Below are 56325 nucleotides of genomic sequence, written 5' to 3'. Positions count from 1 at the left end.
GGCGCCAAGCTGGGGCTCGGTATTGTAGAAAGAGGCGTGGCGCTTCATCGCCTCCATCCGCTCGACCTTGCCGGGATAGAGCTTTTTCAGCGCGGGCATCATCCCCAGGCAAAAGCCGAAGGATTCGAGACGCTCGAAGCTCATGGAGGAGAGGTTGTACATCATCCAGGCACGCCAGCAGGCGCGCAGATCCTGTGAAGTGAGGGCGACCGGGGCACTTGCCGCCGGAGACCCTGATTGCAGCTCTGTGTTCATCAGAATTCATCCTCGTCATCGGATTGCACCGCACCGCGAGCGGCCGCCGCGGGCCTGGGTTCCGGTTTGTAGCTGTAGTGAATGAGTGCCAGCAAGGCGCCGATCATCACCAGTCCCACCATGTTGAGCTTGAGGAAGACGATGCCGACAAAGCCCACCAGGAAGTAGATCAGCATGCTGCTCTGTTTGATGATCTGCTTGAGCAGGATGGCGATACCGACCGCAGGCAGGATGCCACCCACCACCGTCATGGTGCGGAGCACCAGCTCTGGCAGGCTGTTCATGAAGCCTTCGATGTACTGATTGCCAAAATAGACGGCGATGAAGGTGGGCACGAAGCGCAACACAAAATTGCTGGCTTGGGGGAAGATGGCGCTGTTGAGGTAGACCCCCTGCTCATCCCCTTGCTCCAGCGCCACATCGGCCTTGTGGTTCCAGTAGGAGTTGAACACCATCATGAAGTTGAACAGTATGGTGCCGGCGATACCGATGGTGGCGGCGATGGCTACCGCCACCGAGGGCTCCTTGCCCGACATGATGCCAAGGGCGATGGCCGGAAAGGCCACGAAGTTAAGATCCGCCGGCATGGAGCCGCCGGGGGTCACCATGGCGATGTAGACCGCCTGCACCGCCACGCCGATGAGGATCCCGGTCTGGATATCCCCCAGGATGGCACCGACCAGCATACCCGAGACCAACGGGCGGGTGATGGTGTACCAGCCACCGGTCAGTCCCAGCAGCCAGGGACTGCTGAGGGCACCGAGATAACAGAGTATCCCGATCAGTGTTGCTTCCAGAAACATGATGCCTCCCCCTTATTTCAGCTTTTTCTGGGCATCTGCCCAACTGTAGTGACTGGCGTCGGGCACCAGTCGGAAATCGATGGCATGACCCAGGCTCGCCAGATAATCAAAGGCGGCGATCTCCTGCGCCGTGACCGACTGGTTAGGCCCTATGGTGATGGTGTTCTCTCTGGCACTCATGGGACCGACATTGATCTTGCCGTTGTGGTTGTCGAGGGAGATCCCGGCGGCGCAGAGGCGTTGCAGGGTGATCGGCGACTTGCCGATCACGAAGTAGCGCTTGTCGCTCGCGATCACCTTGGGCAGCTTGGTGACGGCGGTGGCCACATCGAACAGCCACACCTTGGTGTCCGGCACGGCGCCGATCATTACCTGAGAGAGCAGCGGATCGGCCGCCACCTCGTCATCGATCGCCACTATGCCGTCGCAGGGCAGCTCCTTGGCCCAGCGCGTTACCAACTGACCGTGGATCACCCTGTCATCAATCCGTACAAATGAAATCGCCATCTCGCTCTCCTAAAAATTGTCGTCTTGTCGGCTCGCCACCGCAGGTATGGCGATGACCATGGATTCCAGCGCCTGCGCCACCAGTTGCCTGGCGGCCTCATGCACATCCGTCGCCGTCAACCAGTCGGCGCTCATCAACAACATGGGGAAGTTGACCCCGGTCACCACGGCGACCGACTGCGGCCAAGCCGGATCGAATGCGAAGCGGCACGCCACGTTGTAGGGGGTGCCGCACTCCATGTCACAGAGCACAAGCACACCGTCAGCCTCTGCACCATGCTGGCGCAGGGTCTGTTCAAACTCGGCACGAAAGGCCTTTATACCCCCTTCCTCGGTGAGGGAAACGGTTGCCACGGCGGGCAACTCGCCGTAGACCATGCCGGCGCTGGCCAGCAAGGCCGGCGCCAATGGACCATGGGTTGCGATAAGGATCTTCAGCATCTCTGTTACCCCCTCACATAGGCCTTGATAGTGGCGATGGTCTGCCCCTCGCTCTCACCGCTAGGACGGATGCGATAAGCCCCCACCGACGCCGGAATGATGAAGGTCTCGGCGTAGTGCACCACGAAGGGCTCGAAGGCGTGATCCGGGCTCTCCACCGTGGCCTCGCGTCCCTCCACCAGGTTCAGTACCTGAACGGTGCCCCGGGTGTGGTGCTCCACCGGCACGCTGAACCAGTGGCGACGGGTCTCGATGAACTCGCGCTCGTGCAGACCGGTGCGCTCCTCGCGCCAGCCGTCCCCCTCCCCCAGCGGCTCGATGCGGTTGACCAGGTTCTGCTCCACCCAATCGGTGTCGCGCTCCCACTGGATCACCTGGCGACCGTGCTCGAGGTGGATGGGACGCGGGACGCCGTCCAGCCCGACCCGGCCCCAGTCCCACAGCTTGAAGGTGAAGATGTAGGGGGTGGCGCTGATCTCCAGCACCATGGCACCGGAGCCCGAGCAGTGCACCGTACCGGCCGGGATCAGGAAGTGATCGTGCTTCCTGGCCGGGAAACAGTTGACGAAGCGCTCGTCATCGAAGCGTTTCTCCCCCCGCTCGGCGGTGGCGAGATCCCCCAGCATCTCGTCCGGATCTATGCCCGCCTTGGTGCCCAGGTAGACGCAGGCCTCGGGGTCGGCATCCAGCAGGTAATAGCTCTCGTCCTGGGTGTAGTGCATGCCGAACTCTTGCTGGATGTACTCGGTCAGGGGATGCACCTGCAGGCTGAGCGGCTGGCCACCCATGGTGTCGAGGAAGTCGAACCGGATGGGGAACTCGGCCCCGAAACGGGCGTGTACCCGCTCGCCGAGCAGGGCCCTCGGCTCGCTGAGCACCAGGTTCTGGGAGGGGATCTCCACCCGGACGTCGCCAAAGCGCAGGTAGAGGCTATTTTCCTCGGGCACGCAGTCGAAGCACCAGGCGTAATTGGCCTGCGCGGGATCCAGTTCGCAGACTTCCTTCATCCACTGGCCGCCCCAGACGCCGGGATCGAAAAAGGGAACCAATCGCAGCGGCTGATGCGCCGCCTGGTGCAGGGCGCCGCGCAGGGCGTCGCCGGTCACCATGGCCGGATGGGTCTGGTCGTTGGTGTCGAGCAGGAAGTCGATGGACGGCAGCTGGGCCAGCTTGTGGCGATCGAACACCCGCCACTCGATGAAGAAGGCGCGCTTGTAACGGCGCAGAATGTCCTCGTCCTCGTTGGCAGCCCCCCAGTTGCCGATCTCCTTGCGACGCAGCCGCTGCTGGATCTCCCAGCGGGCGAGATCGGCGTAGATCCGCACATCCCCCTCGGCCACCAGGGAGGCGCCCCCCCCCATCACCACCACCAGCCCCTGCGAGATGGACTCTACCCCTGCCTGCAGGCGAGCGAGCTCGGCCGGCTCAAAAAACTCCACCATCTTGTGGGGAGCCATCACCCCGAACACCCTATCCTCGGTGATGAAGCGTTCCAGCATGGCAAAGATCCTGGGCTCGGGCAGCCTAGCCTGCTCCACATCGATCAGGGTCAGTGGTCCCAGCCGGGCCAGCAGAGACTCACGAAGTGCTCTCTGATCGACCCCATGGTAGCAGTCGATCACCAGCACGATCTTGTTGCCGCCTTGTTGGGCCAACTGTTCAGCCAATCTAGCTTGTAACCGATGGGCAATGGCATCCCACCCTTCGCTGGCGGCATCCTCATAGCCGGCGACCGCTATCTCCGGGTACTTGTCGTAGTTGGAAACATAACTCGAATGAATCATTGCTCTGCTCTCTCGCTGATATCTGCAAGAAAGATAAATCGATTAACCTACTAACCCCAACCTGGTAAACACGATTAACCTCAAATAATCGCGCACTTGTTCAACTAAATGGGAAGGATATGTGATCAACGGCTCACTTTTACTACTATCAGATCAAACGGAAAGATTAATCGATATATCTTTACTGCCAATACCATGACAGGACAGACATCATGAGCAATGTGACCGTTGCCGATATCGCCCGCCATCTTGGGGTGTCCACCGCCACCGTTTCCATGACCCTGCGCAACAAGGGGCGGATCTCCGAACATACCCGTCAACGGGTGCTCAGGGCGATCGACGAGCTGGGCTATGTCTACAACCAGACCGCCGCCAACCTGCGCAACAAGAGCAGCAATCAGGTCGGTCTGCTGCTGCACGACATCACCAACCCCTTCTACGCCGAGATGACGGCGGGTCTGAGCCGAGAGATGGAGCATCACGATCTGATGCTGTTTCTCGCCAACAGTGAGGAGTCGGCCGAGCGCCAGCAGCAGTTCATGGACTCCCTGCAGCGCAACAGCGCGGCCGGCATGGTGCTCTGCGCCGCCCAGCCCACGCCCCACAGCTTCTTTGAGAGCCTGCAACGTCGACGCATGCCCACCATATTGGTGGTGCGGCCGGTACCGGATGTGGCCATCGATTTCGTCGGCACCGACAACTTCCTCGGCTGCCAGCTGGCGACCGAGCACCTGATCCGCCTCGGCCATCGCCATATCGCCTTCATCGGCGGCTCTCCCGCCTCCATCAGCCGCTCCCAACGCCTCGGCGGTTATATGAGCAAGCTGCTGGAGCACGGCATCGCCCCCAAGCCCGAGTGGATCATCGGCTGTGGCGCCAGCCGGGTCGAAGGCACCCAGGCCATGGGGGCGCTGCTGGCACAGCACCCCGAAGTCACGGCCGCCGTCTGCTATCAGGATGTGGTGGCGCTGGGCGCCATGCTGGCCCTGCGCCGGCAGAATCGGGTGATAGGCGAGGAGTTCGCTCTGGTGGGCTTCGACGATCTGCCGGAAACGGCGCTGGTAGAGCCTGCCATGACCACGGTGTCGGTGGCCGCGCGGGAGATTGGACGCAAGGCAGGGGAGTTGCTGCTCGAGCGGATCGCCGGCAACGATGAACCCGCCAAGAGCATCATACTGCCTCCCACTCTGGTGATACGCCACTCCTGTGGTAGTCTCTAAGGGGCCGATCAACGGCCCCCTTATTCCAAGCTCTACCCCATCGACGTAGTCATCACACGAGGTTCCCCCTCATCCCCCGCCAGGATCCTCACACTAAAGCCCTTCTCCGCCATCAGACAATAATCATGGCCGGCGATGGCCGGCCAGACCGCCAGCGCGGAGAGGACCGCCTCCCCGGTATTGATGAGACGATGGGCAACATGGCCGGGAATGTGGTGCACGCTGCCGGGAAAAACCTTCTCCAGCCGACATTGCCTCGCCTCGTCTTGCAGCAACAGGAGCCCCTCACCACGCAAGCCGAAATAGTATTCGGCTTGTTCGGCGCGGGCATGAGTATGACCCCGAGTCATGAAAAACTCCTGCCCGACCCTGCCAGCCTCAAGGTGGGTCACACCCATGTTGAGATCTCCTTCCTCCCCGCTACTGGGCAGCATGGCTACCCGATAGAGCACAGTCTGAGGGGCAATATTGGCCTGCGCCTCCGGATCGGCAAACAAGCCATTCAAATCGGCCAGGGTGGTACTCTTTTCAACCAGAGTGGCGCCAGACAAGGCGCCGTCTGTAAAATTCACCGCGGGTGGGATCATCATTTTCATCATTCATTCCTCTGCGAGTATCGGTCGGGTGGCGCATAACGCCTGACAAGTACACGCTAAAAGGTTAATCCATTAACCACAAGGCAAACCGGCATAATGTCATGCTACGAAACCAACAAAAAGGCGGCCTGCAGGCCGCCTTTCACATTCTTTAACCGCTGACATTCACGCCGTCGCGAGCTTGGCTTGCTCCTCGCCACGCTTGAGCATGGCGTAGGCGACACCGGTCACCAGCGAGCCTGCCGCGATGGCCAGGATGTACATGAACACATGGCTGATGGCGTTCGGGATAAACAGCACGAACAGACCGCCGTGGGGTGCCACCAATTCGCAACCAAACAGCATGGAGAGTGCACCGGTCAGGGCGCCGCCCACCATGCAGGCCGGGATGACGCGCATCGGATCCTTGGCGGCAAACGGGATGGCGCCTTCGGAGATGAAGCACAGACCCAGCACGAAGGAGGCCTTGCCCGCTTCCTGCTCCGCCTTGATGAACTTCTTGCTGGCCAGGAAGGTGGCTATCCCCATCCCCAGCGCCGGCACCATGCCGGCGGCCATCACGGCAGCCATGGGGGCATAGGTCTTGGAGGCGAGCAGGCCGACCCCGAAGGCGTAGGCCGCCTTGTTGACCGGGCCACCCATGTCGAAGCACATCATGGCACCGATGATGACACCCAGCAGCACGGCGTTGGCGGAGCCCATGTTGTTGAGGAACTCGGTCATGGCATTCATGATGCCGGCGACCGGACCACCCACCACGTAGATCATGACCAGACCGGTGAACAGGCTGGCCACCAGCGGAATGATGAGGATGGGTTTGAGCGCTTCCAGGGTCACCGGCAGGCGCACCTTGTCACTGAGGTACTTGGCGCTGTAACCGGCCAGGAAGCCGGCGACGATGCCACCGAGGAAGCCGGCGCCGAGGGAACTGGCCAGCATACCGCCGATCATGCCGGGAGCCAGGCCAGGGCGATCGGCGATGGAGTAGGCGATGTAGCCCGCCAGTACCGGGATCATCAGGGCGAAGGCCGAACCACCGCCGATCTTCATCAGCGCGGCCGCGAGGGTCCCCTCTTCCTTGAACGCCTCGATGCCGAAGATGAAGGAGAGCGCGATGATGAGGCCACCGGCCACCACCATGGGCAGCATGAAGGAGACACCGGTCAGCAGGTGCTTGTAGGGGCCCGCCTTCTCCTCTTTCTTGGCCGCGGCGGCGCCGCTGTGGCGATACACCTTGGCCTCGGTCCAGGCCTTGTCCAACTCGGCGCGCGTCTTCTTGAGGGCCGCCCCGGTGCTGGTGTGATAGACGGGTTTACCGTCGAAGCGGGCCATGTCCACCTCGATGTCGGTGGCGAGGAACACCAGATCGGCGGCGGCTATCTCATCCGCTGTCAGGGCATTCTGGGCACCGACCGAGCCTTGAGTCTCGACGCGGATAGGATGACCCAGCTGCTTGGCCATGGTCTCCAGCGCTTCCGCCGACATGAAGGTGTGAGCCACCCCGGTCGGACAGGCGGTGACAGCGACGATGCGCTTGGCAGAAGCCGACTTGGCGGCGACGGCCGCTGCGGCCTGATGGCGATAGACCTTGGCCTCAGCCTCGGCGGCGCTCAGCACGGCGGCGGGATCCTGCAAGGCGAGATCCATGCTCCCTTGATAAACGCGCTTGCCGTCGTAGGCGGCGAGATCCACCGGTGCACTTGCCACTACCAGCACCAGATCGGCGGCGGCGATTGCCTCCTTCGAGGGAGCCTGGCGCGGTTGCACGCTGGAGTCGACGTCAAGCGTCAGCTCCCAACCCGCCTGCTTGGCCTGTTGTTCTATCCGTTTAGCAACGAGAAAGCTGGTGGCAATGCCCGCCGGGCAGGCCGTAACCAGAATTGCTTTCATTGGGCATCTCCTGAGTGTTCCATTGAAGGGGGATTGGTATCGCGTCGAGCGGGGGCAAGAGAGTCCAGAGATTGCAGCTGCACCTGTTCGAGCAGAGGGGTCAAGACATTCACATCACTAAAACCGACAGCGACCTGGCTCACCGCCAGTGCCGAGACGGCGGTGGCGAGGCGCAGGGTCTGCTCAGGCACCCAGCCAAGACTGAGCCCGTGGGCCAGCCCCGCCACCAGAGAGTCGCCGGCACCGACGGTGCTGACCACTTGCATGCGCGGTGGAATGGCCTGCCAGGTCGCCTCCGGACCAAACCAGACGAGGCCCTCGCTGCCGTTGGAGACCACCACGTGTTCGATACCCTCGGCTTGCAGCGCGCGGGCGCAGTCGGCTTGCTCTTTTAGCGTTTTGATGGGGTGCCCGGCCCACTGGCTGAGCTCCTCGAGATTGGGTTTGACCAGGGTCGGGGCGGCGGTGAGACCCGCCTTGAGCGCCTCGCCGCTGCAATCGAAGATCACCTTCTTGCCTTTGGCCTTGAGCAGGGTGATGAGGCGGGCGCAGTAGGCAGGCTCCACCCCCTTGGGCAGGCTGCCCGCCAGCACGAACCAGTCGGCCTGCGATGCCAACACCTCGATCGCCGCCTCCAGCCGATCCACGTTCCCGGCCTGAATGCGGAGCCCCGGCAGATTGAGATCCGTGACCCGGCCCGACTGCTCGGCGATCTTGACGTTGATGCGGGTGCTGCCCGCGACCCGCACGAAGCGATCCACGAGCCCGCGCTCGGCAAACAGCGTCTCGAAGCTGGCCGCATTCTCGACGCCGAGCCAGCCGCTCAGCCCGACCTCATGACCCAGGTCTTTCAACACCATTGCAACGTTGATGCCCTTGCCCGCGGCGCGCAGATTGGCTTCCGTCACCAGGTTCACCTCGCCGAGGCGCATGGCCTCGAGACGGGTGGTGAGATCCAGCGCGGGATTGAGGGTGATGGTGACGATGTCCATCAATGCGCCCCCTCGCCCAGACCGGCGGCAATGGCGGCACCTATGCCCTGCAGGGCGGCCTCGGCATCCGGCCCCTCGGCGCGAAACGCCAGGCGGTGACCACATTTGACGCCAAGGCCGATGACCTTCATCAGGCTCTTGGCGGAGACGGCCTCACCGCTGCCATCGAGGTTGGCGACCCGGATGTCAGAGGCGAACTCCTTGGCGACCTTGACCAGCATGGCGCCCGGACGGGCGTGCAGACCATGGGGATTGATGATGGTGAAGGTATCGCTGAGACCCGTGGCGGGACCCGCCTGCAACATCGCCAGCCCCTCGCTGCCCGTCAGCGACGCCAGCTGACCGGCGGCGGCAAGCCTCGCCAGATTCTCCAGCTGCGGCAGGTGGCTGCTATCTGCGGCGCACAGCAGCAGCAGGGCTTCTATCGGCAACTCCCCGGCACTCAGCGCCGTGCTCGGGGTGGCCAGTACCCAACCGGTCTGGGCCGCTTGCGCGCGCGCCAGCCATATCCCCTCCCCCAGATAGGCGGGATCGCTCGCCAGCAGGGCGCTCACCATGGTGGCATCCCCCCAACCGGCGGACTTGGCGCGGGCGGCAGCCCCCAGCAGCAGCTGGTCGCGATCGTCTGCCGGGAAGTCCGCCAAGGTCAGGTATTGCACCTCTTTCGCCTCGGTGGCGCCGGTCAGGATGTTGATGATGGTGTCGGCGTCGGTGGCTGTCCTGAGCGTCTGCGCCGCCTGCTCATCACCCAGCACATGGGTGAGCTGGCGCAAGATGCCCAGATGCTCGTCGGACTTGGCGGCGATGCCGATGGCCACGTAGGCTATCTGCCCCTGATCCCACTCGATGCCCTGCGGGAACTGGGCCACCATGACGCCGGTACTTTTCACCAGATGACGGGTGTCCGTGGTGCCGTGGGGAATGGCGATGCCGCTGCCAAGGTAGGTGGCGTGCTGCGCTTCCCGCGCCAGCATGCCGTCCACATAGCCGGCTTCCACCAGACCGGCCTCGGTCAATTTGCCCGCCAACAGGGCGATGGCATCCGCCTTGGTCCCTACCGATTGTCCCAGCAGGATCTGCTGTCGCGCCAACTTCAACATAGAGCTTCTCCATCAGGTGCCGGCTTCCCTTGGGACGTGCCAGCTCAATAAATAGATTTCGGATATTTCGGGTGATTTGCCTGCTGACAATAGACCGGGATCTATTCTTCTGGTGATCCAGAACCCGTTTTCATGTCCGGTCATCGATTGTCTGCTGACAAGCTGAATCGTTTCACTTACACTCAGACTGAATCGTTTCAGCCCATTGTTCAAGTACCCACGAAGAGTGCTTTTCAATGATATGATCCCGCGCACACTTTTCGGTGCCCCTACCTCGGGTAGTCGCGGACCTTGTAACTCAAACAGAGCCAAGATGATGAAACTGGATGAAATTGCCGCCCTGGCCGGGGTCTCTCGCACCACCGCCAGCTATGTGATCAACGGCAAGGCCGATCAATACCGCATCAGTCAGGCCACCCGTGACAAGGTGATGGCGGTGGTCCATGCCCACAACTATCAACCGGACAGCCGGGCCGCCTCCCTGCGCGGCGGTCAGACCAGGACCCTGGGCTTCATCCTGCCGGATCTGGAAAACGCCAGTTATGCCAAGCTCGCCAAGCGCCTGGAGCAGGGGGCAAGGGCCCAGGGCTATCAGTTGCTGATCGTCTGCTCGGAAGACGAGCCGGATACCGAGAAGGAGCTGGCCAGGATGCTGGTCAGCCGCCACGTGGATGCGCTGCTGATAGCAAGCTGCCTGCCGCCAGCCGATCCCTTCTATCTGGAGCAGCAGGCTCGCGGGGTACAGATCCTGGCCATCGATCGGGCCATGGCCGCCGCTCATTTCGTTACGGTGGCGAGCGAGAACCAGAAGGCGAGCTTCGATCTCACCGCCTCCCTGCTCGGCCCGACCATCAGTCACGTGGCGTTGATCACCGCACTGCCGACGCTCACGATCAGCCAGGAGCGCAAGGCCGGCTTCGAGCAGGCGCTGAGCAGCCGCGCCGGCTCCCACCCCCTGTCGTCACCGCTGCTGCCACACATCTGCGAGGGAGAACACTTCTCCCGCGCCGAAGGCTATCGCCTGATCAAGACCCTGCACCAGCGGCTCGGCCAGTTGCCCGAGGCGCTGGTCGCCACCTCCTACATCTTGATGGAGGGGGTGCTCGATTATTTGCTGGAAATAGAGCTGGAGCAGGAGAGCGACATGAGCCAGCTCGCCATGGCCACTTTCGGTGACGACAGGCTGCTCGACTTCCTGCCCTTTGGCATTAACTCCCTGCCCCAGCAACACGATGCCCTCGCGAGCCAGGCGCTGGCGCTCGCCCTCAAGGCCATCAACGGTGACTATCAAAGCGGCCTGCACTATGTGAGCCGTACCCTCAAACGCCGCCGCCAGCCGTGATCCCCGGGGTCGGACCACCCCGACCGTCACCCGAGCACCCCAACGGCGGCGTCGCGGCAAGCCAATCCCCTTGCGCTGACGATGGTTCCGCCATGTCAGCGCATTTTTCCACCAACAAGGTGCCGTGATGTCATGTTTTGTTTCCACTCATGGCCATTCATCAGTACAAGATCTGCCTGTGATCGCTTGTTTACGCTATTTTAATCCGTTAACGTGGCAACCCTCTTTTACAATCGACAGGTCTTGTGTACAGATGCAGCCATTCCGATATCGCTAGCCTCCGATCTCGACCCCGGAGGCGCCTCCCGCACCTGCCCCTGGCACTCTTTTTCTGAATTCGGATGGACATCATGAACACCAAGACTCTGGGTTGTACCCTGCTCATCGCCGGCACCACCATAGGCGCCGGCATGCTGGCACTGCCGCTCGCCTCCTCCTCCCTCGGCGGCCCCGCTACCCTGCTGCTGATGATCGGGCTCTGGGCGCTGATGGCTTTCACCGCCATGTTGCAGGTGGAGGCCAGCCTCAACACCGGCAAGTGGTACCTGCACCAGCTGGCGGATCACCTGCTCGGCCCCTGGGGCAAGCGCATCGCCTCCTTCTGCATCCTGATGCTGTTCTACTCCCTTGCATCTGCCTACATCAGTGGCGGCAGCAGCCTGCTGGCCCAAGCCCTGGCCGATGCCGGCATGACCGTCAGCCAGGAGCAGGCGGCCTGGGCCTTCACCCTGCTGTTCGGCGGCATGGTCTGCGTCGGCACCAAACAGGTGGATTACCTCAACCGGCTGATGTTCACCGTGAAATTGGTGATAATGGTGGGGGTGCTGGCGCTGCTGCTGCCCCGCGCCGAGGGGCAACACCTGCTCTCCATGCCGCTCGGCCAGGGTCTGCTGCTGGCAGGCCTGCCGGTCATCTTCACCTCGTTCGGCTTCCACGGCTCCATCCCGAGCGTGATGCTCTACCTGGGGGATTGCCCCAAGCGGCTGCGCCGGGTGTTCGTGTGGGGCTCCGCCCTGCCCCTTATCCTCTACGTGCTGTGGCAGGTGGCCATCCTGGGGTTGCTCGGCCAGCAGAGCCTGATCCAGACCGGCGGCGCGCTGGACAGCTTGCTCGCCAACGTCGGCAACCTGGTCAGCTGGCCCGCCTTCAATCAGGCGATGCACCTGTTTGCGGACTTGGCGCTCGCCACCTCCTTCCTCGGGGTGACCCTGGGCCTGTTCGATTTCATGGCCAAGGTGACCCGCCGCAAGGACAACGCCGGCGGCCGTATCCAGACAGGCATGATCACCTTCGTACCGCCGCTGCTGTTTGCGCTCTACTTCCCCCAAGGCTTCATCATGGCGCTCGGTTATGCCGCCATCGCGCTGGCGGTGCTGGCGGTGCTGCTGCCTGTGACCCTGGTATGGCAGAGCCGCAAGCGTGCCGAGGTGCACCACTACCGCGCCCCGGGCGGCGTGCTGGCGCTGGGTCTTGCCGGCGCCATGGGCGTGCTGATCGTCGGCGTGCAGGTCAGCGTCAGCCTCGGCTTCCTGCCCGCGCTCTAAGCGCTATTCAGTCTCTCAGCCGCTAGTCAGAGGCCCCGCCAACCGAGTTGGCGGGGCCTCTTCTCATTCAAGCGCTTCGACTGGCCGTCTAGGGCCGATCATCTTCCCTCTTTCATGCTACGCACGACCTTTAATGAACACAAAGTCATTAATGTGTACATATATGGACAACTCGACCATACTGGGAAGACGAACCATAGGGTTCACGCCACAAGCCCAGGAGGAATCATGGTCGCCACCGCACAAGCATCCCGGCAAGATAACGCCATCGACCCCAGCAAGGCGCTGCCGGTGGTGTTCCGCATTCTGGACAAGTGGCAGTGCAGCACGGATGAACAGCTGACCCTGCTCGGCATCTCCTCACGTTCGACACTGAACAAGTACAAGGAGTCGAGCGGCGGGATCCGTCTAAGCGTCGACCTGCAGGAGCGGATGAGCTACATCCTCAACATCCACAAGAGCCTGCGGGTGCTGTTCAGTGCCGATGACAGCATTTATGGCTGGGTGCGCAAGCCCAACAGCCACCTCTTCTTCGCCGGACGCAGCGCCATGGAGATCCTGCAGGGGGGACGTGTCGCCGATCTCTATGAGGTGGCCAATCGCCTGCACGCCTGGCGCGGGGGCATGGCCTGATGCAAGAGCCGCCATCGATTGCCCTCGAGAGGGAGCAGGCCTACCGGATCATTCCGAGCCGCTATCCTCCGATCTGCCTCTATGAAGACGTGGCCAACGCGGACGAGCTGGAGGCGGTCTGGGCCCTGGAGGCGCTGACCAACGACAGGCTGCGGGAGGAGGCCGGCGATCTGGCGAGGGTGCCGAAAGAGGACTGGCTGGTGGGGCTGGCCGGCGGCAGCTATGTGATGGCCGCCTTCACTCACTTAAGCCCCGAGGGAGCCCGCTTCACCACGGGAGACTTTGGCGGCTACTACTGCGCCCCCCTGCTCGATACCGCGGTGAAAGAGACCGTCTATCACCAGGAACGCGTCTTCGGCTACACCAACGAACCGGCCCAGAAGGTGCAGATGCGGGTGCTCCACACCGAGTTCAGCGCCAAGCTGACCGACATCACCGGGGAGCATTTTCTCAGCACCCCGCTCTATCACGCCACCGATTATGGTCAGTCCCAGCACTTCGCAAGGGAGCAGAAGACTGCAAACGTGGACGGCATTCGCTACCGCTCGGTACGCCACAGCGACCACGACTGCCAGGTGCTCTACCGCCCCCGCCTCATCACCAGGATCCACCAGAGCCAGCATCTGGAATACCACTGGAACGGCAGCGCCATCGCCAATGTGCTGCAGATCAGGCTCTATGGTGAGTGACCCTCCCCTGATCCTGACATGACAAAATCCCCGCCAGCCTGCGGGGATTTTTTCGAGAATATCTGCCATGCCATCAGCCACGCCCTGAGGAGTGAGGCGCATTTCATCATGATGTGAAACCGAGCCCCGTCGTTTTGCCCGAACGCGACGCGTCACCCCCACTTATTTGCCTTGAATAGTTATCAATTAGATCCGTTTCATTGATTTCTCTCAATTTTATGGTACCTCTTGCAGGGTAAGGTGTGAGGACTGGTGGTCAGAGGAGCCCCTCCATGCCGAGGTGACCGAGACACCAACGAACCCAGTGGAAGCTGGTATAAACATGATCGTAAAGGGAATACTTTCACATGGTTGAGACATTGCTGAACAACATCAATCGCCTGCTGCACCACGAAGACATGGGCAAGCTGTTGCTACGATTGGCCGTCGGGGGGCTGATGCTGTTTCACGGCCTGCACAAGCTGATCGATGGGGTGGACGGCATCAGCGCCATGCTGATGGCCAAGGGCCTGCCCGGCTTCATCGCCTATGGGGTGCTTGTCGGCGAGGTCGTGGCGCCGCTGTTGATCATCCTGGGCGTCTTGACCCGACCGGCGGCACTGGTGCTGGCGTTCACCATGGTGGTGGCCTGGTTGATGGTGGGCACGGCCAAGACCTGGCAGCTGGACGCCGTCGGGGCCTGGGCCATCGAGAGCCTGGCCTACTTCTTTATCGGGGCCTTGGCGGTGGCGCTGCTCGGGGCCGGACGTTTCGCCCTTGCCGGCAACTCAAGCTGGCGGTAGTCGTATTGAGCGGGATATATCTCTGCCCAAACCGAAAAAAATACGCCCTTTGAACTGCCATTCATACCGTATATAGACATATAACGACCTTGTCGCTTGCCATACCAGTGCACCATAAGGGGGTGGCTATTCCCCTCCCCGATATGCCCGATATGAAAAAGCCCTGCCAGATTGGCAGGGCTTTTTTGCATCAATTGCATCGGCGTGCAGGGGTTACCTCGCCCGCTTAAGGCTTATTGATTGTGGCTGGCGCGGCGGGGACGACGGGCCTGGGCCGGTTTGCCGGCGCCATCGGCCGGGCGCTGACCGCCCTGGGGCTTGCCACCGTTACCGCTGCGGGAGGCGCCATTGCCGCCCCCGTTGTTGCCGGAGCGACCGGCGCCTTGACGCTGGCCTTGCGGGCGCGGCGGAGTACGGCGCTGCTCGCTCGGGTCGCGCGGCTCTTTGCGCAGCGGCGCACCGATGCCACGGGCGATGTTGTCCAGCACCTCGCGGGAGGCTTCGAAACCGGCCACCTGCTCGCAGGGGATGTTCTGCTTGGTCAGACGCTCGATGGCCTTGATCAGCTTGCCTTCATCGGCGGCGACCAGGGAGATCGCGTGACCGGTGGCGCCGGCACGACCGGTACGGCCGATGCGGTGCACATAGTCTTCCGCCACGTTCGGCAGCTCGAAGTTGACCACTTGCGGCAACTTGTCGATATCCAGACCACGGGCGGCGATGTCGGTTGCGACCAGCACCTTGACGTTACCATCCTTGAAACCGGCAAGCGCGCGGGTACGGGCACCCTGGCTCTTGTTGCCGTGGATGGCGGCGGCACTGACGCCGCTCTTGTCGAGGGTCTCGGCAACGCGGTTGGCCATGTGCTTGGTGCGGGTGAACACCAATACCTGCTGCCAGTCGTTGCTGGTGACCAGGTGGCTCAGCAGGGCGATCTTGTTGGCCTTGTCGCAGGGGTGAACCAGCTGCTCGATGCGCTCGGCGGTGCTGTTGCGCGGGGCCACTTCGATCACCGCCGGGTTGTTGAGCAGGCCGGTGGCCAGCTCGCGGATCTCTTCGGCGAAGGTGGCGGAGAACAGCAGGTTCTGGCGGTTCTTCGGCATCAGGGCCAGGATCTTGCGAATGTCGCGGATGAAGCCCATGTCGAGCATGCGATCCGCTTCGTCCAGCACCAGGATTTCCACTTCATCAAAACGCACGGCGTTCTGGTTGTAGAGATCCATCAGGCGGCCCGGACAGGCGACCAGCACGTCCAGACCACGGCGAGTGGCCATCATCTGCGGGTTGATGCTGACACCGCCGAAGACCACGTGGCTGCGCATCGGCAGGTGTTTGCCGTAGTTGCGCACGCTCTCGCCCACCTGGGCGGCCAGCTCACGGGTCGGAGTCAGTACCAGGGCGCGAATGCGGTTCGGAGAAACTTTACGATTGCTCTCCATCAGACGTTGCAGCATCGGCAGGGTAAAGCCTGCGGTCTTGCCGGTCCCGGTTTGGGCCGCCGCCATCAGGTCGCGGCCGGCCAGAACGGCGGGGATCGCTTGCAGCTGAATGGGGGACGGGGTGTCGTAGCCTTGCTCGGCAACGGCACGCAACAAGGGTTCGGCCAGACCGAGGGAAGAAAAACTCATAGTTACCTGCTAGGGATAGTGGCGCCGGGGATTTGTGGTGGGGCTCCTCTGCTGAGCCGATGCCATCTCACAGGATCCGGGCCTATTGAGAAACAACGATTTTCCCCGGGGAGCAGAGCAAAGGGGAAAGAATAGAGGCGCAGTCTAACGGAGTTGACGCTGTTACACGAGAAAAATGTGACCCTCCTCCCAGCACGACGGGAAAAAATCCTGACCGCCTCGGTGGTTCGAAGAAATGACGCTCTTTCACGCGACCGCGGATGCCAAACCGTTGCGAGATGGGTATATTGTCCTGTCATCACGGAGCAGGGAGGCTCACAGGCATGGCAAGACGCAAACCGGGTACCATCAGGCGCAAGCTGCAAGGTGGATGCCTGCTGCTGATGTTGGGCCTTGGCCAGCCATCCCTGGCCGCCCCGGGCAATCTCTCGGTGGCCTGGAACCACTGGCCCCCCTTCAGCCAGCTCGATGAGAAAAACGAGCTGACCGGTCTGGATGTCACCCTGACGCGCCAGATCCTGGATCAGGCGGGACTGGGGTTCCATTTTCGCAGCCTGCCCTGGGCCCGGGCCCTGCACCTCATCGAGCGGCAACAACTGGATGTTGCCATGGGGGCGATCGATACCCCGGAGCGGCGCCAGTTCGCCCGCTTCTCCAGCCCCTATCGGCGCGCCAGCTTCGTGCTGCTGAGCCACCAGCCGCTGGCGGAGGCACCCGATCGCTGGCAAGGGATAGAGAGCCTCGCCGATATCTGCCAGCAGAGCGGGCTGCGCCTTGGCAAGCTGCGCGGCACCCGCCCGACCCCGCTCACCGAGGCCTGCCCGCCCCTCAAGCAGGCTACCGAATACAACTCGGATGACAAGCTGATCAGCCTGCTGCTGGCGCGGCGGCTCGATGGCGTCATCATGGAGTGGCAGCATGCCCGCCATCGGCTGGTGCAGCTCGGGGCGGAGGACCGGATCCAATGCCAGCTGCTGATGCACCAGCAACCGGTCAGCCTGATGTTTGCAAGCCATGCCCTGAGCGAGGCCGAGCTCCATCGAGTCAATCAAGCCATCGCGGCCCTGCCCGCCCCCGAGCCTGCCTTCGCGCCGCCAGCATGCCGCTTCGACAACACCCAGTTTCCCCATGCCAGTGAGCCGGAAGAGGCCCCCCGCGTCTGACGCTGGCAAGCCGACGCCCAACAAAAAGGCGGCCCGATGGCCGCCTTTTGACTGTATGAGCTGATCAGCCGCTCACCCGGCATGACGATCAGCGCAGCTGAGGCGTCTGGGTGAACACGCCCATGTTCTGGGCACGGTGGCGCAGCAGATGATCCATCAACACCAGGGCCAGCATGGCCTCGGCGATGGGCACGGCGCGGATGCCGACGCAAGGATCGTGGCGACCCTTGGTGATCATCTCGGTGGCCTCACCGCTGGTATTGATGGTCTTGCCTGGCACCGTGATGCTGGAGGTGGGTTTGAGCGCCATGCTCACCACGATATCCTGGCCCGAGGAGATACCGCCCAGGATGCCGCCCGCATGGTTGCTGGCAAAACCGGTCGGAGTCATCTCGTCGCGATGCTCCGAGCCTTTTTGCTCCACTACCGCGAAGCCGTCGCCGATCTCCACCCCCTTCACCGCATTGATGCCCATCATGGCGTGGGCGATGTCGGCGTCGAGCCGGTCGAACACCGGCTCCCCTAAGCCCACCGGCACATTGCGCGCGATGACCTGCACCTTGGCGCCTATGCTGTTGCCCTCTTTCTTGAGGGCGCGCATGTATTCGTCGAGCGCCTCCAGCTTGCCCGCATCCGGGAAGAAGAAGGGATTCTGCTCGATTTGCGCCGCGTCAAATGCCTCTGCCTTGATGGGGCCGAGCTGGGAGAGAAATCCGAAGATCTCGATGCCGTGCATCTGCTTGAGGTACTTCTTGGCGATGGCGCCCGCCGCCACCCGCATGGCGGTCTCGCGGGCAGAAGAGCGGCCGCCGCCGCGATAGTCACGCTGGCCGTATTTCTGGTGATAGGTGTAGTCGGCGTGCCCCGGGCGGAACAAGTCCTTGATGTCGGAGTAATCCTTGGAGCGCTGATCCTGGTTCTCGATCATCAACCCGATGGAGGTGCCGGTGGTCCTGCCCTCGAACACCCCGGCCAGGATCTTCACCTCGTCATCTTCACGGCGCTGGGTGGTGTAACGGGAGGTTCCGGGCTTGCGGCGATCAAGATCGACCTGCAGATCCGCCTCGCTTATCTCCAGCCCCGGCGGGCAGCCGTCGACCACGGCGCCAAGGGCCAGACCGTGGCTCTCGCCAAACGTCGTTACCCGAAAGAGTTGACCAAAACTGTTCCCTGCCATGGATGCTCCTTGCTCTTAGCTCTTGTAAATCGCGAAATGGGGCTGGTACTGCTCGAGCTCCGCCTTGGTCATCACGAACACGCCGTGGCCGCCATTCTCGAAATCGACCCAGGTGAAGGGCACCTCGGGGAACTGGGTCTCCAGGTGGATCATGCTGTTGCCCACCTCGACCACCAGCACGCCATCCTCCTTGAGGAAGTCGGCGGCGTTGGCCAACAGGCGCTTGGTGAGCTTGAGGCCATCGGAGCCCGAGGCCAGCGCCAGCTCCGGCTCGTGACGGAATTCGTCAGGCAGATCCGACATGTCCTCGGAGTCCACGTAGGGCGGGTTGGAGACGATGAGATCGTACTGATCGCCGGCCGGCAGATCACGGAACAGATCGGAACGGATCGGGATGACCTGCTGCTCGAGGCCGTGATCGTTGATGTTGCGCTCGGCCACGTTGAGGGCATCGACGCTGATGTCGATGGCATCCACTTCGGCGTGCGGGAATTCATGGGCCATGATGATGGCGATGCAACCGGAGCCGGTGCAGAGATCCATGATCCGGGTCGGCTCGTGTTTGAGGAAGGGGGCGAAGCGGTTGGCCACCATCTCGGCGATGGGGGAGCGCGGAATGAGCACCCGCTCGTCCACGTAGAACTCCCAGCCCGCGTACCAGGCCTTGTTGGTCAGGTAGGCGGCGGGCACCCGCTCCTGCACCCGACGGATGATGAGCTCGGCGATGCGATGGCGCTCGCTGGTGGTCAGGCGGGAGTGACGCATGCCAGGATCCACGTCCGGCGGCAGATGTAACGCGGGCAGCACCAGTTGCACGGCCTCATCCCAGGCGTTGTCGGTGCCATGTCCGTAGAAGATCCCGGCGTCGTTGAAACGACTCATGGCCCAGCGCAACATGTCCTGGATGGTGTGCATCTCGGCAACCACCTCATCGATAAATATCTTGTCCAAATCCACCTCCAAGTCGAGTAATATCCGGCCCGAGCATTCTTATATAGCGAGCAAGACGAGTACCTGATGAAAAAAACGCCCTCACCGACGATCGAGGAAAGCCTGCTGTTTCGCGATGCGGCCAAAGGTACCCGGAAAATAAAGCAAGATACCATAAGGGCCGACTTGCGCCCGGTCAAGCAGAAACGCGAACTGCGGGAGAGCCGCGAAAAGCTTGGGGTCGACCACTTTTTCAGCGATGAGTATCAGCCCCATCTGGACGAGGATGGCCCGACCCGTTTTGTGCGCGAAGACGTGTCAAAATTTGAGCTCAAGAAGCTCAAACGGGGCATCTATCCACCGGAGATCTATCTGGACTTGCACGGCATGACCCAGCAGCAGGCCAAACAAGAATTGGCCGCCCTGCTGACCCTGTGCCAAAAAGAGAACATCCACATCGCCTCGGTGATGCACGGCATCGGCAAACACATCCTCAAGCAGCGGATCCCAAGCTGGCTGGCCCAGCACCCCAATGTGCGCGCCTTCCACCAGGCGCCCCGCGAGTGGGGCGGCGACAGCGCCATCCTGGTGCTGCTGGACATCGAAGAGTAAGTCGACGGCAGAATACGACAGCCTCAGATCAAACAGCGCGCCCTTGGACGCGCTTTTTCTATATCCCCTTGGACCTTGCCGAGGTGGCGCTACCTAGCCCTGTTGCCAAGTGATCCGGCAAGAAGAGCCGGCCAACTCGACCAACACGTCGTATTGCGCCTTTATGGGACTCCTTCTCGGGCGCCGGTGTGTTGTTCAAGCAGGGCTAATCCTGCCCATCAGGGCGACTGAATCTTATCGGAGACGGAACAGAAGCAAGATTGACCACCAGCCTGCCGCCGTTATGCAACTGCCAGTCGAAGAAATCGGCGAACCCCGCACAAGTGAGGGCCCGGATCACCTTGGCCACTACCCCGTGCGCCACCAGCAAGACCCGCTCCCCCTCGGCATCCCGCGCCAGTGCGCTCAGCCCCTGGGAGACGCGCGCGATCACGGCGTCCAGGGATTCTCCACCCGGGGGGGCCTCGGCCCAGCGCCGGGTGATGTTGCGCGCCCACAGCGCGGGGTAGCGGTTCCTCGCCTCTGCCTGGGTCAGCCCCTCAAACAGCCCCATATGACGTTCACGAAATGCGGTCACCGTCTCAACGGGCAGATCCAGTGCCAGGGAGATCCGCTGTGCACTCTGCCTCGCGCGCAGCAAGGGGGACGTCAGCAGCCGTTGAAACGGCGCTTCCGTCGTTGCGATCACTGCCGCCAAGCGGGAGACTTGCGCACATCCGGTCTCGTTGAGCCCGACATCCAGCGCCCCCAGATAACGCCCCTCGGCATTGGCCTGGGTCTCCCCATGACGGATCACTACCAGTTCCATTTTCGCTCCTCGCTTGATCAACACATCCGCTAGCCAGGCGATCAGGCGGCTCAGCCCTGCGCCAGAAAGTGAGCCACCAGCGCATTGGCGTGGCCGTGACCCATGCCGTGTTCGCTCTTGAGCCAGGCCACCAGCGCCATGTGCTTCTTCTCCTCCCGACCCGCCAGCAGGCTCAGCCAGTGGGCGATCGGCTGACCATATTTCTGCTCGATGGCCGGGAAATACGAGGCGGGCCCCTTTACCTTGGGCTGTTCATCCATGACGGTCTCCTTGGGTTGCGGCGCCCACCCCCTGCGGTGCGGGCATGAACCGCTGCTTTCTTAAGGCTTGGGGGCAAACTGCTCGAATACCTGCTGACCGGTCAGGGTCGGGGTATCGTTTTTCAGCTCGTAGAAGTCCGGCTTCTCGTCGATAAAGATCTGGCTGGCAAGTTCGAATGGCTGATCCTGGAACAAACCGGCGGGCAGGATGTACTCATCGGTCGGCAACAGGTGGTAGAACAGATGGGTGCCGCAGGTCGGGCAGAAGCCGCGCTCCGCCCAGTCCGATGAGCGATAGGCCACCGGGGTGAGCCCGGTGAAGTGCACTGCCTTGCCGCCGTGCACCGCAAACATGGGGCCCCCTGACCAGCGCCGGCACATGGCGCAGTGACACAGGTTGACCTCTTGATGATCGCCGCTTGAAACCTTGACTCCGCCACACAGACAATGACCTTCCATGATGCCTCCTTGAACCTTGGGGAACTGTGCGAGCGGAGCCACCCTCTACTCGCGGTCGCCACAGAGGATTAGCACGCAAAGCACAGGCCGACAACTGACCATCTTGTGGTCAATTCCTCCCGCAGCGCCTTGTAACAGGCCGTATTGCTCGAGATTGAGCCATCTCTATCAATCTGGTGAATGGGATTTCATCTGGCATGCACAGTACGAATAATGCTCAGCTTATCTCCTGCAAGGCGATGCGATTGCCCTCGCAGTCCTGAAACTCGGCCACCCGGATCTGCTCGCTCAACTGGGTCACCGGGTAGAGCTCCCCTGCCCCCGCCTCGAGCGCCCGGGCCATCACCCGCTCGATCTCGGCCACTCGCAAATAGATGCGAGTGCCGTCGAGACTGGGCACATAGCTCTCCCCCATGGCCAGGGCCCCGGAGCAGCCGGGCGCTTGCTCATCGAGGGGAAACAGCGCCATCTCGTTGCCGTCGATACTGACCCGCTCCAGAGTCAACTCGAACACCCGCTCGTAGAAGGCGGTGGCCCGCCCGAGATCCCGCACCGGAATTTCAAAATGGATGGCGATATTCATGACAACTTCCATTTGTGTATTGCCGCCAGACACACCGCCAAGGGGCTGATCCATGGGGGGGATGTCACTCACAGCCCCCCTCTTTTACAGCGCCTGCTTGGGTGTCTTCTGCGGTACTCTCAGGGCACTGGTTTTCAACCGGACATAGCTCATCAGCAGCAAGATGGGCGCCGCCTTGATGCCAAATGCCAGGCTCAACAGGTTATCGTGTTCTCGTGACACCACCATAAAGAAGCCAACCATCAGCAACCCATGAATAAGCGGACGGCGGCGCACTTCATACCTTTCCAGCCGGGAGTCACACTGTTGGCATTGAAATTTAAGCCTGGGGCTGACAAGGAACGCCTTGAGCGGAAATAGCCGTTGTTGGCAAACGGGGCAGATATGCAGGGGAGAGAAGAACATATTGAGCACGAACTGGATAAGATAGCCGCCATCAATAAGTCAGTCTCGGTGATAAATCAACGCTCCATATTATCTTCACCCCAAGCAATATAGGGAGGTAGCTCGTCCCCCCCAGATTATTGGCGGCCCTGCTTCATGCCGGGTAGGCATATGATGCCAACCCGGCATCCAGATTATTTATCAGGCAGCCGGCGCCCAGGGACCACCCTTGACGGGATCGTCCCCTTGCGTCCACCACTTGGCCTGATAAATAACGCCCTTGTGGCTGACTTTATTGCCGGCCGTATACACCTTGCTGCTCACCCAGGCGGGAATATCCCCAACGGGCGGATTGGAAGGATCAACAGGTGCCGGATCCAGCTTGGCGACAATGCGGACCTTGGGCCAGTTGGCATGAGAGCCATAAGCGTTGGTCACGCATTTCTCATAATCCCCCGGCACCAGCGCCGAATAAGCGGTCTGGAACCCCACCAGCTCGCATTCGAAGGAATAACCACCGGGTCTGTCGGCGTAATATTTCCAGTTGCCGTCCCAGTTGGTGTAAAGCACGTCGGTGGCGCCGTTCAAATTCAGGCTGCCATAGGGTGTCTGTTGCCAGCAGGTATTTTTCTCATCCGCCTGGATGGGGATCTGGTAATGGGCCGCCAGTCCTTCCCAATAACGGATGCGGTTGACCGGTTGGCCCTTGTCCTTATTCTGTTCACCGCACTCGATACCGCCGTTGATGACGTTGATGGTGGTGCCAAAGCCATAGCCAATCCCGGCGGCGACTTCACGCTGGGACGGCACCCAGGTACGATCTATCACGTGCAGCATGGCGGGTTTCGGGGCCTGCGGGGTCAGGAAGAACCAGATGGCCGATGCCAGGTTCAACCAGGAGTCGGCCACCAGCCCGGGGGTGTTGAGCAGCGCCGAAGCATCCCCCGCGAACATGGCCTCGGAGAAGGCGCCGTAATTGAAGTGATAGGAGAGCTGTTTCGCCCCGCGGCCAAAATATCCCTGGCCGGTCGAGCAGGGCCATTTCTTGTTTTGCCAGTCATTCTGGCCACAGCCCGTGGTATAACCGGTTTGCCCCTCCGACCACCCCATTTCACGCACATGCACCAGCGCCTGCTGCCACTCCTCCAGCCCCAGCGGATTATCGGAGACATTATGCTTGCCGATATGGCCACCGGTCTCCTGGGCGAAATGGGCGAACGCGGTCACGATGGATTTCTTGCAGATGGCATCCGAATTACGGCCATCGGTATATTCACCACAAAACGCAGGGAATTTACCCACGGCCCGCAAGAAGCGCTCGTAGGTATATTCCGGGGCGGCCATCTGGGTGAGAAAGTCCCAATCCGACTCGGTAAATACCCGCTCGACCCGTTTGACGTTATCTGGATTACTGGCCAGCCTCGGCACTATTGCATCGACGATGGCATTCGGGCGGGTGGCCAATGCCTTTGACCAGATCCCATACATGGGGTTGGCGGTCTTGGCTTTTTCCATGGCGGTAATATCGGGGGCGGCAACCACATAACCCCCGCTATTTTGCGGGTCGGGCTGGATATTCATGGCGGCATAAGCTGGGGATGCGCAAAGTGCCGCAACCAGCCAGGCACAGGGCGTGGGTTGGAACATGGGTAACAATCCTTGTCTCGGTATAATGTTCAGGCCGAGCATAGGCGCTTACATTACTAAATTCACGACGAAAATTAAGAATCTGGCGAATGTGTGAGCCATTTCACTCTGTGGCTGAATCCAGCGAGTGATGATGCCCCAGCCATTGATGACTTGAATAACATTAGAAGGTGCACTGGCATAATAGGGGCACCTTTATCACTGTCGTTGGATCCCGGGGAAGAATATTGAAACACCGGGGAAATAACGCGGCAAGGGCGCATGGCTCGCCCATCGGCAGCGCCCTTGTCGGTTCCTTGTCCTGGCGGGGACTTAACCACGCACCGCCCGGATCAGGATGTTGCGCGGGGTCATGGGCTTGTCGCAAAACTCCCCCACTTCCACCCCATAGCCCCGCTCTTGCAGGAAGAGCGCGCGATCCAGCGCCAGCCAGATCTCCAGCGGACGGCGAAACAGGTGACGCACCAGCTCCATGCGGGCGACGTCGCCATAGCGCACCTCGCCACGGGCCAGGAAGCCGGCATAATCGAGCCCGCTTGGTAGGCTCAATCCCTTGCGCTCGGCCGCCCAGTCACAGAATGCCTCGAAGCCGCCGGTGAGCAGGCTCTTTTGCATATTGGGCACCGGCAGGTATTCATCCACCCCGCGCACCTGGCGCTGCAGGCAGTCGAAGGCCAGGCGCCACACAACCTCCTGCTCCCGCAGCCGGGAGATGCGGGCGCCACCGGTCACCGTCTCCTGTAGCGGCAACTTGAGATCGCTCTTGCCAAGGCGCAGGGCGCTGGCCCTGGCGGCCGCTGACAGGGGCCGATACTGATCGCCACGAATGAGGTGATAACAGCAGGGGGAGAGGGTCACGCCGCTCGCACCGCGCGCGACCACCTGCTCCAGCAGATGGGTATGCAGCTCGCCGCAGGCGTGCAGCGCCATGGCGTGGTGATCCCGCTCGATAAGCAGACCCGACGCGGGCGTGAAGGCGTCGGCCTCGATAAACTGCATGCGGGCGCCATCGCGCGCCGCCAGCAAGCGCCCCTCTTCGCACAGCGGCCCTTGCAGCTCCAGGCTCAGGACCTCCGCATGCCGGTGCAGTGAGACCAGTCGACCCAGGTGGCCCTTGCCGGCGCACCATTCCAGATAGGGCCCGTCATGGGGTGGCAGGCAGCCGGTGAAGGCCTCGATCTGTGCCTGCTTGCGCCCCGGCATGTACATCGCCATCCCCTTGCCGCAGGCGATGGACTCTGGCAGGAAGGTCGCCAACTCGCTCAGGCTGTGCAGCTCGCGTCCTGCCGGGATCCAGGGGGCGAGCAGGGTGCAGAGCGCCGCCATATCGGCATCGAGCGCCATGATCTCATCGAGGCTCAGTCCGTTGAGACGGGCCGCCAGCGCAGGCGCCTCATCGGCAAAGGCAAGGCCCTGATGGTGATAAGGCTGATACTGCCACCAGCGCCGCGAGTCGGTCAGCAAGCGGTCCAGTTGTTGAAATCGATGGGCCAGCACGGCGGTCTTGTCCTGCGTATCCAAAAGGAGGCTCATTCTAGCGATCCCTCATCAAAAAGCACTCACGGCGGCAGGCGGCGGCGCCATGAGCCGTGCTCTGTCGGCTGGCTGGGGTCGACCGCAACCCTGATGCCGGGGTTAGCCTGACAAAATGAGGGGCTTTATGCTATATTCCGCCCCTCGTTGCGCGACTCGCCCGGGGTGGGTCGTTTTACCCATATAAACGGAATCAAAACATGACCATCAATGCCATCCTGCAAGCGCGCGCGGGCGCCAAGTGTGAGCTGTGTGGAGCAGAACACGCACTGACTGCCTTCCTGGTGCCCCACTCCCCCGCCAGCGATGACGATCACAGCGTGGCCCTCTGTGCTACCTGCCGTGGCCAGCTGGAGCAGCCTGATACCCTGGTCGCCAATCACTGGCGCTGCCTGGGTGACAGCATGTGGAGCCAGGTCCCTGCGGTGCAGGTGATGGCGTGGCGCCAGCTGAAAGCCCTGTCCGCCCGCGGCGAGCTCTGGGCCCAGGACATGCTGGAGATGATGTACATGGAAGAAGAGACCAAGGCCTGGGCCGAAGCGGGCATGGCTCGCGACGATGATGACAGCGTACCGACGGTTGATTCCAACGGCGCCGTGCTGGTCGAGGGGGACTCGGTGACCCTGATCAAGGATCTGGACGTCAAGGGCGGCGGCTTTACCGCCAAGCGCGGCACCCTGGTCAAGGGCATCCGCCTGACCAACAACCCGCTGCACATCGAGGGCAAGGTCAATGGCGTGCAGATAGTGCTGGTTGCGGCCTACCTGAAGAAGGCCTGATGACCGCCGGTGGATAAAAAGCGCCCCCAGGGGCGCTTTTTTATGGCTAACGCTTTGTCACAGGATCAACCCTGCGCCACCCGCTTCAAACCTCGCTGACACAAATCCGGTTGCGACCACTCTGCTTTGCCCGATAGAGCGCCCGATCGGCTCGCTCCAGCAGCTCGGCGCAGGAAGGCCAGGGATGGCTCCCACCAAGAGTGGCGCAGCTCACCCCGACGCTGATGGTGACCGGGATTGGCCGCCCTCCATGCGCTATCGTCATGGCTGCCACTCTGGCCCTCAACCGCTCGGCGATCTTGACCCCCTCGGCCAGCGCGGTCTGCTCCAGCAGCAACATGAACTCTTCCCCGCCATAGCGCCCCAGCCTGTCGCTCTCCCTGAGATCGCTCGCCAGGGTCCGGATCAGCTGTTGCAGCACATGATCCCCGGCGGGATGACCGTGATTGTCATTGACCTGCTTGAAGTGATCGAGATCCAGCATGATGAGACAGAGCGGCTCGCCCTGGCGCTCGGCCAGTTGCATCTGTTGGGTGAAACGCTCCATGATGGCCCCGCGATTGAGGGTGCCGGTCAGGGCATCCCGGCAGGACTGCGCCTTGAGCTGGGCCAGCGCCTCTTCCAGCTGGACATTGAGCTCATGCACCTGCCGATAGAGCTGCGCCTTCTCGACGATGGACGAGACCAGGTGTGCCAGATAGACAAACACCTCCTGATGCAACTGCTGATAGGTGTGTTTGCTGCCGCTGGAGAAGAACAGAAAGCCGATACCCTTGCCCTCCACCCGCAGCGGACAGGTCAGGCTGGAGCGCACCCCCTCCCGCAGTACCAGCCGAGTGGAAATGGAGTGGGGATGCTCCACAAGATAAGCTTCCAGATCGTTGATGATCCTGGGTTTTCCCGTCTCCAGCAGCTGCGCCAGGCTGCTCCCCGCCAGGTTGGCACGATAGCCATCCTTGAGGTGCGCGATGCGGTTGATGCGACTCCTTGACCAGAGGGAACGCACCCTGACACCATCGTCGCAGAGCAGGGCGTAACCGATGCGGTCGTAGGGAATGAACTCGATGAAGGTGTCGTAGATGAGGTTGAGGGTATCTTCGATGAAGACCCCCTTGTTCACTTCGGCCGATATCTCCTGCAATCGATGCAGCTCGCGAAAACGCCGATCCAGGCTATCCGCCAACTCGTTGAGATCCAGGATGAGGGGCGCGAGTCCCGCACTGTCATCGAGGGGGGGATGCCTGACCTCAAAACGACCCGCTTTCAGATCACGGATCATCGCTTGCAGTTGGGGTAATGCGACGGACACTGACATGAGTACAACTTTTACTCTTGAAAAATACCGAGCCAGTATACCCCCAATATTGATAGGGAAGTCAATATTGAATGGCCGCAGGGCGCGCTCTCCCCTTCCGATGAGCGCCGCCATCTCGCAGGATCCACGGCGCACCGACCGCCCCCGTTGATCAGCTTTTGCTTGCTTTGTTGATAAATAACACTAGGTTGTAGAGACGCTGGCGAAAGCTGATCGGGTCAACAGGATGGGGTTCATCGAGCACTTGTCCCACGTTCAATCCCCCCTGCATTGACCCCGCCAGCACAGATTGCCGTTGTGTATTCACTCACAGCAAGACGACAAGTCACCCTTGCCATCAGTCAGCAGTCGATGGAAAGACACACCAGGAGCAGTCCGCTGCCCTCTTTAAGGAAGAACTCATATGGCCAAAGCATCCAAGAAAGACGTCAAGAAGAAGATCGAATCCCGTAAGGCGAAGATTGCCAAGCACGAGGACAAGATCAAGAAGCTGAAAAAATCCCTGAAATAAGGGTCAGCTGCCTAAAAAAACCGCCTGATGGCGGTTTTTTTAGGCATAGAGCAATCGAATTTTCTCCGCGGCCGAGAGCAGAACGCCTCACCATGGCTGCGCCCCATACTGGCAAAAACCGAAGGGGAACAAAGCACTCGCCAATCGGCCACAACCCGCTGGACGACTCCCTCAGCGTGCTGGCATCATGGATTTTTCGCATAGAAAAAAATCATCATCATTATCGCTGAGCTGGTTTTTCACACGGAGTGTAAACATCATGAATCTGGACACATGGATGCTGTTCTTTCTGGCCTATCTGCTGGCTACCCTGACCCCGGGCCCCAACGTGCTGCTGGTCGTTAAAAATGGTCTGCAACACGGTTGGCGCGCCGCCCTGCTCAGCATTGTCAGCAATCTGGCCTGTCAGGCGATCCTCATCTGTCTGGTTGCCATGGGCGTGGGTGCCTTGCTGCAGACACTGCCGCCCCTGTTTATCGCCCTCAAGCTGGCGGGTGGTGGCTACCTCATCTATCTCGGATACAAGGCGCTGCGTGCCGCCAGAGCGAGCAACCAGGAGCTGGCACCGGCGGCGTCGAGCGTTCGCGCCAGAAGCAACCGCGCCTTCTTGCAAGAGGCGTTTCTCGTCTCGGCCAGCAATCCCAAGACCATCATCTTCCTGTGCGCCCTGTTGCCCCAGTTTCTCGATCACCAGAGCCCGCTGTCGCTCCAGTTCGTCGTCATGTACCTGACCATCTGCGTCATCGTCAGCCTGGTGCACCTGAGTTATGTGGCCCTGGCCAGACGCGCCGGCCACTACTTCCGGCCGGCACGCAGCCAACGTCTGTTCAGCCGCATCACCGGCGGACTCTTCATCACTCTCGGCGGTGCCATTCTGCTCAGCGGCAGGCCTTGAGAGCCCGGAGCCAAGGAGTCCTGCCGGAACGTTGACAAGATCTGCACACTAAAAAGAACCGCCTTTCGGCGGTTCTTTTACATCATGAGGCCACGCTATTGCTCAACGGCCATGACCGCCAGTGTCTGGCGGTCACCAAGGTTTCCTGCTCCAGCCAGGTCTTGTTGGCAACCAGATGAGCCAAGACCACGGCCAACGCATTGTTTGCCAAGGCTGTTGCAAGGCTGTCTCGCCAGAGGATCTTTCCACGCCGGCTGCCTTGTAGGCCTTCCGACGGACGATGCAAGTCGCGAGCATAGTGGTGAACATGCTCCATGAGGTTCTCTGGCAACCAGAGTGCCAAGGGGCGCGCCATGGCGCTGGCGAGCTCGGCGGCGATATCCAGCCCGCGCTGATCCAGATCGCCAAAATGAGCCCAGGGGATATCCGCTGGCAACAACGGGATCAGCTGCTTGGCGAGCGTGGTATTGCGGCCCGGTACATAGAGCAACAACACCTCGGGTTGCAGCGGATAATCCACGAAGGCGCCCTTGTTCTCCACCGTCACTATCTGCCGCCCTTGCCACTCCATGCCTTGCAAGCTGGCCAGAGCGCGCTCCGGCAAGACGAGTTCCCCCAGCATCTGCATGCTCTCATCGGCGCAGTAGCGGCGGCCATCCTGCCACAACAGGGAGAGGGATGAGCCACTGCGGATCCTAAGTACTTCATCGCCATACACCCGGCTCCCCAGCTCGTCCGCTCGCGCCAACTGGCTCGGCGATAGTGCGGCCTTGCAGTCTCGCAGCCAAAGTCCGCTTAAAGTCGCCGTATTGATCTGATGGGGAAGATGCCCCTCCAGCGCCGCCAATGCCCTCTCCCCCGACCAGGATGGCTCACCACGGGTCTCCCAGAGCTTGGTGGTCAAGAACTGGCGGCCCCGTTCGGTCAATTGACGCCGGGCACCGCGCCCGACCGGCTGCACGCCGTTGACGTTCCTCAGCATGCCGTCCAGCTCCTGACCCGCAGCACTGTTGAGCAGGATCCCTTGCCCAGTCTCTAGCGCCAACAACCGCTCACTTAACGCACGAATATCTGCTCGCTCAAAAAATGCCATCGGCATCCCTCTTCTGACGCTTTATCGAGCCATGATGTGCCATGGCGGTTCACATCAGCCGTGCCTGACCAGAGACCCGAATTGAGCTGCCAGACTCGGCCGGGATCTCCGCATGCAGGCGCGATGGCATGCCCATGTCTTCCCCCTGCACGATGTCGATGACCCCGCCGTGGGGCCAGTGAAGGTCGCGCAGATAACCCGCGAATGCTGCGGTGGCGGCGCCGGTAGCCGGATCCTCATAGACGCCGCCATAGGCGAAGGGGTTGCGGCTATGAAACAGCTGATCCCCTGCCACATGCACCAGCAAGATAGTGACCCAGCCTTGCGCCTGCATCAGAATGCGCCCTTGTGCCAGCTCGTAGTGCATGGCCGCCAGCGCCGCACGGCTGCTCAGGGCCAGCACCAGGTGATCGGCGCCGCCATGAATGAGCGCGGGAGGGATGCGAGTGTCCAGATCCGCAGGCGTATAACCCAACAGCGCCAGCGCGGCCGCCACCGGTTCGGCAGGTGCCGCCTGGCTGCGGGTCGGTGGCGAGTGCAGCGCAGCTTGCCATTGCCCCGCCTCATCCTGCCAGCCCGATACCCGGATGTCGGCCTGACTGAGGTGCAATACATACTCGCCCTCCCCAAAACGCCGGGCCAGTGCCACGCCGAGGGCGATGGTGGCATGGCCACAGAAAGGCACCTCGGCCTCGGGGGAGAAATAGCGCACCCGCCACTCACGCTCATCAGCTGAGTGCCCATCTGAGTGCAGCGGAGCGGCGAACGCCGTCTCCGAGAATCCCACCTCGGCGGCGATGCGTTGCATCTCGTCCGCCGCGGGCAGGCTGGCCCCGATCCAAACACCGGCAGGATTGCCCCCTCTCATCCCATCGGAAAACGCGGCGATCCGCACCCACTCTGTTAGCAGCTTCGTCATCACGACTCCTTGTCATTTTGTATCGAAAAATTCGTCCACTCCCGCCCACCCGTGCCGATGATGGCACCGCGTACTTGCCTAGGTGCCCTCCATTCATGAGAGCAGGGGCGTCATCCGGTTCATACCGTAAATTAAGTCACGTCCGGTGTCGAACGAGCGCCGCAGATCCGGGCGCTGGCGGCTAGAGTTGGGGAAATGTGTCTGTATATGAGCCGTCGTGGAGCGCCATATGTATTCATACACGCTGGATTTCAAGGATCAGGCCGATCAGCTGGCCGCCCCCGAGCACGAGATCATGCTCAACTGCCCCGCCAATGCCGGCGATATCATCATCCTGTCCGATCAGAGCCGTCATCAGGTGATGTTCGTGAGCCACAGCACCCATCACAGCAGCCTCTACCTCAATACCGGCATGCGACGAACCCAGAGCTAAGCCCATAACAACACAGGCGGCTGGCCAGACGATGGTACTGGGTTACCACCTGGTTTCCAGCGACAGCCTGACCAGCACGTCGTTATCCCAGCCCACCACCGGCGGCTGATTGGCTTCGTTATAGAGCGCCAGATTGTAGTGGTAGAAATCGGCGCCAAGCACCAGCTGGGTGCGCTTGGCCGGATCCCGTCCCAGCCAGTGATCGATATTCCCCCGCAGCTCCGCCCGGTATTGGCTCTCCAGCGTCTGGTGACCATCCCACCAACGCCGGGCCAGGCCGGAAATAGTCCAGTCATTCCCCAGCTTGAGTGCGGCCTTGTTGGTGAGCGCGTAACCCAGGGTGCTGTTGCGCAAGCCTTCCCGATCGTAACCCCGCTCCCGGGGAGCATCATCATCGATCTCCAGGAAGAACCAGCCAGGCCCCGCCTCCAGGGCATATTGAAACAGGTCGCCCTCATAACCCGCCGCCAGAGCCGCCAGAGCCGTCATTTGCCGCTCCACCGAGCTGACCGTGTTCATTCGGGTGTTGAGATCGGTGGTCCAGCCGAGCCGCAGCCGATCCTCACGCCAGAAGTCGCCGTCCGCGCCGGCATGCAGCTGCCACCAGATGGGCACGTGATCCGGGTCCAGATGATCCTTGTCATTGTCCACGAAGAGATCGAACGAGCCGAACAGGTGCAGATCGCTCTGCGTGCGTTGATCCACCGACACACTCGCGTTGAGCCCATAGGTGTGAGAGTCCACATCCGGCACATTGAAATCATGCACCCCAACCGCGTAGCGCCAGTCGGCCGCCTCGCCGATAACCGGGATCATGGCGATCACCAATCCTGTGATCAGAGCATTGAGTCTCATCAGATATCTATCCTTGCAGCCAGGTCGAGAGAAATGCGTGCAACCGCGGGCCAGCCCCGCCGCCCCGGTTAATATAGTGAGCGTCACAGGCAGCGGCAACGGCTCAGTCCCGCAATCGGGGATCACCGCCTGAAGCAAGATACGAATGGCTACGTTTTTTTGGGATAATCCAGTGAGACGCTCACCGGCCTGAGCCCGGCGATGGCCGACCAGGCCCCATCGAAGGTGAATTGTGCGACCGCGCAGGTCGGCATTCGGGTGATCTCGCGAGACAACCGATGCGCCAGCTCGGTGAACTCCGGGTTGTGGCCAACCAGCATCACGCACCCCAGACCGTCATCCAGTCCGGCGATCATCCCCAGCAGGGTCTTGGCATCGCCGCCATAGAGCCGCTCGTCGACGAGGATCTCTCCGGCCCGATACTCGAGCGCCGCGGCGATGAGCCTCGCCGTCGAACGGGCCCGGCGCGCGGGGCTCGACAGGATCAGGTCAGGTTTCACCCTCTCCCGTGCCAGACGCTCTCCCATCAGAGGGGCATCGCGCTTGCCGCGCTCGGCCAGAGGCCGCTCCCTATCTGACAGCTCAACCTCATCCCGGCTCGATTTGGCATGGCGCACCAAAAACAGCGTTCTCTTCATCGGCCCTCCCACGGCAGTCCTTATCGGCATCAGCCTATCCATCTGTTGATGGCATGACGGTCATGCCAGAGGATAGCGGAGAGTCGGCAGCGGGTTGTCCCAATAACAAACAGAAGGCAAAGCCTCCCGTCTCCTCCAGCCATGTCTCGCAAATACCTATCAGAACCCAGGCTCTCAGGCTCAGCGCATCAGGATCATTGGCCCACCTCCTCCATCAGGATCAGCCGCAACGGCTCTGCGAGCAAGGCGTCGGCCTGGCGGGCGAAGGCTTGAAAATAATCGGTGGCACAGTGGGCATCGAGCGCAGCCTGATGGACGAAGGCTGCGCCCATGTAAAAAGTCCCGGGCACATCGCGCAGTTCGAACAGCACGTAATCGAGATTGCCCGGTTCAAGGTGCGTGGGTTCCACCAGCCTGAGCAACTCGCGCCGCAAGGCCGCGATGGTGATCACGGCTCCCTCAGGCAAGCCTGTGGCGCCCAGCCAGTGGCCGCCCCATCGGCTCTTTTCCACCAGGTCCAGCCGTTGATCATACGTGCGCCGTTAAGCTGATCACCCACTTGCACATCCAGCGCCCTGGCCGTGTGATCTTCACGGAAACGGCAGGCAGGTCCGTGGTTTCAGGATGTGGCGTTTCCCTTTGCGGCACATAAAACTACGCAGAGCAACAAAACCAGCTCAAATGGGTTATGAAATCACATCAATGCAGTTTTACATGCCAATCATTGAAGCCAGGCTGCGGCTCCCACATCGATCTCCCGGCCGGTATTGACGGGATGGGGGTGCAACCTGGCAGTCCTCGATACGGTCTAATAAGGCGAGCCGTCTTTATGCCGGGCAGACCAGGCACCATCGGCCCCTTGTACCAGGGCCAGATCGTCGTCGGGGTAGTCGACGGTATCACCGGGCAGCCGGTCGCCGACCTCGAGATAGGTCGCATCGGCAGAGGATCTGTTCAACAAGTGATGCGCCAGGCCGCTGCCGGCCTTGAAGCCGACGCACTCCCCCGGCGACATCGAGAACTCCTCGTCGCCATAGACCAGGGTGGGATGACCCGAGAGGATGTAGATGAATTCGTCCTGCCTGGAGTGGTGATGCTTGAGCGCCGAGATGGCCCCCGGCGCCAGGGTCGTGAAGTTGACGCCAAAGTGGGTGAGACCGAAGTGATCCCCCAATCTGCGCCTGGTGCGGTGTCTGACCAGGGAGGCGAAAGGCTCTGGATAGAGGGACTTGGCCCCCTGTACCGGGATCTGGGTGAGGTGAACGGGCCTGTGATCAGCCATCTCGATTTCTCCGTCTCTGCGCGCTGGCAAGGGTCGACAAGCCGAGTCACAGACTCGGCCATTGCTCACCCCACAGTTAGGGTCCGGCATCGGCGCCTGTCAATGCGAAGCGTCCAGACATGAGACCTGGCGCCGGCGTTTCTGCCAGCGCCGCAATAGGCAGCACAAATTGCCACTGCAGCCCTACATGACCTCGAGCTTGACCTTGATAAGGCCAGACCTCGTGTTGCCTATGCTGCTGAACGCCGCTTTGGAGAGATCGATGACCCGCCCCCTAGGGAAGTTGCCCCTGTCGTTGACCCGCACCAGCACGCTCTTGCCATTGGTCAGGTTGGTCACCCTCACCATGGAGCCGAAGGGCAGCGTCATGTGGGCCGCCGTGTTGGCGTTGTTCTTGTAGGGCTCGCCGCTGGCGGTCTTCTTGTTGTGATAGCGGTCGGCATAGTAAGAGGCCAGCCCGGTCTGGGTATAACCCCGCCAACTGCCGCTCTTGCTGGCGTCCGGCTGGCTGCTGCAGGCCGCCAGCAGCAGGCTGAGGGGTAACAGCAGCCCCTTTTGCACCATGGTCCTCATATCCATTTCCTCGATTCTTTATGCGGCGCCACGCTGGCCCGGCGATCCGGCGGCCACCGCCGATCTTGATCCCGCAAACAGGCGCCTACTCTCTCACAGTTTCCATAGAAAACGGGAGGCCCAAGCCTCCCGTTTGTGTGTTCACCCGTCAACCTGTGTCAGGTCAGCTGCATCAGGCGATGAGCTTGTCATCGGCGAAGCCAAAGCCCCGCAGGCCCACCACGTGCACGTGTTCGTGCTTGCCCTGCACCTTGCGGATGAGCTTGTAGGTGGTGCCCTTCTCCGGGCTGATGTTCTCCGGCGCCGCGATGAGCAGCTGCATGTCCTGGCGCTCGCACAGCTCGAACAGGGTGGCGATGGACTTGCCATCCAGGCGCGCCGCCTCATCCAGGAACAGCAGGCGGCAGGGGGCGATATCCTTGCCGCGCAGGCGACGGGACTCCTCCTCCCAGCTGATCAGCACCATCAACAGGATGGCCTGACCGGTCCCGATCGCCTCGCCGGTGGAGAGCGCACCGCTCTCAGCCCGCAGCCAGCCATCGGCACCGCGCTGCACCTCGATCTCCAGCTCCAGGTAGTTGCGATAATCCAGCAAGACATCGCCCATCACCTGGTAGCTGCGCTCCCCCTGTTCTATCTGCGGGTTCAGGCGCTGGAACAGCTTGGCCATGGCCTCGGAGAAGCTGAGCTCCTTGTCGGCGAACAGATCGTTGTGCATGGCACTCTGATCGGCGAGCGCCGTCAGCAGGCGAGTGTGAGCCTCACGGATGTTGACGTTGAGACGCACCCCGCGCACCAGACCGAAGGCGATGTTCTGCAGGCCCTGGTTGAGCACCCGGATGCGGTTCTGCTCGCGGCGGATGATGTTGGTGATCTTGGCCGCCACCTCGTGGGAGGAGAGGGACAGATGGGTTTCCCGCTGCTTGAGCTCGTCGGCGAGACGAGCCAGCTCGATCTCCATCTCCTCGATGGCCTCCACCGGATCGTCCGAGCGGATGATGTCGTTGCGGATCCGATCCTTGAGGTAGCGATAGACCTGCACGTAGAAGGCGACCTTTTGCTCTGTGCTGCGATTGCCCTCGGACAGGCGCAGCGCATCGCGCAGGGCCTCGTCGTGAGCCACGGCGACGCGCAGGGCGCCGAGGGCCTTGTCCGACATGGATCTCAGCTCGTCGCTGTCGAGGTACGCCAGCTCGCGCTTGTTGAGGCGCTTCTCGACGTCGGTATCGCGCGCAAGGCGCACCACCCGTGACCAGCTCGCCTTGTGGCTCACCAGGGATTTGCGGGCACTGTAATAGTCCTTGCCTTCGAGCTTGAGACGACCGCCAAGGGATTCAATCTCGCGCTTGGTCACCTGCAACTGGGCCTCGGCGCTGGTGCGACGGGCGCGGGTGCGGATCAGCAGCTCTTCGATCTCTTTCTTGTGGGCGCGGGATTTGTCTTCCATGTCGTCGGACAGGGTCAGCCCCATGGCGGCCAGCTCCTGCTCGAACTCGGTCAGGGTCTGGCGCTTGGCCGAGGCGCTGGAATCGAGGGCGGTGCGCAGTTGCAGCGCCTCGGTGTGGCGCAGGCCGATCTGCTTGTGCTGCTCGGTCGCGGTGCGGGCGGTCAGCTCGGCTATTTTAAGCTTATCTTTCAGGCGCTCGCTCATCTCGGAGGCTTTGCCGAGCAGGTCCTGGGCATCCTGATAGGCGAAATGCGGCAGGCGGGCCACCAGCTGATCGAGGGCATAGCAACGGCGTTTCTGCTCCGCCAGCAATTCGCTCGCCTCGTCGTACGCGGCCTGCAGGGCGGCGAGATCCTGGGGATCCTGGCGCAGCACCTGCACCTTGGCCTCTAATTGCTCCAGCGCCTTGCCGTGCTGGGCGATAAAGGTCTCGGCGGCCTTGAGACTCTCCACGTCGGTACGGGCGGCCTCGAGGCGCTCGGCCAAGTCGGCCTCGGCAAACAGATGGGCGAACGGCAGCATGGCCTGCACCAGCTGGATATAACGGGTCAGCTGGGCGACCGCGGCCTTGGCGTCGGCGAGCAGCTTGTCGCACTCGGCCATGGCCCCCTGCAACTTGCGCAGCTCGCTCTGCTTGGCTTCCACTTCCGCTTCCGGATCCGGTCTGAACGCGATGTCCAGATGCTGGCCGATAAAGTCGCGGAAGTGGCCGTAGAGGCGGTGGTACTTCTGCTGCTCGAAGGCGGCCTTGGCGTAGCCCTCGATGAGGTTTTCACGCTCAAGGTCGAGCTGCTCGATGCGTTTCTCGCGCGCGGCGCGGCCAAACAGCGGCAATTCGGGGTAGCGGGAGAAACGCACCTGACGCTTGCTGGTGCGCACCAGCACGGCGTCGCCAAGCTCGTCCGCCTCCACCAGATCCTCATCGAACGAATCCGGGTTGCCCTGGATGAGGTAGATATCCTCGGGGCAGTCTTCCAGTTTTTTCAGCCGCTCTATGGCGCCCTCAAGGTCGAGCACCACCAGGGCGCTGCGGGCCGGGCCGTAGAGCGCGGAATAGTAAGGGGCATCGTCGATGGAGATATCGTCGTAGACATCGGAGAGCAGCACGCCCCCCACCTGCTCGGCGATGCGGGCGAGGCGCGGATCCGCCTCCCCTGCCCCCAGCTGCAGGTTGCGGATCTGCAGCTCCAGCGCCTGTTTCTGGGCCTGGATGCGGTTGCTCTCCTGCTCGAACTCCCGCTCCTTGTCGAGCACGGTCTGCATGCCGGCGGAGAGCGCCTCTGCGCTGGTGAGCGCCAGTCCGCTCTGCTCGCGCAGTTGCTCGAGTTTTTCGAAGGATTTCAGCCAGCGGGGCGCCAGTGTGGTGAGATCCTTGATGTCACGACCGAGCTGGGCACCCTGATGCTCCAGGCTGGCGCGGCGTTGATTGACCTCTGCCTGTTGCTCGGCAAGCTCTTCCTGGCGGGTGCGCTGGGCCTCGAGGAAGAGCTCCAGCTCGTCGCTGCTGGTGATCTGTTGGCCAGAGGCTTCGCTCAGCTCATCGCGCAGACGCAGCAGGTTCTTCTGGCTCTCGCTCTCTTTTTCCAGGCGAGCCAGAGCCGCGCGCAGCCCCTGCCCCTGGGCGATGCGGGCCTTGTCTTCGATATGGCGCTTGAGCAGTGCCTGCGCGGTAGGCCAGGCAGCCTCACGGGCGGTCTCGGGGGCGATGCCCAGCAACAGCGTCAGTGCGGCCTGGTGCTCGGCCACCGCGGCTTTCGCCAGGGCAAGCTGTTGCTCGGCTCCCAGCACCTGGCTGGTGAGGCTCTGCTCGGCGGTGCGGAACTGGTGCAGGCTGTCGCTCGCCTGTTCAGGGTTAAGCCCCGGCAGCTCGCACTGCTCGCGGGCACTCTCCAACGCCTGCACCGCCTGACGGTACTGGATGGCGCGGGTCTGCTGAATGTCGAGCGCCTGCTGATAGTCGGCGAGCTGGGTCTTGAGGCTGTCCACCTCGGCCTGGGCCAGCTCCTTGCGCTCCTCCACCTCCAGCAATTGACCGTGGATCTCCTCCACGATCGCCTGCTGCTGCTCGAGCTTGTCAACAAGCTCCGTCAGATCGGCACGATACATGGCGATCTTCTTCTGCAGGGCGACGGCGGCCATCACCTTGGCCAGGTGCTCGGCGGCGCTCTCCAGCTCGTCGGTCAAGAGCTTCTCGCGGTTGGTGAGCTGATCCACCTCATCCGCCAGATAGATGGCGCGCTGCTTCTCTTCGGCGAGCAGGCGGCGCTTGCCCACCAGCTCCTGACGGGCCTTGAGGGCCAGCTCGGAGAGGCGGTTCTTCTCGGCGGCGTTGCGCACATAATCCGCCGCCACGTAGTGAGTGGTCTCGGTGATCAGGTTCTTGAACAGATCTCGCTGGCCCTGGGTCTCCTTGATGGCCTCCAGGGTGCGGCGGTTCTCGTAGATCGCCGCCTCCATGTCCTGGAACGCCTTGCGCACGCCGGAGTTCTCCGGCAGCAGGTATTCACGCAAGGAGCGACTGATGGAGGACGAAATGCCGCCGTAGAGGGAGGCCTCGATCAGCCGGTAGAACTTGCCGCGATCCTTCTGATCACGCAATTTCTTGGGCGTGATGCCGAACTCGAACATGAAGTTGTGGTAATCGGTCACCGTATTGAACTTGGCGACCTTCATGGCGCCAAGCTCGGCGGCCGCGCCCTTCAGATCGGTGAAGGCGCGCACCCGCCCCTTGCCACCCTCGAGCTTCTCCAGCAAGAGATCGGTCGGCGCCAGGTTGGCCGGCACATCCACCAGGGCGAAGGGGGTGATGTTGACCTTGTTGTCGCGGTTCGCGACCTGCTCCAGGTGCACGCCGACCCAGATCCGCTGCTCGCGGCTGTTCATTACTTCCAGCACAGAGTAGCAGTGGCCGCGCTGCAGCTTGCCGTAGAGCCCCTTGTCACGGGACGCGCTGGAGGAGCCCGCTTCCGTGGTGTTACGGAAGTGCAGCAGGGACTGATCCGGGATCAGGGCCGCGATAAAGGCCGCCATGGTGGTGGACTTGCCCGCCCCGTTGCCGCCGGACAGCGTGGTGACCAGCTGGTCGAGATCGAAGGTACGGGCGAAGAAGCCGTTCCAGTTGACCATGGTCAGGGATTTGAATTTGCCTCTCACGCCGCACTCTCCATCAAACCTATCGTCCCCATTTGGGCCAAAAATTTAACCTTGCTGCTCATCTTCCACCTCCAGCTCCAGCTGCTCTTCGTCCAGATCCGCCTCGATATCGTCGAACAGGGAATCGCTGCTCGGCATCTCGTCGTCGTGGAAGATGGCTTCCCCTTCCTGGATCATCCGCAGCTGCACCGCGCGGGGATCCTCGTCGGAGCGCACGTCGGCGGCGAAGCGGAACACGGATTCGTTGACCCGGAACTTGTCGCCGTTGCCGAGCGCCGTGATCATGCCCAGACGCCGTAGTCGGCGCATGGAGGTGCGGATCTTCTCGAGCAGCTTCTTCTTGTCCAGATCGGTGCCGCCGGAGCGGCTGTTGACCATGCGCAGCAGCTGCTTCTCATCGGCGAGGCTCAGTACCTCCTCCTGCAGCTCGCCCATGGCGAACACCCCTTCCGAGGCGAGCCGGTCCGGGCTCAAGTAGAGGTAACAGAGCACCTTGCCCACCAGCATGTCGAGTTCAGACAGCACGGTCGTGCCGATGTCGGCGCTGGGGCGCGGGCGCAGGTAGAAGAAGCCTTCCGGCGCCTTGATGAGCTCCACCTGATAGCGGCCGTAGAAGATCTCCAGCTCGCCGTGAAACTCCACCAGGGCCGAATGCTGTTCGAAATCGTCGGCACTGATGTGGCGGCCCGAGCGCAAGGCGGTGTCGATGCGCGGAAACAAGGGATTGGCAATGGCCTCGGCCAATCGCAGCGGCAGAGGAAATTCAGTATTGATCGATGACATAGGCCTGAACCTTGGATCCAGCTTGGTTAATGGGTTTCCATGCGGGTTGATGGTGAAGCTCACGTTCACCACTGGCATGGCCGAGGCGCACGGCCTGATCTATCAAGAGGCGCGCCACATCGAAGTGGGCGTGGGCCGGGTAATCCAGCAGGTATTCCCGCAGCACGTCGGCGAGATCCAGCTGGGAGCGCTGCTCGGGGTAGCGGGCGAGGTAGCGCTCGATGCGCTCCGCCAGCTCCTGGTTGATGTCCACCATCTCCAGGTACTCCATCTCGAGGGGCACCTCGCCGGTGACCTCCTCGTCATGGATGGCGATGGTCTCATCCCGCAGCTCCAGCAGCCGTGGCTCTTCGGCGATGCGCAACTGCCAGCTGTGTTGCTCGAAGTTGCGGATGGATTCCCGCAGCCGCTGGCTGAAGGCGCGGTTCTTGTCCATGTCGATGGCGTTGCGGATGAACTTGTGCACGTGCCTGTCGTAACGGGACCAGAGCTCGATGCACTGCTGGCCCCAAGAGGTGATCACGTCCAGCCGCCCTTGCAGGGCATGGGTCAGCTCCTCGACGTGGAACAAGTCGTCCCGCCCCTGGGCGGCTTCCTGGATATTGAGCAGCCCCGCCTGCAGGCGGTGGCCGGCGGCGTCCAGGGTGTCTTGCAGCTCGCGCAGGGTCTGACCGGTCTCGTGCAGCAGCTTCTCGCAGCTGTGGATGGCGTCGATCCAGTTCTGGGTCAGCAGGGCCGCGATTTCGCGTTTCACCTGATTCTGCTGCTCATCCATGGCGCGCTGGGTGAGATCGATGCGCCCGAGGGTCTCTTCGAGGGAGAAGCTGAGCCGGGGCAGCACCTCGGCATCCCACTGCTCGCGGGTATCCAGGGTCAGCGCCGCCTTGCGGGCGGTGTCGAGCTCGGCGGCCAGGTGTTCCAGCAGGATGGAGAGCTTGATGGAGTCGACCTGGCGCTGATCCATAAAGAAGTCGACGATACCCATGCCGAGGCGCGACAGGCGATAGAGGCTCTCGCCGGCCACCATGTCGGTATTGAACCGCGACAGGAGTTGCTGGCGAATGAGATCGTTGATGGCGTTGTTGGCGCGACCGCTCTGGGTCTCGTCCATCTGGCCGAAGGCGCTGCTCACATAGCCAAAGGCGTCGTGCAGCGCGGCTTCCGAGAGATCAGACTCATCCTCGGACAAGGTCTTGATCGCAATCAGAAAGGCCAGCCGATCGGTGGGCAGGCTCAAGGCCAGACCCTCCTGTCTGACCCATCCCACCATCTCGGGCAGGGTACGGGATGTACTCATCATGACGTTATCATCTCGTTGTTATAACCGAGGGGCCGGCACGCACCTCATGTGCGCATCGCTCCCGCTCGTCGTGTATAGGCCAGAGCCGATGGGTGCTCTGGCGGCTAAATCCCGCAAAAATGGCATCGACTGCGATAGCCCAGGGTCTTAAGCGACCGGTTTTTGCGCCATCACATGGATATAGCGGCCAAGGGAGACGAAAGGCTCCTGACGGCAGTACTGCTGCTCCATGGCCAGCAGATCGTCGAACTTCTCGTGCTGATCCTGCTTGTGGCGCATGTAGTCGTGGATGACGCGCACCCCTGTCTTGCCGATGATCTTGAGGCCCCCTCGCCCGATCCAGTCATACACCTGCTCAGGCAACTGCGGATTGGTGGGGGTCAGGGCGGTCTGGCGCTTCTTGTTCAGCCCCTGGCGCACATAGTCGAAATTGCCCACCACCAGGCTCTGGAACAACAGGCCGTGGCGGTTGTAGAAAAGCAGCGACAGTATGCCCCCTGCATTGACGAAAGGGAACAGACCGAGCAGGGTCTGGCGGGGCTCGGCGAGCCACTCCAACACGGCGTGGCAGAGCACCAGATCAAAGGTACCGCTCAGGTGCTGTTTCAGATCCTGAATGGGGCAATGGATGAGACGAATTCTGTCTTCGAGCCCCTGTTCGGCGATCTGGACCCGGGCCAGTGCCAGCATCTCTGCCGACAAATCACACAGCTCCACCTGATGGCCCATGGCCGCGAGCTTCTGGGCGAAGTAGCCAAAACCGCCCCCCGCATCCAGGATCCGCAGCGGCCGATTGCCGAGCCGGGCCAGACAGGCTTCGATGTCGCTCCACACCACAGTGGTGCGGATGCGCCCCTTGGTGGAGTCGTAGATGTTGCGGGCGAACTTGTCGGCGCGTCCGTCAAAACTCTGATCTTGCTTCAAGACAATGCTCATCTTCGGCCGCCCTTGTTCGCCGCTCGCGGACTGAGCGCACACAGGGTTGGGCCACAGGAAAAAAGAGGGGTATTCTGTCACATCCCGGATCCGCTGAAAACTCAAGGACGACTCACTTTGTTCGAACTCAAGAAGTGGCTGGGCCAGCTACTGATGCCGCTGCCCTTCTCCCTCTCCTTATTAGTGCTGGCGCTGCTGCTGCTCTGGTTCACCCGCTTCCAGAAAACCGGCAAGCTCTTGGCTACCCTCTCTCTGGTGATCGTCGCCCTGATGGGGATGCGGCCGATAAGCTATGAGCTGGCCCGCTCCCTGGAGCAGACCTATCCGCCCTTCGAAGTGAGCCAGCATCAGGATATCGAGGCCATCGTCGTGCTCGGTAACGGTCATGTCAGCGATCCGGCAGTGCCCGAGCGCTCCTGGCAGAACAATATAGCGTTGGCGCGAACCCTGGAGGGGGTTCGTCTGGCCCAGGCTTACCCCAATGCTCAACTCGTCTTCTCCGGCGCCGTGGCGGGGGATCCCCTGTCGAATGCCGAGGTCAACGCCCGCATGGCGGCGAGTCTGGGCATAGACAGATCCCGGATGACGTTGTTTGAAAACAACAAAGACACCCACGACGAGGCGGTCAGCATAGCCCGCTTGCTCAAGGGCAAGCGGGTGGCGCTGGTGAGCTCGGCCACCCACCTGCCGAGGGCCATGGCACTCTATCAGGGACAAGGACTCGATGCGGTGCCAGCCCCCACGGATTACACCGCCAAGCAGAGCCAGCAGCCACAACCTCTCTACACCTACCTGCCCAAGGGGCGTTATCTGATGTATTCCGAGGCTGCCATTCACGAATGGATTGGGGTATGGTGGGCCCGTCTGCGGGGTCAGGTTAACGAATGAGCGATCGACGATTGCATTCCTGATTTGGATCAGGAAAGCGAAAAAAAATTACGTCATTTGCCGCCGGGTCAGCTATCTTGGGCTCGGTTCAATTCATATAATGTCGCGCAATCAAATGCCTAGGAGATATACAAGATGAGACAGCACCTGGTAATGGGTAACTGGAAACTGAACGGCACCAAGGCTTCTGTAGAAGCTCTGATCAAAGGACTGACCCCGGCTGCTGCCGCTCATCCTTCGGTACAAGTCGCCGTCTGCCCGCCGGTTATCTTTTTGGGTCTGGTTGAGCAACTGACCGCAGGCACCAAGATCGCCTACGGCGCCCAAAATGCCGACCTTCACGAGTCCGGCGCCTTCACCGGTGAAAACGCCCCCTCCATGCTCAAAGCCTTCGGTTGCACCTACTCCCTGGTAGGCCACAGCGAGCGTCGTACCCTGCACGCAGAGACCGACGACGTGGTTGCCGCCAAGTACGAAGTCATCCAGAAAGCAGGCCTGATCCCGGTACTGTGCATCGGTGAGACCCTGGCTCAGTTCGAAGCCGGCACCACCAACACCGTGGTTGAAACCCAGCTCAAAGCCGTGATCGACCGTTGTGGCATCGCCTCCTTCGAAAACGCCGTCGTTGCCTATGAGCCGGTATGGGCCATCGGTACCGGCAAGACCGCGACTCCGGAAATCGCTCAGGCCGTTCACGCCCACATCCGTCAGTACCTGGCCAGCTTCGATGGCTCAGTGGCTGCCAAGGTACAGATCCTGTACGGTGGCTCCGTGACTGGCGCGACCTCCGCCGACCTGTTCGGTCAGCCGGACATCGACGGTGGCTTGGTGGGTGGTGCGTCCCTGAAAGTGGACGACTTCTCCCAGATCATCGCTGGCGCCGCCAAGTAAGGCGCGCAAAGAGAGGGGCCTGGCCCCTCTCTTGTATATGGCGTTTCGTATATTCCTTTCCTATGGGTCCCTCTCGCTTCATAGGAAAGCCGATATAGTAAAAGTGGCTGACCCTATTTTCAGATATTGATTTTCGACAACTCAGATCCAGAGGCACTCATGACCAAGCAAATCAAACGTATTGGTGTTTTGACCAGTGGTGGTGACGCACCGGGTATGAACGCAGCCATCCGCGCCGTGGTGCGCGCCGGTCTGCATCATGGCCTGGAAGTCTACGGCATCTATGATGGCTACCTCGGTCTGCATCAGGACAGGATCGTCAAACTCGAGCGCCACAGCGTCTCCGACGTGGTCAACCGTGGTGGCACCTTCCTGGGCTCCGCCCGTTTCCCCGCCTTCAAGGACCCGAAAGTCCGTGCCGAGGCCATCGAGAACCTGAAAAAGCACGGCATCGACGCCCTGGTGGTGATCGGCGGTGACGGCTCCTACATGGGCGCCAAGAAGTTGACCGAAGAGGGCTTCCCCTGTATCGGCCTGCCGGGCACCATCGACAACGACATCGCCGGGACCGACTTCACCATCGGCTTCGACACCGCCCTGAACGTGGTGGTTGACGCCATCGACCGTCTGCGCGACACCTGCAGCTCCCATCACCGCATCTCCGTGGTCGAGATCATGGGCCGCCACTGCGGCGATCTCGCCATGTCCGCCGCGGTTGCCGGTGGCGCCGAGTACGTGATCGTGCCGGAAGTGGCCTTCGACAAAGAGAAGCTGCTGCAACAGATCCGTGAAGGGGAAGCCAAGGGCAAGAAGCACGCCATCATCACCATCTGTGAGCACGTCACCGATGTGAACGCCCTGGCCAAAGACATCGAAGCCATGACCGGCCGCGAAACCCGCGCCACCATCCTGGGCCACATCCAGCGTGGCGGTTCACCGACTGCCCGCGATCGCATCATGTCCAGCCGCATGGGCGCCTTCGCCGTCGAACAACTGCTGGCCGGCCAGGGTGGCCGCTGCGTCGGTATTCAGGGCAACGAGATGGTCCACCACGACATCATCGACTGCATCGAGAACCTCAAGCGTCCGTTCGATCAGGAGCTGTACGATCTCTCCACCACCCTGTTCTAAGCCCAAGCGCTTTACAGGTGTTGTGACAAAAACCCTCCGTTGGAGGGTTTTTTCTTTTCCTCTCCCGGCGCGCTGCGCCGACCTTGGGGTGATGACCCCGGCAGCGATGCAACCCTGAGTGCTCGCCTTTTCTCTGCTGCGGCCTGCTCCCCTCGCCCCTGTCGGTGCTGCGGCCCTGATGCACCCTGACCGTGCGAGATAGGTGATCTCTACCTTCGCGGTCTCACACTGCCATCAACTCGCTTATCCGCCCAGCCCCTTCCACGGCAACCCTCAGGCCCTGTACCGGTGTCATCAAGTCAGCTCAAATCCCTCACTCAGCATCACTTTTCAGATCAATTCTGCTGCAGGAACAACGACCCCCGTTGGCAGAGTCTGCCTGGGCGCAGACCCTGCTCATCGACCGCCGGCCACCTGTTAACTGACGCCAGTCTGAGTCGGCTATACCCATAAGTGGCTGTCCAGACGAGCGTTGGATGACAGGACCCGATGAAAAGTGGTCACAGGATCAGAATGTCTGGCCTAATCATGCCTGTGCCATCCAGGAGACAGGTTGCGACGTAAAAATGGCCTTAATGAGCCGAGTAAATTTTCAAAATATAAAAAAGCCTCATATAAGGCCCGCTAAAAAACCCATCAACAAAATACATAAACAACTGATTTTAAATGCTTTTAATTAATATCCATCCTGCATCATGGCTCCACCTCGCCCATGAGACCATAAAACACCCATAAACATATAAAAACAAAGCTCATGCACATAAGTAAGAGGATATTGCCAATAAACTGCATTTACCCTTGTTTTGTCGGGCTATTATGGTATCTTGGTCTCATCAACAGTCAGCAAAGGGAGACAAAATAATGAAAGAGTTCGTTGTTACCGCCGTTTTTACCGTATTTTTCACTCTGGTGGCCGTCTCCCTGCCCTCGCTGTCGCAGCTTTGAGTCGGTTAATCAGCCAACATATAGCTCAGCCTGAACTTCATCGGCACGCGAGTGCTGGATAATCACGCACACAGTCTTTTTTTTGATGCGCCAGAGTGAAATTAGATACCAAGCTGACATTTTTAGCTGTCGGTGACGCTTTGATAGCCAATTCATCACCATGATCTTCAAGGGGAGCCTATTGCTCCCCTTGTTGCATTTCTACTGCGGGATTTACTCTTGCTCCCCTGCCCGTCACAATGTCCGCTGGACTCGCCAATGCAGGAATTACCATGACTCAAGATGCTCTGCGCCACTGGCGCCGTGATCTTCATCGTCTGCCCGAAGCGGCCTGGTGTGAATTTCGCACCAGCTCTCTCATCGCCCACCATCTCTCAGAGCTCGGATTCGACGTCATGCTGGGCGACAAGCTGCTGGCCAGCCCCCTCATCATGGGGCGAGAGATCGATGTGCAGGCCCAGAAAGAACGTGCTCTGCGTCAGGGGGCCCATCCCGACTGGCTGGCTCGCATCGACGAGATAACGGGGGTGATGGGCTTGTGGGAGACGGGCCGTTCGGGTCCGACCCTGGCGCTGCGCTTCGACATCGATGCGGTGGAGGTGGACGAAAGCCCGGCAGAGCAGCACGTCCCCAGCCAGGAGGGGTGGCGCTCCAGCAATCCTGGCTGGATGCACGCCTGCGCCCACGATGGCCACACCGCCATCGGGCTGGTGCTGGCCGAGCGCATTGCCGCCCTGGCCGATCGACTAAACGGTCGCATCAAGCTGTTCTTCCAGCCCGCCGAGGAGGGATGCCGCGGTGGCAAGGCGCTGGCGGCCGGTGGTCAGCTCGACGACGTGGATGCCCTGCTGGCGCTGCACATCGGCATTCATGCGGACAGTGGCGAGCTGGTGGTCAATCCCACCGAGTTTCTCTGTTCAACAAAATTTGACGTGGAATTCATGGGGCGCGCCGCCCACGCGGGGCTCGAACCCAATGCCGGCAACAACGCACTGGCGGCGGCCTGCATGGCCACCACCGCCATGCTCGGGATCCCGCGCCACCGCGACGGCATGACCCGCATCAACGTGGGCCAGCTCAGCGGCGGCAGCGGTCGCAATGTGATACCGGGCCACGCTCGCCTGCAGGGAGAAACCCGCGGTGCCACCCCAGAGCTCAACAACTACATGTTCGGCCAGGTGCAGCAGATAGTGGAAGGGGCCGCCCTGATGCAGGGGGCCACCTACCTCATTCGCAAACAGGGAGAGGCCATCGGCATCGAGAACAGCCCGGCCCTGCTCGAGGAGATAGTGCCGCTGGCACAGGCGCTCACACTCGAGACCGTCCATACCCGCCGCTTCGGCGCCAGCGAAGACGCCGGTTTTCTCATCGAGCGGGTGCAGCACAATGGCGGGCAGGCCGCCTATTTGATCCTGGGGGCCAAACTGGCGGCCCCCCACCACCATCCAGAGTTCGACTTCGACGAATCCGTGCTGGTGCACGGAGTCGCCCTGCTCGAGTCCTGGTTGCTCAGCCGGCTCGCTCCTTAAGCACCTGTTCACGATCGATGACGAGAGATCGCCTGCAAGGTAAAGAGCGGCGCAGGAACCGGAGTCGATAGGCATAAATGAGCACTGGGTGTCACATACGCGGGCAGCACATGCGCCTTGCTCATGACCTCGCAGTAGGATCGTGAGCAGGTTCCAAGGACATAACATGTAAAAAGGCAGCCCAGGGGCTGCCTTTTTATTGCAGACGCCCTATTGGCGCCTTTTCTTATTATCCCAGCACGATGGCGCCGAGGTGGGCGAAGTGGTGGATCTCGTGGGTCGACTCGCACGGCGTGTCATGTTGATCCGGGTTGTACCAGCAGGTGGCAAGCCCCTGCGCCGCGGCGCCGGCGATGTCTGTCTTGGGATTGTCCCCCACCATCAACACCCGCGCCGGGCTCGGTTGCCCCATCAAGGCGAGCGCATGCTGGAAGATGGCGGCGGCCGGCTTGGTGACATGCACCTCGTCGGAGATCACCAGCGGCTCGAACCACTCGCTCCAGCCCAGCTTGTCCAGACGACCCCGCTGGGGCAGGCTGAAGCCGTTGGTGATGATCCCCATCCGCACGCCCCTTTGCTGGAACGCCTGCAGCGTCTCGACCACTCCGTCCAGCGGCATGCTCAGGGCAATGATCTGCTGCAAGAAGGTGTCGTTCATCGCCATGGGTGCCACATCGACCTGCTCGGCAAACAGCGAGAAGCGGGTCTGTTGCAGGTGAGCGGCATCGATCTCCCCCGAGTTGTATTGCTGCCAGAGCCGGTGGTTCAGCTCGTGGTACTCCGCCATCTTGGGAGGCGTGGGCATCACACCGTAGATCTGCAGTGTCTGCTCCAGCGCCTTGGCGACCGGGAAATCGAGCAGTGTTTCGTCCAGATCGAACAACACCCAGTCATAACTTGGTACTTTCACGGGATCCCTTATTTGTCTTGTTCATCGAGTTCACGGCGGCCGAGGGGGCTGCCCAGCAAGTCCAGCGTCAGCCTGACCCCGAAACCGGTCACCTCGCTGCTGACCACGCCATTGCCGCCCTTGTTGCGAAAACCGCTCAAATCGAGGTGCAACCAGGGGGTCTCTTGGGGCACGAAGCGGCTGAGGAAACGGGCGGCATCGATGTGATCCGGCGAGGCTCCCGGCGCGCACTGTAACAGATCTGCCCATTCGCTATCGAGGTTGTCATCGTAGTCCTCGTCCAGCGGGAAGGGCCAGACTCGCTCACCGCTGCGCTGACCCAGGCTTATCAGCTCACCGAGCCACTCGGGGCGGTTGGTGAAGGCACCGCTGTAACGACTGCCGAGCGCCCGCTTGCAGGCCCCGGTCAGGGTGGCGTAGTCGATCAGCAAGTCCGGCTTGTCCTGCGCCGCCATGGCGAGGGCATCCGCCAGCACCATGCGTCCCTCGGCATCGGTGTCCACCACCTCGATGGTGGTGCCGTTGGAGGCGGTCACTACCTCGCCGGGTCGATAGGCCTTGGGGCCTATGTGGTTCTCGGCGATGGCGAGCCAGCAGTGTGCCTCGATGGGCAGCCCGGCCCGGCTGATCGCCAGGAGAGTGCCCAGCGCCACCGCGCTGCCCCCCATGTCCAAGTGCATGCCATACATACTGCCGCCGACTTTCAGATTGTAACCTCCTGAATCGTGACAGATCCCCTTGCCCACCAGGGCGATGCGACGCGCAGGCGCCGTCGGGCAATAGCTGAGCTTGACGATGGCGGCCTGGTTGTCATCCGATCCCCTGGCCACCGCCAGGAAGGCGCCGGCACCGAGCTTGGCGAGCGCGGCCTCATCGAACTCCTGCCACTGCCAGCCCTCCTCCTTGGCCAGTTGCCGTGCACAGTCCCGATAGCTGCGGGCTGTCAGATCGGAGGCCGGCAGCACGGCGAGGTGCCGGGCCAGGCCATTCCCCTGCACTTCGGCCTGCAGACGGGCCAGATCGAGCTCACAAGGAGGAGAGATCGTCAGACTCTGGTAGCAGCCAGGCGCCTCGGCCTGCTGCTTGTGATGGGGCAACGGCACATTGGCCGCGAGCAGAGTGGCGAGTACCAGCTCCGCCAGACGCGAGCGGGTGTCGTCGTCGAACCCGGCCAGATGCAGCGCCAGCTGCGCCACCTTGAGTCCGGCCAGGGGGGCGACCCAGCTGCGAGCCTGCTTGTAGAGCCGATGATCCAGGCTCGCCTCGGGATCCACGAAGATCACCAGTTGCAGGCCCTGTGCATCCGCCAACCGGTATGGCGCCTTCTGGCCCAGGGCTATCTGGGTCGCCACGCCGGCAAAGGCGGGCTCAGCCAGGCGCTGGCTGCGCTCGGTGTCGGCGATCAACAGCAGCTTGACGGGCACCGGGCTTGCCATCAGCTCGGTCAGGCTGATGTCCTGAAACTCTATCTTGGGAGGGTGATAACGGAAGGGTTGCAACATAAGGAGAGGCCTCATCCATGAACAGAAGCCACGATGATACCGAACAAGGGACGGCGACGACCAGCAACTTGAAAATTAATGTTCAAGATCAGGGTGATAGACAGGTATGGGGATAACAGATAGGGAGGGAATGACGACAAGTTGGTTGCGGGGGCCGGATTTGAACCGACGACCTTCGGGTTATGAGCCCGACGAGCTACCGAGCTGCTCCACCCCGCGTCCGAATTGTTGCCTGTTGCCAGGACTTTTCACCACAAGCATACCGAGCAGTAGCAGCTTGTGTGTTCGCAGCATCGCAGCGGCAGATGCCGTGCCATGCACACAAATAGTTGGTTGCGGGGGCCAGATTTGAACTGACGACCTTCGGGTTATGAGCCCGACGAGCTACCGAGCTGCTCCACCCCGCGTCCGAATTGTTGCCTGTTGCCAGGACTTTTCACCACAAGCATGCCGAGCAGTAGCAGCTTGTGTGTTCGCAGCATCGCAGCGGCAGATGCCGTGCCATGCACACAAATAGTTGGTTGCGGGGGCCAGATTTGAACTGACGACCTTCGGGTTATGAGCCCGACGAGCTACCGAGCTGCTCCACCCCGCGTCCGAATTGTTGCCTGTTGCCAGGACTTTTCACCACAAGCCTGCCGAGCAGTAGCAGCTTGTGTGTTCGCAGCATCGCAGCGGCAGATGCCGTGCCATGCACACAAATAGTTGGTTGCGGGGGCCAGATTTGAACTGACGACCTTCGGGTTATGAGCCCGACGAGCTACCGAGCTGCTCCACCCCGCGTCCGAATTGTTGCCTGTTGCCAGGACTTTTCACCACAAGCCTGCCGAGCAGTAGCAGCTTGTGTGTTCGCAGTATCGCAGCGGCAGATGCCGTGCCATACACACAAATAGTTGGTTGCGGGGGCCAGATTTGAACTGACGACCTTCGGGTTATGAGCCCGACGAGCTACCGAGCTGCTCCACCCCGCGTCCGAATTGTTGCCTGTTGCCAGGACTTTTCACCACAAGCATGCCGAGCAGTAGCAGCTTGTGTCTTCGCAGCATCGCAGCGGCAGATGCCGTGCCATGCACACAAATAGTTGGTTGCGGGGGCCAGATTTGAACTGACGACCTTCGGGTTATGAGCCCGACGAGCTACCGAGCTGCTCCACCCCGCGTCCGAATTGTTGCCTGTTGCCAGGACTTTTCACCACAAGCCTGCCGAGCAGTAGCAGCTTGTGTGTTCGCAGCATCGCAGCGGCAGATGCCGTGCCATGCACACAAATAGTTGGTTGCGGGGGCCAGATTTGAACTGACGACCTTCGGGTTATGAGCCCGACGAGCTACCGAGCTGCTCCACCCCGCGTCCGTATTTTTCAAACTGGCCGAGCAGAAGCCAATTCGATCCGCCTTCATCTATTCCCACTTGAACCGTGTTTTCGATGCTGACACTCAGATGGTTGCGGGGGCCGGATTTGAACCGACGACCTTCGGGTTATGAGCCCGACGAGCTACCGAGCTGCTCCACCCCGCGTCTGAGGTCGCCAATAATAGGCCCGAGAGTTAAAATTGCAAGTAAATATCCTAAAAAAGTTTATTTACCGATGCAAAGTGGCATGAATTGTTTGTTTTTAAAACGCAAAGCGTGATTTTCAAACAAATCAATTGGATAGCAACCTGGCTTCGCCGCTTTGATGGGTGGCAAACCCCGTCTGGTATCCCGAAGTTTTCACTATTTGGCCGGGTATCACGCGCAGCCCTTTCCATCTCGGCCCTGATCAACGGGATCCCCTCCAGCCTGGCGCGTCTTTCTATATTGCCGAGCGCGAGTCTATCGCCTATTGAGGCAAAAAATTGGTCTAAGTTACGGTATGGGGTCAGTGACTATCCAGCCCCCTATCATGGAGAGAGATCATGAAAACAGCATTGATGGGCATTTGCTTGTTCCTGAGCGCGGCGGCTGTCGCTTCAGGAGGTGGGGGGGGCGGTGGCGGTGAGTCACTGGCACCCCAGAAAAATACGCAGCAACAGCTGCAACAGGCTGAGCAACTGGTCAAGGAGCAGCAATGGCCACAAGCCGAGGCGGTACTGCGCGATCTGCGCCGCGACGACGCCAATTCGGCCGATGTGTGGAACTGGTCAGGTTATGTGGCGCGCAAGTCGGGCCGACTGTCCGAGGCGTTCCCTTACTACTACCAGGCCCTGAAGCTTAACCCCAAGCATCTGGGTGCCCATGAATACCTGGGCGAGGCACATCTGCAAAACGGGGATCCGCAGAGGGCGAAGGATCAGCTGCATATTTTGCAGGAGCTGTGTGGACAATGTGAGGAGGCGCAGGATTTGGCGGCCGCATTGAAAACGGCGGGTGTGGCGGTCAACTGACGATTCCCCTGGATAATAGCCATGCCTTGGAGCCGTTGTTTGCCCATACTGGGTGGCGGCGATAGCGCCGTAAAAAGCCCGCCCCGACAGTGTCGGGGCGGGCTTTTTCAGTTGGGATCATCTTCTCAAGCGATATCAGATCAGCTGATGCAACACGCTGGTCGCCGCCAGCTGGGCGATGATGAGGCCGCACAGGGTGGTCGACACCACCACCGGAGCCGTCTCCTGCTGGCGATAGAGGGGACTGAACCAGAGCAGCAAGGCGGCAACCAGCAGGCCCGCCTGGGTCAGTACCCCGGGGATCAGCCCATCGAGCCCCTCATTGTTGCCCTGCCACCCCACCAGCACCGCCAGCCAGAGCAGACTCAGAATGGCGGCAACCAGCCCTGCCAGCGGCAGCAGCAGATTGAATGCCTGCAGGCGGTGGCGGGCACGCAGCAGCATCAGGTGGGCGAAGGCCGCCCCCAGCAGCATCATCTGCAGCACGCCACCGAGCCAGCCCTGGATCTGCAGCAGACCCACCCCGTACAGGGCGAGCGGCATGGCCGGCAGCCACAGCAAGCTGGACGGGATGGCGCGCTTGCCCTCCAGCCGGGACTGGGCCAGTGACAGGGCTATCCCCAGGATCAGGGCGGCCCCCCCGCTCCAGAGCAGCCAGCCACGCATCCCGGCCTCGATGGCCAGCATCAGGGAGAGCCCGGTGATCACCCAGATGGAGAACAGCTGATTGGTGATCCGCGAGCGCTGGCCCGGGCAGAGATCCCCCCGCCACAGCACCAGGCCAAGGGCGATCAGGGCCCCCAGGGCCATCAGGCCGGTCAGTGGGAAGAGCCAAAAAGGAAGTTGGACGAACATAGGGTCTCCGACAGCAGACAGATAACGGGGGTCAAAAAAGCGCCCGCCAATAAAAACAGAGGGGGAGTATATCCAAACTCCCCCCCATCCCCAACGCTGGCAAAGCCGATCGCCGGATCTAGCTCTGCCCCCGTGCCAGGGCGACCACCCTGGCGAACATCTGCCGGATCACCGGCGGTATGTGCTCGCTGCCGAGTCGCTCCGCCTCTTCCACCACCGCCAGCGCCATGCCGGGTTTGCTGCGATGATGGATGGCCTTGGAGATGATGCGTCCGGCATTGAGGGCCGAGCGCCCCCCTACCCCGGCCTCACGCCTAAATACCGCCTCGAACCCGTTGTGATAGAGATAATGCTCTATGTCGGCCGCCGGCAACTGGGTGATCCGGTCGCGCTCCCGCTCACCCTTGAGCAGTGAACGGGCGGAGGTGGCGTACTTGATGCCGGCCTCGTCGCCGTCGGTGAGCAGATGCCACTCGATGCCAAAGTCACGCGCCACCTTGATGAGCGGCGCCTGCCCACACTGGGCGAATTCGATGATGCGCACCCCTTCCGCCCGCAGGCTGTAACCGCAGATCTGGGCGAGCTCGGAGAGCAGCCAGATCTCGGTCTCCCCCTCCACCAGCAACCAGCTGCGGGCGAACAGCGACATGGGTCTGTTGATGCGCACGTGGAAGGCGATCTTGCGCAGATCGTCGCTGCTGTAGCGCTCGCCGCCGAGCTGATGGCAGAGGATGTCCTGCTGGCGGCGCACCAGACGGCGTACCTGGTTAAGGGGCAAGGAGGAGAGCAGATCCCCCGAGTTGGTGGTGAGCAGCTTCTGCCCTGGCAACTGCTCGAGCAGACCCCAGGCCAGCGCCAGCATGGTCGGGTGCAGCCGGCTCTCGGGATCTTCCAGGATCATGATGGGCCTGGCCCCCTGTGCCAGCTCCCGGTTGCCACGGGCGTTGAGCAGCATGGCCGCCATGCCCGCCATCGCCAGTTGCAGTGCCCGGTTGTCCGCATTGCGCAGCAACATCTGCAGGTTGCCGGGGTTGCGCAGTGTCATGGGCCTGTTGACGATCTCCCGCTGGCTGCGCGGCTTGTTCTTGATGGGCGCCAGGGCACTGAAGTAGTGCTCCATCAGTTGGCGCACCGCCTCCAGCGCCTCCTTCAGCTCGGGTTCGCCGATGCGCTGGGGCTCATCCGTCAACTTGCCGGACAGCTCCCCCAACCCCTGGGTGGACAAGTCCCCCCAGGGCAGCGTTTCGGCACCGTCGCGGTTGGTGCGGGCATCCCGCAGCCGGAACACCGGGTTCATGGTGATGAGCAGCCGCACCAGCTCGGCGTTGTTGTCGAGCTCCAGGCTCTTGCCGATGCCATCGAGAAAGTCGTGGGTGGTCAGCACAGAGCCATCATCTTGCAGTTCGGCGCTGGCGCGATAGTGGATGCGATGAAACTTGTCCCGATGCGGGATCCAGGCCGCGCCGAGGCGCGCCAGGCGGTGCGAATGCTGGCACATCTGGGGCCGGTACTCGCTGAAGGTGAGTACCAGTTGCAGGTTGCGCGACGAGGCCAACTCAGGATCTTCCGGTTGGTGGAAGTCATCGCGCACGAATTGGTAGGGCTCGGCATCCCCCAGCAGGCACCAGAGGGCGCGCAGCAGGCTGGATTTGCCCCAGGCGTTCTCGCCGATGAGGACCGTGGTGTGATCCAGCCCGAGCGAGAGTCTATTTATCCCGCGAAAACCTTTGACTTCAATACGTTCCAGAAACATGAGGCCATACCCAAGTCCATGCTGATGGCGTCATAGTGGCAAAGTTGCCAGCAAAATCCTATCGGCTAATGGGGACTTTTAGCGGGAACTGTGAGGAACGAGGGGTTCGGGAGGGGCGGGAACAAAGGTGCGGCCTTGGGGAGCATTCCAGTGGCTGAACCAGAGATGGCGGGTGCGGGTCTGACGCTTGCGATGATTCAATGGGCATTCCTTTTTATGGGCAAGGGACAGAGGGTACACCTCTTTGGCCCAGAGTCTCAGCGTTATCTGTGACAGGAGAATGACAATTGCGCGCGCCACTGGCCCGGGCTCAGGCCGAAGGCCTCCCGGAAGCGGTTGCCGAGGTGCGCCTGGGAGGAGAAGCCGCACTGGGCGGCGATGCTGGCCAGGGGATCGGGTCCCGCCAACAGCTGCTTGGCATGCTTGAGCCTCAGCCCCAGCAGGTAGCGATGGGGTGGGCAACCCAGGCTCTGGCCGAACATGCGGGCGAAGTGATATTCGCTTAAGCCCGCCTCCCGGGCCAGATCGCTCAAGGTAACGGGCTCGGCCAGGTGGGCCAGCAGGTACTCTTGCACCCGCCGGATCACCCCGGGTGCCAGCCCGCCGCGCACCTCGGGCAGGCCGGGCGCCTCCCGGGTGTGGTGGCGATAGGCGTGCAACATCAGCATCCAGGCGCCGTGGGAGAGCGCCATGCGATCCACCCCATGCTGCCAGTCCAGCTTCATCAGCTGGGCCTGCACCAGGGCCGCGGCTTGTGGATCATCGATGAAGGTCTTGTCTTCCAACACCAGATGACGCCCTTCCTTGTCGCAGGCCTGCTCGGCGATGCGGCCAAGGTGATCGGGGCTGAAATAGAGGTGGAAGAAGCGAAACTCTTCCCGCAC

At 61.6% G+C, this 56325-nt stretch carries 51 protein-coding genes and 8 tRNA genes (2 of these 59 running past the window's edge); 16 read left to right on the top strand and 43 right to left on the bottom strand.

Annotated features, from left to right (window positions below):
- The 5 genes in view from ACZ9IL_RS06220 to ACZ9IL_RS06200 are tightly spaced (at most 12 nt apart) and all read right to left on the bottom strand, a layout consistent with a single transcriptional unit that may run on beyond the window.
- On the bottom strand, positions 1-255 hold the 5' end (the start) of the coding sequence (locus ACZ9IL_RS06220) for a PTS system mannose/fructose/sorbose family transporter subunit IID (protein WP_476002725.1). It extends 594 nt beyond the left edge of the window; 255 of the gene's 849 nt are visible here — the first part of the coding sequence; its start codon is at positions 253-255; its stop codon lies off the left edge, out of view.
- Entirely contained in the window at positions 255-1058 is an 804-nt protein-coding gene (locus ACZ9IL_RS06215; RefSeq protein WP_476002724.1) for a PTS mannose/fructose/sorbose/N-acetylgalactosamine transporter subunit IIC, read from the bottom strand. The genes ACZ9IL_RS06220 and ACZ9IL_RS06215 overlap by 1 nt, the downstream gene beginning before the upstream one ends.
- Positions 1059-1070: 12 nt before the next feature.
- Entirely contained in the window at positions 1071-1565 is a 495-nt protein-coding gene (locus ACZ9IL_RS06210) for a PTS sugar transporter subunit IIB (RefSeq protein WP_476002723.1), read from the bottom strand.
- Between the two features lie 9 nt (positions 1566-1574).
- A complete protein-coding gene (locus tag ACZ9IL_RS06205; RefSeq protein ID WP_476002722.1) occupies positions 1575-2006 on the bottom strand; it encodes a PTS sugar transporter subunit IIA in 432 nt (143 codons plus the stop codon).
- 5 nt (positions 2007-2011) lie between these two features.
- Positions 2012-3790, bottom strand: a complete 1779-nt coding sequence (locus ACZ9IL_RS06200; protein ID WP_476002721.1) for a class I mannose-6-phosphate isomerase — start codon at positions 3788-3790, stop codon at positions 2012-2014.
- Positions 3791-4002: 212 nt separating this feature from the next.
- On the opposite strand from ACZ9IL_RS06200, the gene ACZ9IL_RS06195 reads away from it, so the two are divergent.
- The gene (locus ACZ9IL_RS06195) at positions 4003-5010 is read left to right on the top strand and encodes a LacI family DNA-binding transcriptional regulator (RefSeq protein WP_476002720.1); all 1008 of its coding nucleotides are present in this window, start codon (positions 4003-4005) and stop codon (positions 5008-5010) included.
- A 32-nt stretch (positions 5011-5042) separates the two neighbouring features.
- On the opposite strand, the gene ACZ9IL_RS06190 is transcribed toward ACZ9IL_RS06195, so the two are convergent.
- From ACZ9IL_RS06190 to fruB, 4 genes are all read right to left on the bottom strand, one after another.
- Entirely contained in the window at positions 5043-5606 is a 564-nt protein-coding gene (locus tag ACZ9IL_RS06190) for a glucose-6-phosphate isomerase family protein (RefSeq protein ID WP_476002719.1), read from the bottom strand.
- 165 nt (positions 5607-5771) lie between these two features.
- The gene (fruA, locus tag ACZ9IL_RS06185; RefSeq protein ID WP_476002718.1) at positions 5772-7496 is read right to left on the bottom strand and encodes a PTS fructose transporter subunit IIBC; all 1725 of its coding nucleotides are present in this window, start codon (positions 7494-7496) and stop codon (positions 5772-5774) included.
- Complete coding sequence (pfkB, locus tag ACZ9IL_RS06180) at positions 7493-8488, bottom strand: 1-phosphofructokinase (RefSeq protein ID WP_476002717.1); 996 nt, start codon at positions 8486-8488, stop codon at positions 7493-7495. Before pfkB ends, fruA begins: the two co-directional genes overlap by 4 nt.
- Positions 8488-9588: a fused PTS fructose transporter subunit IIA/HPr protein gene (gene fruB / locus ACZ9IL_RS06175; RefSeq protein ID WP_476002716.1), complete on the bottom strand. Its 1101-nt coding sequence runs from the start codon at positions 9586-9588 to the stop codon at positions 8488-8490. Before fruB ends, pfkB begins: the two co-directional genes overlap by 1 nt.
- 313 nt (positions 9589-9901) lie before the next feature.
- Between fruB and cra the strand changes: the two genes are divergently transcribed.
- The 5 genes from cra (at position 9902) to ACZ9IL_RS06150 (ending at position 14578) form a co-directional block, all read left to right on the top strand.
- Positions 9902-10930 (top strand): catabolite repressor/activator, encoded by a 1029-nt coding sequence (cra, locus tag ACZ9IL_RS06170; RefSeq protein ID WP_476002715.1) that lies wholly within the window; start codon positions 9902-9904, stop codon positions 10928-10930.
- A 350-nt stretch (positions 10931-11280) separates the two neighbouring features.
- Positions 11281-12474: an aromatic amino acid transport family protein gene (locus ACZ9IL_RS06165; RefSeq protein ID WP_476002714.1), complete on the top strand. Its 1194-nt coding sequence runs from the start codon at positions 11281-11283 to the stop codon at positions 12472-12474.
- Between the two features lie 228 nt (positions 12475-12702).
- Positions 12703-13107, top strand: coding sequence for an MbcA/ParS/Xre antitoxin family protein (locus ACZ9IL_RS06160; RefSeq protein WP_476002713.1), 405 nt, complete (start codon positions 12703-12705; stop codon positions 13105-13107).
- Positions 13107-13796, top strand: a complete 690-nt coding sequence (locus ACZ9IL_RS06155) for an RES family NAD+ phosphorylase (protein WP_476002712.1) — start codon at positions 13107-13109, stop codon at positions 13794-13796. The genes ACZ9IL_RS06160 and ACZ9IL_RS06155 overlap by 1 nt, the downstream gene beginning before the upstream one ends.
- Before the next feature lie 347 nt (positions 13797-14143).
- Positions 14144-14578, top strand: a complete 435-nt coding sequence (locus tag ACZ9IL_RS06150) for a DoxX family protein (protein ID WP_476002711.1) — start codon at positions 14144-14146, stop codon at positions 14576-14578.
- 233 nt (positions 14579-14811) lie between these two features.
- On the opposite strand, the gene ACZ9IL_RS06145 is transcribed toward ACZ9IL_RS06150, so the two are convergent.
- Positions 14812-16206 (bottom strand): DEAD/DEAH box helicase, encoded by a 1395-nt coding sequence (locus tag ACZ9IL_RS06145; protein ID WP_476002710.1) that lies wholly within the window; start codon positions 16204-16206, stop codon positions 14812-14814.
- Between the two features lie 323 nt (positions 16207-16529).
- Between ACZ9IL_RS06145 and ACZ9IL_RS06140 the strand changes: the two genes are divergently transcribed.
- Complete coding sequence (locus ACZ9IL_RS06140; protein ID WP_476002709.1) at positions 16530-17369, top strand: substrate-binding periplasmic protein; 840 nt, start codon at positions 16530-16532, stop codon at positions 17367-17369.
- A gap of 88 nt (positions 17370-17457) precedes the next feature.
- Here the strand turns inward: ACZ9IL_RS06140 and aroC are convergent, their stop codons facing one another.
- Positions 17458-18546: a chorismate synthase gene (gene aroC / locus ACZ9IL_RS06135; protein ID WP_476002708.1), complete on the bottom strand. Its 1089-nt coding sequence runs from the start codon at positions 18544-18546 to the stop codon at positions 17458-17460.
- Positions 18547-18561: 15 nt separating this feature from the next.
- Positions 18562-19497 (bottom strand): 50S ribosomal protein L3 N(5)-glutamine methyltransferase, encoded by a 936-nt coding sequence (prmB, locus tag ACZ9IL_RS06130; protein ID WP_476002707.1) that lies wholly within the window; start codon positions 19495-19497, stop codon positions 18562-18564.
- A 66-nt stretch (positions 19498-19563) separates the two neighbouring features.
- On the opposite strand from prmB, the gene smrB reads away from it, so the two are divergent.
- Entirely contained in the window at positions 19564-20088 is a 525-nt protein-coding gene (gene smrB / locus ACZ9IL_RS06125; protein WP_476002706.1) for an endonuclease SmrB, read from the top strand.
- Positions 20089-20293: 205 nt separating this feature from the next.
- Here the strand turns inward: smrB and ACZ9IL_RS06120 are convergent, their stop codons facing one another.
- The 6 genes from ACZ9IL_RS06120 to ACZ9IL_RS06095 form a co-directional block, all read right to left on the bottom strand.
- On the bottom strand, positions 20294-20896 hold the full coding sequence (locus tag ACZ9IL_RS06120) for a histidine phosphatase family protein (protein ID WP_476002705.1): 603 nt from the start codon (positions 20894-20896) through the stop codon (positions 20294-20296).
- A gap of 50 nt (positions 20897-20946) precedes the next feature.
- A complete protein-coding gene (locus ACZ9IL_RS06115; protein WP_476002704.1) occupies positions 20947-21156 on the bottom strand; it encodes a DUF4287 domain-containing protein in 210 nt (69 codons plus the stop codon).
- A 60-nt stretch (positions 21157-21216) separates the two neighbouring features.
- Positions 21217-21615 (bottom strand): GFA family protein, encoded by a 399-nt coding sequence (locus ACZ9IL_RS06110; protein WP_476002703.1) that lies wholly within the window; start codon positions 21613-21615, stop codon positions 21217-21219.
- 217 nt (positions 21616-21832) lie between these two features.
- Entirely contained in the window at positions 21833-22198 is a 366-nt protein-coding gene (locus tag ACZ9IL_RS06105) for a VOC family protein (RefSeq protein ID WP_476002702.1), read from the bottom strand.
- A gap of 585 nt (positions 22199-22783) precedes the next feature.
- The gene (locus ACZ9IL_RS06100) at positions 22784-24229 is read right to left on the bottom strand and encodes a chitinase (protein ID WP_476002701.1); all 1446 of its coding nucleotides are present in this window, start codon (positions 24227-24229) and stop codon (positions 22784-22786) included.
- Positions 24230-24541: 312 nt separating this feature from the next.
- Entirely contained in the window at positions 24542-25762 is a 1221-nt protein-coding gene (locus tag ACZ9IL_RS06095) for a methyltransferase (RefSeq protein WP_476002700.1), read from the bottom strand.
- Positions 25763-25962: 200 nt separating this feature from the next.
- On the opposite strand from ACZ9IL_RS06095, the gene ACZ9IL_RS06090 reads away from it, so the two are divergent.
- Complete coding sequence (locus ACZ9IL_RS06090) at positions 25963-26541, top strand: PhnA domain-containing protein (protein WP_476002699.1); 579 nt, start codon at positions 25963-25965, stop codon at positions 26539-26541.
- Between the two features lie 85 nt (positions 26542-26626).
- Here the strand turns inward: ACZ9IL_RS06090 and ACZ9IL_RS06085 are convergent, their stop codons facing one another.
- The gene (locus tag ACZ9IL_RS06085) at positions 26627-27856 is read right to left on the bottom strand and encodes a sensor domain-containing diguanylate cyclase (protein ID WP_476002698.1); all 1230 of its coding nucleotides are present in this window, start codon (positions 27854-27856) and stop codon (positions 26627-26629) included.
- A 770-nt stretch (positions 27857-28626) separates the two neighbouring features.
- Here ACZ9IL_RS06085 and ACZ9IL_RS06080 point away from each other — a divergent pair.
- On the top strand, positions 28627-29262 hold the full coding sequence (locus ACZ9IL_RS06080; protein ID WP_476002697.1) for a LysE family translocator: 636 nt from the start codon (positions 28627-28629) through the stop codon (positions 29260-29262).
- A gap of 82 nt (positions 29263-29344) precedes the next feature.
- On the opposite strand, the gene ACZ9IL_RS06075 is transcribed toward ACZ9IL_RS06080, so the two are convergent.
- Both ACZ9IL_RS06075 and ACZ9IL_RS06070 read right to left on the bottom strand, forming a co-directional pair.
- A complete protein-coding gene (locus tag ACZ9IL_RS06075) occupies positions 29345-30307 on the bottom strand; it encodes a Wadjet anti-phage system protein JetD domain-containing protein (protein ID WP_476002696.1) in 963 nt (320 codons plus the stop codon).
- A gap of 97 nt (positions 30308-30404) precedes the next feature.
- Complete coding sequence (locus ACZ9IL_RS06070; protein WP_476002695.1) at positions 30405-31274, bottom strand: PhzF family phenazine biosynthesis protein; 870 nt, start codon at positions 31272-31274, stop codon at positions 30405-30407.
- Positions 31275-31503: 229 nt separating this feature from the next.
- On the opposite strand from ACZ9IL_RS06070, the gene ACZ9IL_RS06065 reads away from it, so the two are divergent.
- Positions 31504-31707 (top strand): hypothetical protein, encoded by a 204-nt coding sequence (locus tag ACZ9IL_RS06065; RefSeq protein WP_476002694.1) that lies wholly within the window; start codon positions 31504-31506, stop codon positions 31705-31707.
- 42 nt (positions 31708-31749) lie between these two features.
- Here ACZ9IL_RS06065 and ACZ9IL_RS06060 read toward each other — a convergent pair whose 3' ends face one another.
- The 9 genes from ACZ9IL_RS06060 to cmoM all read right to left on the bottom strand — a co-directional run bounded on the left by ACZ9IL_RS06060 (position 31750) and on the right by cmoM (position 42662).
- The gene (locus ACZ9IL_RS06060) at positions 31750-32562 is read right to left on the bottom strand and encodes a hypothetical protein (protein ID WP_476002693.1); all 813 of its coding nucleotides are present in this window, start codon (positions 32560-32562) and stop codon (positions 31750-31752) included.
- A gap of 149 nt (positions 32563-32711) precedes the next feature.
- Positions 32712-33200 (bottom strand): SixA phosphatase family protein, encoded by a 489-nt coding sequence (locus ACZ9IL_RS06055; protein ID WP_476002692.1) that lies wholly within the window; start codon positions 33198-33200, stop codon positions 32712-32714.
- A 194-nt stretch (positions 33201-33394) separates the two neighbouring features.
- On the bottom strand, positions 33395-33682 hold the full coding sequence (locus ACZ9IL_RS06050; protein ID WP_476005309.1) for a putative quinol monooxygenase: 288 nt from the start codon (positions 33680-33682) through the stop codon (positions 33395-33397).
- A gap of 326 nt (positions 33683-34008) precedes the next feature.
- Positions 34009-34482 (bottom strand): cupin domain-containing protein, encoded by a 474-nt coding sequence (locus ACZ9IL_RS06045; RefSeq protein WP_476002691.1) that lies wholly within the window; start codon positions 34480-34482, stop codon positions 34009-34011.
- A gap of 183 nt (positions 34483-34665) precedes the next feature.
- A complete protein-coding gene (locus ACZ9IL_RS06040; RefSeq protein ID WP_476005308.1) occupies positions 34666-35055 on the bottom strand; it encodes a septal ring lytic transglycosylase RlpA family protein in 390 nt (129 codons plus the stop codon).
- Positions 35056-35227: 172 nt separating this feature from the next.
- The gene (mukB, locus tag ACZ9IL_RS06035; RefSeq protein ID WP_476002690.1) at positions 35228-39655 is read right to left on the bottom strand and encodes a chromosome partition protein MukB; all 4428 of its coding nucleotides are present in this window, start codon (positions 39653-39655) and stop codon (positions 35228-35230) included.
- Positions 39656-39700: 45 nt separating this feature from the next.
- Entirely contained in the window at positions 39701-40438 is a 738-nt protein-coding gene (mukE, locus tag ACZ9IL_RS06030) for a chromosome partition protein MukE (protein ID WP_476002689.1), read from the bottom strand.
- Positions 40419-41738 (bottom strand): chromosome partition protein MukF, encoded by a 1320-nt coding sequence (gene mukF / locus ACZ9IL_RS06025; protein ID WP_476002688.1) that lies wholly within the window; start codon positions 41736-41738, stop codon positions 40419-40421. The genes mukE and mukF overlap by 20 nt, the downstream gene beginning before the upstream one ends.
- Positions 41739-41885: 147 nt before the next feature.
- Positions 41886-42662 carry a tRNA uridine 5-oxyacetic acid(34) methyltransferase CmoM gene (cmoM, locus tag ACZ9IL_RS06020; protein WP_476005307.1) on the bottom strand — a complete coding sequence of 259 codons (777 nt, stop codon included), beginning with the start codon at positions 42660-42662 and terminating at the stop codon, positions 41886-41888.
- A 129-nt stretch (positions 42663-42791) separates the two neighbouring features.
- On the opposite strand from cmoM, the gene elyC reads away from it, so the two are divergent.
- The 4 genes from elyC to ACZ9IL_RS06000 all read left to right on the top strand — a co-directional run bounded on the left by elyC (position 42792) and on the right by ACZ9IL_RS06000 (position 48058).
- A complete protein-coding gene (elyC, locus tag ACZ9IL_RS06015; protein WP_476002687.1) occupies positions 42792-43562 on the top strand; it encodes an envelope biogenesis factor ElyC in 771 nt (256 codons plus the stop codon).
- A gap of 135 nt (positions 43563-43697) precedes the next feature.
- Positions 43698-44453 carry a triose-phosphate isomerase gene (gene tpiA / locus ACZ9IL_RS06010; RefSeq protein WP_476002686.1) on the top strand — a complete coding sequence of 252 codons (756 nt, stop codon included), beginning with the start codon at positions 43698-43700 and terminating at the stop codon, positions 44451-44453.
- A 159-nt stretch (positions 44454-44612) separates the two neighbouring features.
- Positions 44613-45584 carry a 6-phosphofructokinase gene (pfkA, locus tag ACZ9IL_RS06005; RefSeq protein WP_042638119.1) on the top strand — a complete coding sequence of 324 codons (972 nt, stop codon included), beginning with the start codon at positions 44613-44615 and terminating at the stop codon, positions 45582-45584.
- Between the two features lie 1217 nt (positions 45585-46801).
- Positions 46802-48058: an amidohydrolase gene (locus ACZ9IL_RS06000; RefSeq protein WP_476002685.1), complete on the top strand. Its 1257-nt coding sequence runs from the start codon at positions 46802-46804 to the stop codon at positions 48056-48058.
- A gap of 229 nt (positions 48059-48287) precedes the next feature.
- On the opposite strand, the gene yjjG is transcribed toward ACZ9IL_RS06000, so the two are convergent.
- The 10 genes from yjjG to ACZ9IL_RS05950 form a co-directional block, all read right to left on the bottom strand.
- Complete coding sequence (gene yjjG / locus ACZ9IL_RS05995; RefSeq protein ID WP_476002684.1) at positions 48288-48968, bottom strand: pyrimidine 5'-nucleotidase; 681 nt, start codon at positions 48966-48968, stop codon at positions 48288-48290.
- 8 nt (positions 48969-48976) lie between these two features.
- Positions 48977-50470, bottom strand: a complete 1494-nt coding sequence (locus ACZ9IL_RS05990; RefSeq protein WP_476002683.1) for a M17 family metallopeptidase — start codon at positions 50468-50470, stop codon at positions 48977-48979.
- Between the two features lie 142 nt (positions 50471-50612).
- Positions 50613-50689 (bottom strand) — tRNA-Met (locus tag ACZ9IL_RS05985).
- A gap of 111 nt (positions 50690-50800) precedes the next feature.
- A tRNA-Met gene (locus tag ACZ9IL_RS05980) sits at positions 50801-50877 on the bottom strand.
- Between the two features lie 111 nt (positions 50878-50988).
- Positions 50989-51065, bottom strand: a tRNA-Met gene (locus ACZ9IL_RS05975).
- Between the two features lie 111 nt (positions 51066-51176).
- Positions 51177-51253, bottom strand: a tRNA-Met gene (locus tag ACZ9IL_RS05970).
- A 111-nt stretch (positions 51254-51364) separates the two neighbouring features.
- Positions 51365-51441 (bottom strand) — tRNA-Met (locus ACZ9IL_RS05965).
- 111 nt (positions 51442-51552) lie between these two features.
- Positions 51553-51629 (bottom strand) — tRNA-Met (locus ACZ9IL_RS05960).
- A gap of 111 nt (positions 51630-51740) precedes the next feature.
- Positions 51741-51817, bottom strand: a tRNA-Met gene (locus ACZ9IL_RS05955).
- 91 nt (positions 51818-51908) lie between these two features.
- A tRNA-Met gene (locus ACZ9IL_RS05950) sits at positions 51909-51985 on the bottom strand.
- A 380-nt stretch (positions 51986-52365) separates the two neighbouring features.
- Between ACZ9IL_RS05950 and ACZ9IL_RS05945 the strand changes: the two genes are divergently transcribed.
- The gene (locus ACZ9IL_RS05945; RefSeq protein WP_476002682.1) at positions 52366-52833 is read left to right on the top strand and encodes a tetratricopeptide repeat protein; all 468 of its coding nucleotides are present in this window, start codon (positions 52366-52368) and stop codon (positions 52831-52833) included.
- Between the two features lie 135 nt (positions 52834-52968).
- Here ACZ9IL_RS05945 and ACZ9IL_RS05940 read toward each other — a convergent pair whose 3' ends face one another.
- The 3 genes from ACZ9IL_RS05940 to ACZ9IL_RS05930 form a co-directional block, all read right to left on the bottom strand.
- The gene (locus ACZ9IL_RS05940; RefSeq protein ID WP_476002681.1) at positions 52969-53688 is read right to left on the bottom strand and encodes a hypothetical protein; all 720 of its coding nucleotides are present in this window, start codon (positions 53686-53688) and stop codon (positions 52969-52971) included.
- A gap of 118 nt (positions 53689-53806) precedes the next feature.
- Positions 53807-55441, bottom strand: coding sequence for a DUF2813 domain-containing protein (locus ACZ9IL_RS05935; protein ID WP_476002680.1), 1635 nt, complete (start codon positions 55439-55441; stop codon positions 53807-53809).
- 263 nt (positions 55442-55704) lie between these two features.
- On the bottom strand, positions 55705-56325 hold the 3' portion of the coding sequence (locus tag ACZ9IL_RS05930) for a helix-turn-helix domain-containing protein (protein WP_476005306.1). Its footprint extends 258 nt past the window's final position; 621 of the gene's 879 nt are visible here — the last part of the coding sequence; the start codon falls outside the window, past its right edge; the stop codon is at positions 55705-55707.

The organism is Aeromonas sp. TECH754 (genome assembly GCF_056279295.1).
The sequence above is the reverse complement of the archived record's forward strand: the minus strand, read 5'-3'. Positions and strand labels throughout refer to the sequence as shown.

What these genes read in the sequence shown, in the direction of transcription:
- ACZ9IL_RS06215 (WP_476002724.1), bottom strand. Translation starts at nt 1,058, where the DNA reads ATGTTTCTGGAAGCAACACTGATCGGGATACTCTGTTATCTCGGTGCC.
- ACZ9IL_RS06210 (WP_476002723.1), bottom strand. Translation starts at nt 1,565, where the DNA reads ATGGCGATTTCATTTGTACGGATTGATGACAGGGTGATCCACGGTCAG.
- ACZ9IL_RS06205 (WP_476002722.1), bottom strand. Translation starts at nt 2,006, where the DNA reads ATGCTGAAGATCCTTATCGCAACCCATGGTCCATTGGCGCCGGCCTTG.
- ACZ9IL_RS06200 (WP_476002721.1), bottom strand. Translation starts at nt 3,790, where the DNA reads ATGATTCATTCGAGTTATGTTTCCAACTACGACAAGTACCCGGAGATA.
- ACZ9IL_RS06195 (WP_476002720.1), top strand. Translation starts at nt 4,003, where the DNA reads ATGAGCAATGTGACCGTTGCCGATATCGCCCGCCATCTTGGGGTGTCC.
- ACZ9IL_RS06190 (WP_476002719.1), bottom strand. Translation starts at nt 5,606, where the DNA reads ATGAAAATGATGATCCCACCCGCGGTGAATTTTACAGACGGCGCCTTG.
- fruA (WP_476002718.1), bottom strand. Translation starts at nt 7,496, where the DNA reads ATGAAAGCAATTCTGGTTACGGCCTGCCCGGCGGGCATTGCCACCAGC.
- pfkB (WP_476002717.1), bottom strand. Translation starts at nt 8,488, where the DNA reads ATGGACATCGTCACCATCACCCTCAATCCCGCGCTGGATCTCACCACC.
- fruB (WP_476002716.1), bottom strand. Translation starts at nt 9,588, where the DNA reads ATGTTGAAGTTGGCGCGACAGCAGATCCTGCTGGGACAATCGGTAGGG.
- cra (WP_476002715.1), top strand. Translation starts at nt 9,902, where the DNA reads ATGATGAAACTGGATGAAATTGCCGCCCTGGCCGGGGTCTCTCGCACC.
- ACZ9IL_RS06165 (WP_476002714.1), top strand. Translation starts at nt 11,281, where the DNA reads ATGAACACCAAGACTCTGGGTTGTACCCTGCTCATCGCCGGCACCACC.
- ACZ9IL_RS06160 (WP_476002713.1), top strand. Translation starts at nt 12,703, where the DNA reads ATGGTCGCCACCGCACAAGCATCCCGGCAAGATAACGCCATCGACCCC.
- ACZ9IL_RS06155 (WP_476002712.1), top strand. Translation starts at nt 13,107, where the DNA reads ATGCAAGAGCCGCCATCGATTGCCCTCGAGAGGGAGCAGGCCTACCGG.
- ACZ9IL_RS06150 (WP_476002711.1), top strand. Translation starts at nt 14,144, where the DNA reads ATGGTTGAGACATTGCTGAACAACATCAATCGCCTGCTGCACCACGAA.
- ACZ9IL_RS06145 (WP_476002710.1), bottom strand. Translation starts at nt 16,206, where the DNA reads ATGAGTTTTTCTTCCCTCGGTCTGGCCGAACCCTTGTTGCGTGCCGTT.
- ACZ9IL_RS06140 (WP_476002709.1), top strand. Translation starts at nt 16,530, where the DNA reads ATGGCAAGACGCAAACCGGGTACCATCAGGCGCAAGCTGCAAGGTGGA.
- aroC (WP_476002708.1), bottom strand. Translation starts at nt 18,546, where the DNA reads ATGGCAGGGAACAGTTTTGGTCAACTCTTTCGGGTAACGACGTTTGGC.
- smrB (WP_476002706.1), top strand. Translation starts at nt 19,564, where the DNA reads ATGAAAAAAACGCCCTCACCGACGATCGAGGAAAGCCTGCTGTTTCGC.
- ACZ9IL_RS06120 (WP_476002705.1), bottom strand. Translation starts at nt 20,896, where the DNA reads ATGGAACTGGTAGTGATCCGTCATGGGGAGACCCAGGCCAATGCCGAG.
- ACZ9IL_RS06115 (WP_476002704.1), bottom strand. Translation starts at nt 21,156, where the DNA reads ATGGATGAACAGCCCAAGGTAAAGGGGCCCGCCTCGTATTTCCCGGCC.
- ACZ9IL_RS06110 (WP_476002703.1), bottom strand. Translation starts at nt 21,615, where the DNA reads ATGGAAGGTCATTGTCTGTGTGGCGGAGTCAAGGTTTCAAGCGGCGAT.
- ACZ9IL_RS06105 (WP_476002702.1), bottom strand. Translation starts at nt 22,198, where the DNA reads ATGAATATCGCCATCCATTTTGAAATTCCGGTGCGGGATCTCGGGCGG.
- ACZ9IL_RS06100 (WP_476002701.1), bottom strand. Translation starts at nt 24,229, where the DNA reads ATGTTCCAACCCACGCCCTGTGCCTGGCTGGTTGCGGCACTTTGCGCA.
- ACZ9IL_RS06095 (WP_476002700.1), bottom strand. Translation starts at nt 25,762, where the DNA reads ATGAGCCTCCTTTTGGATACGCAGGACAAGACCGCCGTGCTGGCCCAT.
- ACZ9IL_RS06090 (WP_476002699.1), top strand. Translation starts at nt 25,963, where the DNA reads ATGACCATCAATGCCATCCTGCAAGCGCGCGCGGGCGCCAAGTGTGAG.
- ACZ9IL_RS06085 (WP_476002698.1), bottom strand. Translation starts at nt 27,856, where the DNA reads ATGTCAGTGTCCGTCGCATTACCCCAACTGCAAGCGATGATCCGTGAT.
- ACZ9IL_RS06080 (WP_476002697.1), top strand. Translation starts at nt 28,627, where the DNA reads ATGAATCTGGACACATGGATGCTGTTCTTTCTGGCCTATCTGCTGGCT.
- ACZ9IL_RS06070 (WP_476002695.1), bottom strand. Translation starts at nt 31,274, where the DNA reads ATGACGAAGCTGCTAACAGAGTGGGTGCGGATCGCCGCGTTTTCCGAT.
- ACZ9IL_RS06065 (WP_476002694.1), top strand. Translation starts at nt 31,504, where the DNA reads ATGTATTCATACACGCTGGATTTCAAGGATCAGGCCGATCAGCTGGCC.
- ACZ9IL_RS06060 (WP_476002693.1), bottom strand. Translation starts at nt 32,562, where the DNA reads ATGAGACTCAATGCTCTGATCACAGGATTGGTGATCGCCATGATCCCG.
- ACZ9IL_RS06055 (WP_476002692.1), bottom strand. Translation starts at nt 33,200, where the DNA reads ATGAAGAGAACGCTGTTTTTGGTGCGCCATGCCAAATCGAGCCGGGAT.
- ACZ9IL_RS06045 (WP_476002691.1), bottom strand. Translation starts at nt 34,482, where the DNA reads ATGGCTGATCACAGGCCCGTTCACCTCACCCAGATCCCGGTACAGGGG.
- ACZ9IL_RS06040 (WP_476005308.1), bottom strand. Translation starts at nt 35,055, where the DNA reads ATGAGGACCATGGTGCAAAAGGGGCTGCTGTTACCCCTCAGCCTGCTG.
- mukE (WP_476002689.1), bottom strand. Translation starts at nt 40,438, where the DNA reads ATGTCATCGATCAATACTGAATTTCCTCTGCCGCTGCGATTGGCCGAG.
- mukF (WP_476002688.1), bottom strand. Translation starts at nt 41,738, where the DNA reads ATGATGAGTACATCCCGTACCCTGCCCGAGATGGTGGGATGGGTCAGA.
- tpiA (WP_476002686.1), top strand. Translation starts at nt 43,698, where the DNA reads ATGAGACAGCACCTGGTAATGGGTAACTGGAAACTGAACGGCACCAAG.
- pfkA (WP_042638119.1), top strand. Translation starts at nt 44,613, where the DNA reads ATGACCAAGCAAATCAAACGTATTGGTGTTTTGACCAGTGGTGGTGAC.
- ACZ9IL_RS06000 (WP_476002685.1), top strand. Translation starts at nt 46,802, where the DNA reads ATGACTCAAGATGCTCTGCGCCACTGGCGCCGTGATCTTCATCGTCTG.
- ACZ9IL_RS05990 (WP_476002683.1), bottom strand. Translation starts at nt 50,470, where the DNA reads ATGTTGCAACCCTTCCGTTATCACCCTCCCAAGATAGAGTTTCAGGAC.
- ACZ9IL_RS05945 (WP_476002682.1), top strand. Translation starts at nt 52,366, where the DNA reads ATGAAAACAGCATTGATGGGCATTTGCTTGTTCCTGAGCGCGGCGGCT.
- ACZ9IL_RS05940 (WP_476002681.1), bottom strand. Translation starts at nt 53,688, where the DNA reads ATGTTCGTCCAACTTCCTTTTTGGCTCTTCCCACTGACCGGCCTGATG.
- ACZ9IL_RS05935 (WP_476002680.1), bottom strand. Translation starts at nt 55,441, where the DNA reads ATGTTTCTGGAACGTATTGAAGTCAAAGGTTTTCGCGGGATAAATAGA.